Source organism: Teichococcus oryzae (assembly GCF_008386565.1).
Classification (GTDB): Bacteria; Pseudomonadota; Alphaproteobacteria; order Acetobacterales; family Acetobacteraceae; genus Pseudoroseomonas; species Pseudoroseomonas oryzae.
Genome location: NZ_VUKA01000018.1, coordinates 1 through 41,364, shown reverse-complemented (window position 1 = coordinate 41,364; position 41,364 = coordinate 1). Strand labels below are relative to the sequence as shown.

The window sequence follows — 41,364 nt, the reverse complement described above, 5'->3', positions numbered from 1 at the left end:
GGAGGTGAACAGACACGGGTCATTTCTCAGCGAAAACTCTGACCCCTCCCGGGTCAGATCTCAGCAAAAATCAACAGCCTGGCGCAAAGTGGACGGCTCCGCGCTGTCGCAGGCCACTTTCGCCGCCTTCATCGAAGAGCGGATCATGGACATCGTGCCGCCTCCGGAGGATGGCCGGACGGAGGCGGGAGCCCTGACCCTGGACCTCCTGCAGATCCTGAAGGGTGAGATCGCCGGCCCCTCCAGGCTGCTGGAGATCGCGCGCAGCCTGAAGATGACGGAATCGGCCGAGGTCACCAATGCCCAGAACCTCGCCTCCGGTGAGGTGGAGGTGGTGTACCGCACGGAGCACCGCGACAGCACCGGCCAGCCGCTGAAGGTGCCGAACCTGTTCATCATCGGCATCCCGGTGTTCGACGGCGACAGCGCCTACAAGATGCCGGTGCGCCTGCAGTACCGGCGCAGCGAAGGCCGCATCTTCTGGATCATGAAGCGGTACCGGCCCGATGTCGTCTTCTTCGACGCCTTCGATCGCGCGCTGAAGGCCGTTCGCGAGGGCACCGACCTGCCGGTGTTCATCGGTACGCCGGAGGCATGACCATGATGAGCAGCATCTGGCGGATCGCTGCTCAGCTGCGCGACTGCCTGGCGCCTCCGCCGCATGTGAACCTTGCCATCGTCAGCCGGCAGGAGCGCATCGATCAGCTGTGCCTGGAGGCGAAGGCTCTGGCGGAGGCGGCGCAACAGCGTGCCACGAAGGGACTCCTGGCTACTGCTGTGGAAGGCTTCCGCGATGCCGCTGGCATGTATGGCATGGCGGAGGACCTGGCGGAGGGCGCAGGCCTCTTCGCGCAGGCAGATGAGTACGCCTATCGCCGGCGGGCGAACAGCGCCATGAGCGACGTAATGCGGAGGAAGCTGCGGGCGCTGCGGCGAGCCGGTGAAGTGCCGGCATGATTCCTCCCCGCACCGCCCGCCTGGACTCTGCTCCCGCTCTGATTGTCGAGGCTGCGGAGCCCGCTCCCGAAGCGTGGGAGCTGGAGGCCGCTGCCGTGTACCTGGACCACGTAGACGACGATGAAACAGGCAGTGCTCACCGTATCGCGGCTTTTCTGCGCCGCGTGGCCGCACTCCACTCATCCCCCCGAAAGGACGCTCCATGAAGACGGCCCTTAAGACCGCCCTCACCTTCGCGATGATGCTCGTGCTGGCCCCCGTTGTCGTGCTGCTGGCGGTGACCGGCCCGCGCGGCGGGTTCTGGCAGAGGGATGCGGAATGAGCGCCCCGCCCCTCTGCATCTACCACAGCAACTGCGCCGACGGCTTCACGGCCGCCTGGGCTGTCTGGAAGCGCTTCCCGGACGCCGAGTTCGTCCCAGGGATCTACGGCCAGGAGCCGCCCGACACGGCCGGCCGGCGTGTCATCCTGGTGGACTTCTCCTACCCCGAGCCGGTGCTGCGCCGCATGGCGGAGCGGGCCAAGTCGCTGCTGGTGCTGGACCACCACAAGACGGCGGCGGAGGCACTGGCCTGGATGCCCAGGGCTGTCACTCATTTCGATCGGCCGCTCGATCCCTGGACGTACCACATCACCGAGGATGCGTACCTCCTGGAAAACCAGGGCCATCCCGCCTGCGCGGCCTGGTTCGACATGGAGAAGAGCGGCGCCAGGCTGGCCTGGGAGTTCTTCCATCCCGGCACACCGGTGCCGCACCTGGTGCGCCATGTAGAGGATCGCGACCTCTGGCGCTTTGCCCTGACGGGCACCCGCGAGATCCAGGCGGTGATCTTCTCCTACGCCTACGACTTCGCGGCCTGGGACATTCTGGCGACCGCCTGCGCCTGGCCGGAATCGCTTCAAGAGATGATCAGCCAAGGCGCGGCGATCGAGCGCAAGCACCGCAAGGATGTCGCCGAGCTGCTGCAGGTGACGCGCCGGACCATGGTCATCGCTGGGCAGGAGGTGCCAGTCGCCAACCTGCCCTACACCATGGCCAGCGATGCTGCCGGCCTGATGGCGGAGGAGGCACCCTTCGCGGCCTGCTACTACGACAAGCCTGGGGCTCGCGTCTTCAGCCTGCGCTCCCGCAGCGATGGTGGCGCCGATGTCAGCGCGGTCGCGAAGCTCTATGGCGGCGGCGGGCATCGCAATGCCGCGGGCTTCCAGGCAGCACCTGGCTGGGAGGGTGATGATGCCTGACCGACCGAGCGACGCGGAACAGAGACTCCTGCACCAGCGCCACATGCTGCAGCTCATAGAGGCCGCTGACGAGGCGATGCGACAGGTGAGGTTGGCAGCGAAAGAGCTTCGATCGTCGGAGGCGCGCGAGGTCGCGGAGTGGGCAGGCAAGGGACGCGAATGCGCGCGGGAGGCCCAGAAGGTGATGATCGTCGCGGTTTATGACAGCGAGCGCAGCACATGAGCGGCCAACCGAGCTCTCGGCATGAGGCGCCGATAGGGGAAAGCGTGCTGGTGTGGGCTGCCGCCTGCGCCCTGGCAGCCAAGCGGCATCCGAACGCCAGCTACCCGCAACCCTCTGATGTGGCCGACGCGCGCCTGGTGCTGCAGGTAGCCATCCCGCGCTATCTCGGCCCCTGCCCGCCACCATTTGTCGCCACCCCTCCCACCCACGTGCTCGTACCGGTCGAGACAACCATGGCCATGGTCGCTGCCTTTCATGCCAATTCCCCCACCGCCCGACAGGCTGGTCAGCGCAGGAGTGCTGGGACGTGATGCTGCGCGCGGCTCTGACGGGGTCGAGTGAATGACCGACCAGCCGAACCCTGCCGTTAACACAATGCCGGATCGTATTAGCGAAACGAGCCGCTGGCGCGTCGGCCGGCACTACGGCATCCACGTCTACGAAGGGCAGAGGCCGGTTGCGACGTTCCATTGGGAGGATGACGCGGCGCGTGCCGTGGCCGCAGTGAACGCCGCTCCCTCTTCGGCAGCCGAGATCGAGCGGCTCCGGGCGGCGGCAGAGAAGGTCATCGAGATGAACCGCCAGCATGCGCAGGACCAGTATGGCGACGCCAACAAGGCTGAGTGCTGGGCCTGCGTCCGGGTTCTTCGCGAGGCCCTGGGGAGCGCGCCATGACCGACCAACCGAATGTCCATCCCGACGATCTGGCTGTTGACCGCTTTGCGGCAGACATGAAGCGCAAGCTGGCAACGGCTCGCGCAAAGGGACGAAGCGGATGGGACAACCCCGACAGATGCACTGTTGAGTATCTGGCCGAGCTTCTAGTTGACCACATGCAGAAGACGAACATCTGGAACCACGTTGATCTCGCCAACTTCGCGATGATGCTCCATCTGCGCGGGGCTGACCCAGCGATTTGGGCTGATGCGTTAGCGGCTGTCTTTCGCGAGTTCCGGGAGGATGCTCGTGACTGACCAACCGAACGAGCAGCGCTTCCCGATCCTTGGTCCGCGCCATCTCAGGGCCAGCATACCCTGGGCGATTATCGCGCCACATGAGAGGCAAGCGCAGCGCAATCACGGTGGGCAGTCTCTCCGCAGGCTGGCCGAGCGCGGCGGCCTCTCGTGGACAGAGGCGCACGCGGTGCTGACCGATCAGCCGTTCCCCTGGGGGCAGCGCATTGATGAGGAAGCGGCGCGGCGGCGGGTGCTCGCCCTTTGCGGAGAGGGGTCAGATGAAGTCTGAAACGAAGGGGCCGGAGTGCGCCAGTCACATTATCCGCACACCTCACGGCGCGTTCTGCATCATGTGTCAGTCGCCACTTTCTGCTGAGGAGGAAGACTTTTGGGAATGTGACGCCTGCGGCGGCGATGGCATCGGCGGTGAAGACGATGACTGACCAACCGAACCTTGCGGCGACCGCAGATGACCTGCGCGCTGTCATCCAACGGCTGATGAACACCCTAGCCACAGGCGAGGGGAATGAGCCGGCCATCTACAAGGCGGCCGAAAAGCTCCGGAGGCGAATTGCAGCTTTGGAGGCGCCCCGTGTCGTCTGAAACCAAGGTCCAGAGCGACCACGATCCCAACCACCCGCTGACGCGCGCTCTACGCGCGCTGGTTCAGAAGCACGGGCTGCGAGGTGCTGTTCTGCTGACGATTGATGGAGATCGCATAGGCATCAACTCATCCTCCCCCAGCCCTGCTTTCGGCGCAGTCATGACAGCGCTGGGCGATGAAATCCTGGACCGCTTCTTTGCGGGCGATTTTGACAATGCGCTATTGGCCGCACCCAGCGAGGGGCAAGCATGACCGAGCAACCGAACGTTTCGGACGCAGACAACCGCTGGATCCTCTACACGGTTAAGCATTCTCGGCTCCACCTGGTCACACGCGGACCGCGGCTTTGGTGCCGTCTCCGGCGCGTCGTGTTCAGGCTGATGCAACCTCGAGCGCCTCTCGTCCTAATGAAAGTGCGGCCACATACGCGGCCAGACCCGCAGCGGCACAGAGACGGAGCCATGACTGATCGAAACGACAATCCTTCCTCACCGACCCCGACTCCTGAAGCCGAGGAGGCGCGGTGGAAAGCTGCCCTGGAAGTCATTGAGGCGGCCCGCTGCATTCGCCACTGGCACGACACCATGCAGGGGCAGGGCATGATCGTCAGCGCCGAGCATGTGCGCCTGCTTTGGGCGGCGCTGGAGCGGTATGACGCGCTCCTCAAAGAGCAGCAGCAGGGGCAGCCGCCCGAGCAGGATGGGGAGCCGGGGGTGGAGACGCCATGACGGACGACGCGGAGGCGGGTGCGCCGTCACCCCACACCTTGCTTGCCCCTCTCCCCCGCCTGCCCATCGACCGCTGCGAGATCCGCTGCCTGGTCTGCGCGGGCGCACTGTGCCTTGTTTTCTCGCTGTGGGGATGGGCGGGATAGCCGATGCCTGAAAGCCGGTTTCTCAACCAGAAGGAGGCAGCGGCCTATCTTGGGGTCGGCCCGGATCTCTTCGCGTCCGAGGTTGAGGCCGGCATGTGGCCTCGCCCCCTTCGCCGCGGCCGGACCGGCCGACGTTTGACCTGGGACAAGAGGCTTCTGGACGCGCACGCTGACCGCCTGGCGGGAATCGGCGCTGCCCCGCCGCTCCAGTCGGATGGAAGCCCGCTGACAGACCAGCAGGTGCAGGAGGGCACCCTTTCGACGGGGGAGGAGGCGCTATTGAGAAGGATCCAGGAGCGCCATGACGGCATCACCGCCGCTCGCGCCACGCGAGGCTATTCCGGCCGGGCTCAAACCCGTCCGCAAGCGGCTCGCTGACGGCACAGAGCGAATCTATTATTTCGACCGCAAGACGGGGAAAGCTCTCGGCTCAGATCGGGAGAAAGCCATTGAATGGCTGCGTGACATCCGGGGCGATGCCATTGCGCCTCGCACCCTCGATCCCCGCAACTTCGAGGCCCTGGTAGCTGCCTACAAGGCCTCTCCCGAGTTTCGCGACAAGAAGCCCTCTACCAGGACCCAATATGCCTACGAGCTGGAAGAGTTGCTAGGCGACCTGCATGGCGTCCGGCTGGCCGACATCACCCCGGCAGTGATCTATGCAATCCGGGACAAGGTGGCGGAGCGAGGCCATCGGCATAAGGCCAACAGCTTGGTCCGAATGCTGCGCATCCTGTTCAGCTTCGCCAAGGCGCGGCGTCTGGTTAGCAGCAAGCCGACGGAGGACGTGACCCTGGTGCCGGTGAGTCCCCGCACGGAGGTTTGGACCCAACAGCAGGTTGACCTCTTCCTCGCCGATGCGAGGCCCAGCCTGAAGGCAGGGATGGCCCTGCTGCTCTACACGGTGCAGCGGCTTTCCGATGTCCTGGCCCTGACCCGGGACAATCTGCACGAGAACCAGGTGGACGGCCGCCTTTGGATCGGGCTCCGGCAGAACAAGACGGCTGCGTTGGTCTGGACTCCCTGCCATTCAGCGCTGGCCGAGATCCTGCGCGCATTGCCTGCGGACCAGCACCTCTTGGTCCCCTCGCCACGCGGCCTGCCATGGCTGAAGCGGAACTTCGCCCGCGCCTGGGACAAGCACCTCCAGGCGGTAAACCATACCTTGGCGCGTGAGGCGCTGAGGGCCACGCCGTTGTGCGGAAAGCGCGGCAAGGTGCGCGAGAGAACCAAGGCCACCATCCGCCAGCAGCTGCTATCTGACCTGCAGCGCCGCGATCTGCGGCGGACCGGCATGGTGCAGATGGCCCTGGCAGGTGCCACCCCGAGCCAGATCGCGGCTGTGTCCGGGCACAGCATCGATCAGACCATGAAGATCCTGGATACCTACATCCCGCGGCGCGGCGATGTGGCCGCCGGCGCGATCACCGCCTGGGAGGCGAATCGCCCATTGGGAACAGCGTTCTCCGGACCCGGAACACGGACCGGAAACCAGTTTCCGGACCCCGGAAACCAGAAGCGTCTGCGCCTCATAAGTGCTTGATTTGAAATGTCCCCGGCGGGATTCGAACCCACGGCCCCCAGATTAGGAATCTGGTGCTCTATCCTGCTGAGCTACGGAGACGTTTGGCCAATCTAGCGTGGATCGGCGGAACAGGGAACCAGGAGGATGCGGTTCAGGGGCGCCGCCGGAACCGTTCCACCGCGGCCACCAGCGCCAGCCGCACGCCAGGCTCCAGGGCGGAATGCCCCGCATCCGGCACCACCGTCAGCCGCGCCCGTGGCCAGGACGCCGCCAGTTCGAAGGCGCTTTCCGCAGGGCAAACCATGTCATAGCGCCCCTGCACGATCTCCGCCGGAAGATGGGCGATGCGCTGCATCCGGCCAAGCAATCCTTCCGGCGGCAGGAACAGGTCATGGGCAAAGTAATGCGCCTCGATCCGTGCGAGGCCAAGGGCGCTGCGGTCCTGCGCGAAGCTGGCCACCGTTTCGGGGCTGGGCATCAGTGTGCTGCACAGGCCCTCATACTGGCTCCAGGCGCGGGCGGCGGGAAAATGCACCTGGGGGTCCGGGTCGGTCAGCCGCCGCAGATAACCACCCAGGAGGTCATGCCGCTCATCCGGCGGCAAATGCTCGGCGAACTGGGCCCAGGCATCCGGGAACACCCGGCGCATGCCGCACAGGAACCATTCCACCTCCTGCCGGCGGCCCAGGAACACGCCGCGCAGCACGCAGCCCTGGGTCCGCTCCGGATGCGCCTGGGCATAGGCCAGCGCCAAGGTGGAGCCCCAGGAGCCGCCGAACAGCAGCCATTCCTCGATGCCGAGGAAGCGCCGCAGCGTCTCGATATCTTCCACAAGATGGGGGGTGGTGTTGTGCGCCAGCTCGCCCAACGGCCGCGACCGGCCGGAGCCCCGCTGGTCAAAGATCACCACGCGCCAATGCGCCGGGTCGAAGAAGCGGCGATGCACCGCGCCCGCCCCTGCCCCGGGCCCGCCATGCAGGAACAGCACCGGCTGGCCACGCGGGTTGCCGACCTGCTCCCAGTACATCACATGGCCGCCGGACAGGGGCAGCAGGCCCGTCTCATAGGGCGCGATATCAGGAAAGAGGTCGCCGCGGGGCATAGGCCGATGTTTGGCGCGGCCGCCTCGCGGGCGCAACATCGATGCGACATTTCCGCAACCTTTGCACGGCCAGGGGACTTCGCTTGGCGCCGCTTCATGCCTAGTTTGAGGGGGATGGCGACTTCCTCACCCTCCGCGGGCTCCCCTTCCGCCGGTTCACGCCCCGGCGGCCCACCCGGCATGCTTCGTTGCGCCGTGTGCGGCACGGAAAGCCGGCAGGTTCCGTTCCGGCCCCACCCGCCGGAACAGGCGCCGGATCTCGACCTGCGGCCAGGCCAGCCCCTGCGGAGCAGCATGGCACGCTGGCTGCAGCAATGCCCCCATTGCGGCTATGCAGCCCCCGATATCGGCCGCGCCCATCCCGCGGCGGCCGAGGCGGTAGGGGCCGCTCCGTTCCGGGCCCTGATCGTCGACAGCGCGCATCCGCCATTGGCGCGGCGCTTCCTGGCCTGGGCGCATGTGCTGGAGGAAACCGGCGCGCTCCACGCCGCGGCCGAGGCCACGCTGCATGCCGCCTGGGTGGCCGATGACCTGGGCAAGTCCGATCTGGCGGTGATCTGGCGGCAGGATGCCGTGGCACTGTGGCGCAGCGGCCCGGCGCTGGACCCTGAGCAGACGGTGCGGGTGATCGATGCGCTTCGCCGCAGCGGCGCCTGGAGCGACGCGGCCAACACGGTGGAGGCACTGGCGGCGACCAACCCACCGGAAGTGGTGGCGCAGGTTGTGGCACTGGAACGACGGCTGATCGCGGCGCAGGATGGGGATCGCCACACCCTGGCCAGCGCCCTGCCCCCGCCGGCCCGCCGGCCGCATGTGGCGCATCAACGGATCGCCAGGCGCCCGGATGGCATCTGGACAAGGCTGATGCGGATGTTCCGCCGGTCCTGATCGCGAGGGAAGCGCTTGCGCGGAGCATCCCGTCAGGGCATTTGGAACTTTATAACATTACAGGCTTTCCGCTATGCTCGCACGTCGTGGCCTGCTGGGGCTCGCCCTGGCCGCCCCCGCCCTCCGATACGGCCGCGCCCAGGCGCCGCTGCCGGTTGTTGCCTCCTTTTCCATTCTGGGCGACCTGGTCGGCCGGGTCGCGGGCGGGCGGGTGGCGCTGCATGTGATTGCCGGCCCGGATGTGGACGCGCATGCCTTCCAGCCCCGCCCCTCCGACGCGCAGGCCCTGCGCGGCGCCCGCCTCGTGATCCGCAACGGGCTGGGCTTCGATGGGTGGATCGACCGCCTGCTCGGCGCCGCCGGCTATTCCGGAGCGGTGGCCACGGTGACGGAGGGCCTGGCCCCGCGCCGCCTGGAGCCTACCGGCCATGGCCATGATCATGGCCCCGACGCCGCCGATCCGCATGCCTGGCAGGATCTGCGCAACGGCCAGCATTATGCCCGCGCCATCGCCGCCGCCCTGGCCGCCGCCGACCCAACAGGCGCCGCCATCTATCGCAGCAATGGCGATGCCCTGGCGGCGGAACTCGGCGCGCTGGATGGATGGGTCCGCGAGCAGATCGCGACGGTGCCGCCGGAGCGCCGCAAGGTCGTCACCAGCCATGACGCCTTCGGCTATTTCGGCGCCGCCTATGGCGTCCGCTTCCATGCGCCCCAGGGCATGAGCACGCATAGCGAGCCCTCCGCCGCACAGGTCGGCGCATTGATCCGCCTGCTGAAGCGGGAGCGCATCACCGCCGTCTTCCTGGAGAACATGGCCAATCCCGCGACGCTGCGGCGACTCGCCGCCGAAGCGGGCGTCAAGGTGCAGGGGCGCCTTTATGCCGATGCGCTGTCCGCGCCGGAAGGTCCGGCGCCGGGCTATGCGGCGATGTTCCGCCACAATGTCGGCCTGCTGGTGCCGGCCATGCGGGGCGGCTGAGCCCGGGGCGCGCGTGCTCCGGCGCTGTAGGCTCTTGCCTCCACACGGCTCCTGGGCCTACCACCCCGGCCTGTCCGCACAGCAGTACCGAGGGGATCGCGCATGAACTGGATCAGCGAATGGGCGCTGCCGAAGATCCAGACATGGCTCGGGCGCAAGGAGGTGCCGGACAATCTTTGGCACAAATGCCCCGCCTGCGAGCAGATGATCTTTCATCGCGACCTGGAGCGGGCGCTGCATGTCTGCACGCATTGCGGCCACCACATGCGCATCCCGGCCGCCAAGCGCATCGAATACACGCTTGATCCCGGCTTTCAGCGCATCGAGTTGCCCAAGGCGCCGGTTGATCCGCTGCGTTTCCGCGACCAGCGGAAATATGCCGACCGGCTGAAGGAAGCCCAGGCCAAGGCCGCCATGGACGACGCCGTGATGGTGGCGCATGGCACCATCGAGGGTCGCCGCGCCGTGGTGGCCGCCTTCGAGTTCGGCTTCATGGGCGGCTCCATGAGCCCCGGCGTGGGGGAGGCCATCGTCACGGCCGCGCGGCTCGCCGTGCTGCAGGATGCCCCCCTGATCGTGTTCACCGCCTCGGGCGGGGCGCGCATGCAGGAAGGCGCGGTCAGCCTGATGCAGATGCCGCGCACGGTGATCGCGACGCAGATGGTGAAGGAAGCCGGGCTGCCCTTCATCGTGGTGATGGCCGATCCCACCACCGGCGGCGTCACCGCCTCCTTCGCCATGCTGGGCGACATCCACATCGCCGAGCCCAAGGCGTTGATCGGCTTCGCCGGCGCGCGCGTCATCGAGCAGACGGTGCGCGAAACCCTGCCCGAGGGCTTCCAGCGCGCCGAATACCTGCTGGAGCATGGCATCCTCGACATGGTGGTGAAGCGTGGCGAGATGCGCGAGCGGCTGGCGCAGGTGATCAGCCTGCTGCGCGAGCCGGTTCTGCCCGGCACGGTGCCCGAGCCCGCCCCGGCCCTGGCCGATGCCATGGCGCCCGCGCCGGTGGATGCCATGAAGCCTGCGCCCGTCGCCGCGCCGAAGGCAGCGCCGGAAGCGTGAGCGGGGACGCACCCCTCGGCCGGGCCGAGGCGATCATCGAACGGCTGCACAGCCTTTTCCCGCGCGTCATCGACCTTGAGCTGGGCCGCCTGCGGCGGCTGCTGGCGGCACTCGGCCATCCCGAGCGCAACCTGCCGCCGGTGATCCATGTCGCCGGCACCAATGGCAAGGGCTCCACCTGCGCCTTCCTGCGCGCCATCGCGGAAGCGGCGGGGCAGCGCGTGCATGTGTATTCCTCGCCTCACCTCGTCCACTTCAACGAGCGCATCCGGATGGCCGGCACGCTGGTGTCCGACGCCCTCCTGGAAGCCACGCTGGAGGAGGTGGAGCAGGTCAATGCCGGCGCCCCGATCACCGTGTTCGAGGTGATCACCGGCGCCGCCTTCCTGTTGTTCAGCCGCGTCCCCGCAGACCTGCTGGTGCTGGAAACCGGGCTCGGCGGCCGGTTCGATGCCACCAACGTGGTGGACCATCCGGTGGCCTGCGCCATCACCAGCATTTCCATGGACCACATGGACTTCCTGGGTGACACGCTGGCGAAGATCGCCGGAGAGAAGGCCGGCATCCTGAAGCGCGGCACGCCCGCCGCCACCGGCAACCAGCCGCCCGAGGCGCAGATGGTGCTGGAGGACGTGGCGGCCAGCCTCGACATCACCCTGGCCGTGCGCGGCCAGGACTGGACCATCCAGCCGACCGAGAGCGGGCTCCGCTACGCCGATCCCGGCGGGGTGCTGGAACTGCCGCGCCCGGCCCTGCCCGGGCCGCACCAGGCGGACAATGCCGGCATCGCCATCGCCGCCCTGCGCTCCTGGAACCCGTCCTGGCTGACGGAGGCGGCGATCACCGCCGGCCTTGCCACCGCCACCTGGCCGGCGCGGCTGCAAAGGCTGCATGGCGACCTCGCGGCGCTGCTGCCGCCGGACTGGGAGCTGTGGCTGGATGGCGGCCACAATGCCGGCGCCGGAGAGGCGCTGGCGGCGCAGCTGCCGCTCTGGCAGGACCGCCCGCGCCACCTGGTCGTCGGCATGAAGCAGGGCAAGGAATCCGCGCGCTTCCTCCGGCCGCTAGTCCCGCTGGCCGACAGCCTCTGGGCGGTGGCCGAGCCGGGCCAGCACCTGGCCATGCCGGTGGAGGCCATCATCGAGGCCAGCGGCGGCCACGCCCAGGCCGGCCCGCAAGTGGCGGATGCGCTGCGCGCCATCGCGGCGAAGGGCGGCCCGCCCGGCCGCGTGCTGATCTGCGGCAGCCTCTACCTCGCGGGCGAGGTGCTGAAGGCGGACCGCACCGCCATCGTCTGAGCCGGCCTCCGGTCATGAAAAAGGGCGGCACCATCAGGTGCCGCCCTTTTTCGGTTCCGGAGGTCGGGCGCCTCAGGCGTCCGGGGCCACGATCAGGCAGGCGCCGGAGCTGCGCAGCCGGCTGCAAGCCGCCTGGGCGCTGTCCCGCGAAAGGCCGATCACCCGGGCGCGATACAGCGTGGCGCTGCCCGATCCCACAGTTTCGACAACGGTGCGGGCCCCGCTGATGCCAAGGCGGCCGCGCGCCTGATTCGCCGCGTTGCGCGCCAGATTGGCCGAGGCGAAGGCGCCGACCTGGACGCCCCATTCCCCATTGGTTCCAGTTGGCGCTCCGCCCTGGCCCGGCAGCCGCAGCGTGTTCGCCGCCGGCGCCACCACGGGCGCGGCATGGGCGGTGCCGATCAAGCTGAAGCCCGGGCCGCGCGGCGCGCTGGCCAGCCGCGTTTCGCGAACCGGCTGGGTGACGGGCGGCTTGCTCACGGCACGCGGCGCTTCGGCAAAGGCGGACGCAATGCGCGACTGGGTGGGCGAAGCGGGCTTCGCCGCCGCCGCCGCCATCACCGTCGCGGCCGCGGCGGAACGCGGCAAGGCGGCCGCGGCCAGCAGCGATGGCGAAGCCGCCGGCACCGGGGCCGCCACCGGAGCGGGCAGCGGCGCCGGCTCGGCCGGCTTCTCGGCGGCATAGGTCGAGCCGTCCGGGATCGGCTCCATGCGGACCACGTTGCTGCCGACGGCGGGGTCCAGGCTGGCCACCTGCACCGGCTCGTAGGTGGAGCCATCTGGGATCGGCTCCATGCGGACCACGGGGCCGGCCGGCAGGGTGGCGACCCTGATGCCAGGGTCCACGGCGTTGCGCTGCTCGCGCAGCGCCAGCATGGTGGCGGTGTCGCCGCGGCGCGGGCCGGGCGGGATGTTCAGCGGGATCTCGGCGGCGGCATAAACCTCCGGCGCCGCGCGGCTGCCCGGATGCGTGCCGACGATGCGCGGGCCGATGCGGGCGACGTAGTTGCGCGTTTCGGCCGGCAGGCCCCTGCCGCTCCAGAGATATTCCTCCAGGCGGCGCGGGCCGGCATTGTAGGCCGCCAGGAAGGCCGGGCTGCCATACAACTCGTACATCTGCCGGACATAGGCCGTGCCGGCCATGATGCTGTTCCAGGGATGGTAGGGATCGCTGCCCAGGCCATACCGGTCGCGCAGTTCGGCATAGGTGCCGGGCATGACCTGCATCAGGCCCATCGCGCCCACCGGGCTGCGCGCATTGACCTTGCCGGCGCTTTCCTGCCGCATCACCTCGCGGATCCAGCGCTCCGGCACGTCGAAGCGGCGGGAGGCCTCCTTGATGTAGGGCCCCCACGGATCGCTCGCCGAGCCTGGCGGATCATAGGTCGATGGTTGCGGGTAAGCTGCCGCCTGCGCGGCCGCGGTGGCCGTCACAGGTGAGCGCGCCTGCTGGCTGCTGCCGCAGGCCGCGAGTAGAGCCAGTGCCCCCACTGCCATCACCGCGCGCGCATGGGCACGGGTCGGGCGAAGTCGGAACGGAGTCATCCCCTGTTCTCCGTCGGTGTGACGGCTGGCCGGAAGGCGGCTCCAGGGCGGGCGGCCAAGCGCCGCGCCCCTGGCGACCGGTGCCGCGCCCCCACGCGGTGAACCAGCCGAACTTCCCGACGCGCCGCAGTGAGCGAAACGTCAACCGTTTTCCGCCTACAGGAGCACAGCGGCAGGTGCAAGCTGACAATGCGTCCGGCGCAGCTTGCGCGAAATCTTTTAAGGCATTGTTTTGGCAAGACAGGCGGAAAATTGGCCAGGCTGGCGCCAGGGGCGGCATGGCCGCCGGGCCGCCATGGCGAGACGCCGCCGAGTCGTTGCGGCGCCGGATCGCCGTCACCATCGGTGACTGGACAGCGCCCGGCGCCGGCGGCAGCTTCCGCCCCATGGTGGACTCCGCGCCCATGGCCTTGCAACCGGGGCGCGGTGGCTCCGCTTTTCCACGAGGACCCATGCCGGCCAGCGCGGCAGGTATCGATGCCGCTGGCCGCAACAGGCGGGAGAATGCCGAGATGACGCGCAACGCGCATGATCTTCACCAAGCGGCCGGCCGCCGGGGGCTTGCCATGGCCCGCGCCGCCGCGTGCCTGCTGGTTCTGGGCGGCGGGCTGGCCGCCTGCGCGCCGCAGCAGACCGGCACCACCTACAGCAGCGGCGCGGTGGGCCGCGCCGCCTCCGTCAGCTACGGCACCATCGTGGGATTGCGGCCGGTGCATGTGCAGGGCGGCGGCTCGGGCGTCGGCACTGCGGCGGGCGCCATCGCGGGCGGCGTCGGCGGCAGCTTCATCGGCGGCGACTGGCGCTCCAACGCGCTGGCCGGGCTGGGCGGCGCGATCCTGGGCGGCCTGGCCGGCAACGCCATTGGCGGCGGCGTCAGCGGCGGCAACGCGGTGGAATACTTCATCCGCGAGGACAATGGCGGCGACATCTCGGTGGTGCAGACTGGCGAGGAAGGGCTGCAGGCGGGTGACCGCGTGGTGATCGTGCGCGGCGACCGGACCCGTATCAGCCGCGCCGCCGGGGGTCCGCCCCAGGGCGCCTATGTGCCGCCCCCGCCGCCGCACGGCGCGACCCATCATGACCAGCCTTATTCCGGCCGGCCTTATTCCGGCCAGCCCTATTCCGGCCACCCGCAGGGCGTGCCGGTCTACACGGCGCCGGCGCGCTACTGAGAAGGCGGGGCGGGGTTGGTCCTGCCCCACCTCTTGGGCGACGGGCCGGCGCCGCCGCTTCAATCCATCGCCGGCTTGCCGCGCATCTTCTTGGTGGCCCCGCGCTGCGCCTTGCCTTCCAGCCGGCGCTTCTTGGAGCCGAGCGTCGGCCGAGTCGGGCGGCGCTTCGGCGGCGGCGGCGCGGCCGCCGCCCGCAGCAGCTCCAGCAGGCGCTGCAACGCTTCCTCCCGGTTGCGCGCCTGGGAACGGTGCTCCTGCGCCGTGATGATGATCTCCCCGCCCGCCGTGGCCCGGTGCCCGGCCAGTTCCAGCACCCGGTCACGCACCCGCTCCGGCAGGGAAGGCGAGTTGCGGGCGTCGAACCGCAACTGCACCATCGTTTCCACCTTCTGGATGTTCTGCCCGCCCGCCCCCGAGGCGCGGGCGAAGCTTTCCGTCAGCTCGCCCTCGTCGATGGACAGCCGGGCCGTCACCGGGATGCGCGCCATCAGAGCGCCGGGGCCGGTTCCGCGATGGCGGCGGCGATGCGGGTCTCGCCCAGGGCGCTCCAGGCGCGGTCATATTGCGGCGGCGTCGGCAGGGCGGCGGTGCGGCCCAGCGCGGCGGCGGCACGCAGCGGCCAGTACGGGTCGCGCAGCAGCTCGCGCGCCAGCAGGATCAGGTCGGCCTTGCCTTCGTTCAGGATGGCCTGGGCCTGCACTGGCTCGGTGATCAGCCCCACGGCCGCCACCGGCAGCCCGGCGCCTTCCCGCACCGCCGCCGCGCCGGGCACCTGGTAGCCCGGGCCCAGGGGAATGCGCGCCGGCACCAGCCCGCCCGAGGACACGTCCACGAGGTCCACGCCCAGCGCCTTGACCTGCCGCGCCAGCTCGACGCTTTCCTCGGTGTTCCAGCCGCCCTCGGCCCAGTCGGTGTGGGAGATGCGGATGGCCAGCGGCACTTCATCCGGAATGGCGGCGCGCACGGCGGACACCACCTCGCGCGTCAGCCGGGTGCGGCCGTTGAAGTCGCCGCCCCAGCCATCATTGCGGTGATTGGCCAGCGGGGACAGGAACTGGTGCAGAAGATAGCCATGCGCCGCATGGATCTCGATGAAGCGGTAGCCCGCCCCGATGGCGCGCTTCGCGGTGGCGGCGAAGGCGGCGATCACCCCGGCGATGCCTTCCTCGTCCAGCGCGCGGGGCTGGTGCATGTCGGGAAACGCGACGGCGCTCGGGGCCACCGGGGTCCAGCCATGTTCCCTGGCCAGCCCGCCGACCCAGGGCGCGGCCGCGCTGGCCTTGCGCCCGGCATGGGCGAGCTGGATGCCTGGAACGGCACCGGCGGCGGCGACCGCGCGGGCCAGCCTGGCATGACCGGCGGCCTGCCCCTCCTCCCACAGCCCGAGATCCTGCGGCGTGATGCGGCCTTCCGGCACCACCGCTGTCGCCTCCGCGATCACCAAAGCGGAGCCGCCCACGGCGCGCGACTGCAGGTGGCCCAGATGCCATTCGGTGGCCTTGCCATCCGGGGCGCAGGAATACTGGCACATGGGCGCGACGCCGATGCGGTTGCGCAGGGTGACGCCGCGCAGCGTCAGCGGCTCGAACAGATCGGTCATGAAGCGGGGCTCCGGTTCCAGGGCGGCAGGCGTCCGAGGCGGTTCTCGAACACCGCGAACCAGATAGGGCCGCCGGGCGGACGCGCCAACAACCTCCCCGCCGCATCGGCCGGGAAGCGCGACAAGGTCACGGCATCGCCCACATTGCCCCCCACCGCCTCCACGAAGCCGGGCGACACGGACACCACGAGGTCGCAATGCATGGGTCGGAATTCCCCGGCCTCGGCCAGGCGGCCGCGCCAACCGGCCAGTGGCCGGCGCGAACGGTCGGCGCAGACCAGGTCGCCGGGCTCCGGCGCATGGGATGCCCAGTCGCGCGGCAGAAAGGGCGCCTGGTCCGGAAAACCGGCGGCGGTGGCCAGCATGCCATCGACATAGAAGCTGTGCGCGGCGGAAGACGGGAATTCGCGCCGGTCCACCCCGGCGCGCAGCATGAGGTAGCTGATAAAGGCGGCCGACCAGGCGGGCTCGCGCCAAACGCCGCCGCCCGGCAGCGCCGCCGCCTCCGGATGGGCCAGCGCCACCGCGTAGCGCGCGCGGTTGCGGGCAACGGCGCCGGCCGCCTCGCCATTCTCCACGGCCCGCCAATAGGCCAGCACGCGCGGGAAGTTGGCCAGAGCCGATTCAGGGCCGGGGGTGGCGGCATCCTCCAGCGCCTGCATGGCCTGGCCCGGCATGGGGGCAGCGGCCGGCGTGGAAACCAGCCTTCCCCATTCCGCCCATTCCTCCAGGGCCAGGCGGAGCAGGCGGTCCCGCACATCCGGCGGATAGCTGAGCGGCGGTTCGGCCGGCGGCGCCGGGGCGGGCGTGGCGCATCCGGCCAGAACCAGCAGCAGCGCCATCCCGCCCGCCAGCCAGCGGGAACAAGCGGCCATGGAGATGACCCCGGTCAGGCCTCGGCGCCGAGCCGCCCGGCAACCGCGGCATCCGGCGCCAGCAGCCCGAGCAGGGCGGCGGGCTGGGTGGCGGCATTGCCTTCGGCGGCCAATGGGCTGGTCAGCACCTCCAGCGCGCCATTCTGCGGCCGGATGCGGGCGCGCAGCTGGCGCAGCGCCAGGTCGTTCAGTGTTTGCAGGCGCTGCAACTGGCTGCCTTCCAGCACGGTGGCGCCGGCATCATGGGCGAGGCGCAGCGCCGTCAGCGCCCGCAGCAGCAGGCCGAGCTTGAAGGTCCAGAAGCCGCCATCATCCTCCCAGCGGCCATCGGGGCGGCGGCTGCGCACGAAGGGCGTGTCCAGGCTGTGCAACCCGTCCTCCAGCGGAACCTTGACGGAGCCGACGCGGATCGCGCCCAGCGCCTGCTTCAGGGCCGGCAGCAGACGCGCATCTTGCCGCGCCAGGGAGATCCGGGCGAGCGCCAGGATGGCTGCGGCATGGCAGTCGAGATAGGCGGCCTGATGCTGATCGGTGAAGGCGCCGCCGGCCTCGTCCGGCCGTTGCAGCGACAGCAGCAGGTCCAGGCCATGCGACAAAGCCGCCTCGTAGCGCGGCTCGGGCGTGCAGCGCTGCATGGCATCGAGCGACAACAGGGCGAAGCACAGCGCCCGCAGATAGGAACGGCGCGGCGGCAGGGAATCGCCCTCGGCCATGCCGGCGAACAGCCCGTCCAGGTGCCGGTCATACCAGTCGCGCAGCATGGCGACGCGTTCGGCCGCCATGGCGTAATCGCCGCGTGCCACGCAAAGCAACTGCGTCGCCACGGCATTCAAGGCCACGCCGTGATCGGCGATGACGCCGGCATCGCGGCCCGACAGGATGGCGGGGTCGTACAGGATGCCGGCATAGCTCGGCATCGCCGCGGCCAGGGTGCCGGCGGTGAGCAGCCGGGCCTCGTTGATCTGGAACATGCCGCCCGCCGCCAGTTCCGGCGTGGCGTAGCGGGTGATCAGCCAGTGCAGCCGGCCATCCACCGACTGCGCCTTGACGTTCAACAGGTGCTCGCCGGACAGCGGCCGCAGATGCATCCCGTTGGCGGTGCCCGGCGGCGCATCCTCGATCAGGCTGACGATGTCGGGGGCGGCGCCTTCGCGCAGCGTCGCGACGCCGGAGCCGGACAGCGCCACCGCCCCGAACTCGCGGCCCTGGCCGAGATGCACGCGGCTGATCGGGCGCACCGCTTCCCCCGACAACTCGTCCACGGCGGTGGTCAGGCGCACATCCTGCAGCGCGACGCCGGGCTCGGCGCGCAGCGTCACCTGCACCAGAACGCGCGGGTCGCTGGCCTCGATCCAGTATTCGTAGCGGACGCGGCCCACCACCTGCTCGGCCTTGCGCAGCAGGCCGGTGGTGCCCTTCAGCAGGCTTTCATGGAACAGCAGGACGCCATCCGGCCGCTGTTCCAGCCCGCAATCGACAATGGTGTCCTCGATGTCGAGGCAGTGGCGGTGGCGGCCGAGGCGGAATTCGGCCAGGTGGCCGGTGTGGTGGATTTCCCGCTGCGCCACGCCGCCGCGCACCGCCTGCCGGACGACGCCGCGCGAAAGGTCGCCGCGGAACTCATGGCCGGCGGTGACAATGGCGAAATCCCGCGGATTGTCGCGTTCCACCCGCAGCTCCGGCGCGGCGACGCGGCGCAGCAGCAAGTTGCCGGTGCCCATGGCCAGCAGGAAATCGGTCAGCCCGTCCCGCATCGCGCCCCATTGGCCCGCCAGGGCCGGCTGCGCCAGCAATTCCACGGCGCCAGCCGCATCGGCGGTCCAGCACCAATTGGCGGTGGCGAAGGGCGCATGGGTTTCGCGCAGCGCCGGGATCTCCAGGCCGTCCATCGCGACGGCGCATAACAGATGCCGATGCAGGAAGGCGATCAACCGATCGCGGTCAGCCTCAGGCAGCATTTCGACCATGGAGATCCCCGGATTCCTTCCAGCCTCGTCCCGGCATGATAGGCCAGCATCGCCGCCAACGCACGCCAGGACAGCTTCCGGGATCGGGAACCACAACCTTGGCGGGCAATCAAGCGGCGGCGCTGTGCCGGCCGCCCGTGCCGAGATAAGCATCGAAGGCCGCCGCGACATGGCGCAGGAAGGGCCGTCCTTCCTCCGTCAGGCAGAGTTGCCCGGCCCGTTCCGCCAGGATGCCATCGGCCAGCAGGGGCAGGAGGCGCGGCCAGGCGGTCCGCAGCACCGCCTCCGGAATAACCGCCATGTCCAGCGCCAGGTCGCACATGAACCGCTCGATCAGGTGGCCGCGCAGGCGGTCCTCCCCGCTCAGGGCCCGGCCCCGCGCCACGGGCAGCGCCCCTTCGGCCAGGGCCGCCAGCCAGGCGCGCTCCGCCGGCAGGTTCTGCGCGAAGCCGGAGGGCAGCCGGCCAATGGCCGAGGCACCAAGCCCCAGCAGCACCGGGGCCTGATCCGTGGTGTAGCCCTGGAAGTTGCGGCGCAGCGCGCCCTCCCCGGCCGCCCGTGCCATGCTGTCCCCCGGCAGGGCGAAATGGTCGAGGCCGATGCGCTGGTAGCCCGCCACGGCGAGGGCGGAGGCCGCCGCTTCCGCCTGCTGCAGCCGCTCGGCCGGGCCTGGCAGCAGCGCCGTGTCGATGGCCTGCTGCGCCGGCTTCATCCAGGGCACATGGGCATAGCCGAACACCGCCACCCGGTCGGCCCCCAGCTCCGCCGCGAAGGCGGCGCTGGCCGCGGCATGAGCGGCGGTCTGGCCGGGCAGGCCATACATCAGGTCCAGGTTGATGGCGCGGATGCCGACCCCACGCAGCAGCGCCATCGCCAGCGCCACCTGCTCCCGCGGCTGCACCCGGCCGATGCGCGCCTGGACCGCCGGGTCGATCTCCTGCACGCCGAGGCTGGCACGGGTGACGCCGCCCGCCGCCAGCGCATCGGCCAGGGCTGGGGTCAGGGTGCGGGGGTCCAGCTCGATGGCGATCTCGGCGCCACTGCGGAAGGGGAAGCGCTGGCGCAGGGCGGCGAACAGCCGGGCCAGTCCTTCCGGCCCGACCGAGGTCGGGGTGCCGCCGCCCAGATGCAGCGCCGCCACGCCGCCATGCGCCGGCATGGTGGCGGCCAGCAGCGCGGCCTCCGCTTCCAGGCCGGACACGTAACGCGACAGGCGCCCCGGCGCCCGCGTCACCGCCGTGTGGCAGCCGCAATACCAGCACAGATGGTCGCAGAACGGGATGTGCACATAAAGCGACAGCGCATCGCCCGCCCCGATGCCGAGAAGCCATTGGCGGTATTCCGGCTCCGCCAGCGGGGCGAAATGCGGCGCCGTGGGATAGGAGGTGTAGCGGGGCAGGCTGGCGGCGGCGTATTCGGCGAGGCGGTCCGGGGTCATGCGCAGCAGCCTAGGCGGCGGGCGCGGCCTCCGCCCTGCGCTGGATCAAGGTCGCGGCGCGATCCGGCCCGGCGCGCCGGGAAGCCGGGCCTGCATCCCCGGAACGGCCGGGGCGTTGTTGCTCCGCCACCCCCTCATCGGAGCAACGACGCCATGGTCAACACCAGCCAGATCCGCGAGCACATGGAGGTCATCGGAGCCGACGGCGTGCATATCGGCACGGTGGACGGCATCGAAGGCGAGCGCATCAAGCTGACCCGGAAGGACAGCGGCCAGGGCTCGCACAAGGGCCACCACCACTACGTCCCGCTCGGCCTGATCGCAGAGGTGGAGGCGAATGCCGTGCGCCTTTCCGCCAATGCCGATGTGGCGGTGACCATGGAGGAGGAGGAAAACCGGAAGAACACGATCTCCTGAGATCGCGCCGCCCGGCGCCGCCCCTCCGGCGTGCCGCGCGGGGCGGCCAGCCGTGGTTCGCCACTTCACGAACGGCGGCGCACTTGTCTTGTTCCAGGCGATGTCTTGACGCACCCTGGCCTCCTGAAGCTGCACCGGCAGGCGCAAGAGGTCACGATGGAGTTCCGCACCCTGGAAGTCTTCTACTCGGTCGCCACGCTGAAAAGCTTCGCGCGGGCCGCCGACGCGCTTTACATGACTCAACCGGCGGTTTCACAGCGCATCGCCAGCCTGGAGGCGGAAGTCGGCGGGCGGCTCCTGGAGCGCTCGGTGAAGGGCACCTCCCTGACGCCCAAGGGCGAGGTGCTGTTCATGCATGCGGACCGGTTGCTGCGCGGGCGCATGGAGATGATGCAGGCCATCGCCGATCCGCATGCCACCAGCCGGCTCATCCGCCTTGGCGTCGCGGAAACCATTGCGCAGACCTGGCTGCCTTCCTTTATCGGCACCGTCAACACCCAGTACCCTTCCATCACCTTCGAGATCGAGGTGGATGTTTCCACCAATCTCCGGACGCGCCTCATGCGGCAGGAGATCGACCTGGCCTTTCTGCTGGGCAAGGTGGTGGAACCGGGCATCACCAGCCTCGACCTTTGTTCCTATTCCTTGTCCTTTGTCGCCAGCGTCGCCCTGGACCTGGGCAAGGAGCCCGTTTCGCTGAAGACGCTGAGCCAGCACCCGCTCATCTGCTTTCCCAAGACAACCATCCCCTACCGCAAGGTCCTGGAGATGTTTCAGGAGAATTCCCTGAAGACTCCGCAGATCCATTGCAGTTCCTCGGTTTCGACCATCATCAAGATGACCCTCGACAATATCGGCATCTGCGTCATCGCCCCGATCCTGATCATGCAGGAGCTTCAGGAAGGGCGGCTGAGGATCGTGGACACCCGGGTGAGCTTGCCGAAGCTGGATTTCACGGCGAGCTTCGCCACCGCGCCGGGCGGCAAGCTCATCTCCTCGCTTGCCCAGATCGCCGGCAAGGTGGCCCAGCAATGCGCGTGAACCGATAAGCCCCGCTAATGGGCAACGGTTATGCTTAAAAATTGGACAAGGCGCCGCCACTCCGCTGTCGTTGCCGCGGAAGCACATGGCAGGGCGTCTCCTTTCCCCGTCTCAGCCCCCGGTTTTCGAACCGGAAACGCTGCGAGGCCGGGCTGAGCGCCTTCCGCCTGAATGGAGCGCGCGCATGCCGACCCCCAGCCTTGATCCCTTCGATTTCGAGCTGTTCCGGAACGCCTTGCTGTCCGTCGCCGACGAGATGGCGCTGACGATCCACCGCACGACCTACTCCGCCGTGCTCCGGGACAATCTCGATTATTCCACCGGCTTCTTCGACGCCCAGGGGCGCATGATCGCCCAGGGCTTCTCCCTGCCCTCGCATCTCGGCTCCATGCCCACCGCCCTCGCCGCCGTGCGGGCACGCTTCGAGGGGCAGATCAGGCCGGGCGATGTTTACGCGCTGAACGATCCTTTCACGGGCGGGATGCACCTGCCGGACATCTTCATCTTCAAGCCGATCTTTGTTGACGGGATGCTGGTCGCGTTCGCGGCGACCATCTCCCACCACACCGATGTGGGCGGCCGCGTCGCGGGATCGAACGCCCCGGATTCCATCGAGATCTACCAGGAAGGCGTCCGGATCCCGCCCATGCGGATCTTCGACGCCGGGAAACGCAACGAGACTTTCTTTGAACTTCTCGAAGCCAATGTGCGCGTGCCGACGATGGTGGGCGGCGACCTCCGCGCCCAGCTCGCCGCCTGCCACGTCGCGGAGGTCGCCTTCATCGACCTTTGCCGGCAATATGGCGTGCCGAAGGTGCAGCTTCTCATCGACGCCATGCTCGACCACTCGGAGCGCCTGACCCGCGCCGAGATCGCCAAGCTTCCCGACGGCACCTTCGCCTTCGACGACTGGATCGACGATGACGGCATCGATGTGGGCAAGCCGATCCTGCTGCGGGTCGCCATCACCAAGAAGGGCGACAGCATCACCTTCGACTGGACCGGCTCCTCGCCCCAGGTCCGCGGCGCGCTGAACGCCACCCTTTCCTTCACCAAATCGGCCTCCTATTGCGGGCTCCTGTCGGTGATGGAGAACAGCGTCCCGAACAATGAAGGCGTGTTCCGCGCCGTCGAGGTCATCGCGCCCGAGGGCACGATCACGAACTGCGTCCTGCCCGCCTCCGTCGCGGCGCGCGGCCTGACCGGCTTCCGCATGGTGGACACGGTGTTCGGGGCACTGGCGCAGATGGTGCCGGGCAAGGTCTTCGCCGCCTCGGATGGCGGCAACACCAACATCTCCATCGGCGGCTACGATGCCGACCGCAAGCCCTACATCTTCTGCGACTTCACCTGCTGCGCCTGGGGCGGGCGGCCCTGGGCCGATGGCCTGGACGGCAATTCCAACATGTTCGCGAACATGGCCGGCCAGTCTTCCGAGATCATCGAGGCCGAGCAGCCCCTGCGGGTCGAATGCTACGAGCTGATCGGCGACCGCGGCGGCCCCGGCCAGTATCGCGGCGGCGCGCCTTACCGGCGCATCTACCGCTTCACGGGGGAGGAGGCCACCATCTCGATCCGCTCGGACCGCCGGGACATCCGTCCTTATGGCCTGTATGGCGGCTATCCGGGCGCTCCCTCCATGAACTACCTCGCCCGCGCCGGAAGCGAGCGCGTGGTCTTTCCCGCCAAGTTCTACGACCGCATCCGCAAGGGCGACGTGTTCACGCATGAGGTGGCCGGCGGCGGGGGATGGGGCGACCCGCTGGAGCGCGACCCCGAGCATGTGCTGCGGGATGTGCGGAACGAATTCGTCTCCCCCGAGGCGGCGCGCCGGTTCTACGGGATCGTGCTGGCCGATGACCATCGCCGCGTCGATCTGCCCGCCAGCCAGGCCCTGCGCGCCAGGCTGCGCGCCGGGCGGGGCTGGTCCTCCACCCCCTTCGTCCTCCGCGACGAGCCCACCCTCCTGGCCGCCGCCGCCGAATGACGAACAAGATCGTGGAGAACCAAGCCATGAACAGCATCCGGGTCGGCGTGGATATCGGCGGCACCTTCACCGACATCGCCATCATGCGGGGGGATGGCCGTGTCATCACCAAGAAGGTGTCGTCGACCGTCGATGACTATGCCCGCGCCATCAGCGAGGGGCTGGAGGAGGTTTTCGCCGAGAACGGACTGGGCGCCGCGGATGTGGTGGAGCTGCTGCACGGCACCACCGTGGCCTCCAACGCCATCCTGGAGCTGAAGGGCGCGCGCACGGGGCTGATCACCACCAAGGGCTTCCGGGATGTGCTGGAACTGCGGCTGCTGCGCATGCCCAGGCTCTATGACCTGACCTGGGAGAAGCCCCCTGCCCTGGTCGAGCGGTATCTCCGCTGCGAGGTCGATGAGCGGGTGAACGCCCGGGGCGGCATCGAACGCCCCCTCGATCCCGCCGAGGTCGAGGCGGTGCTGGACAGGCTGCTCGCCGAGAAGGTGGAGGCGATCTCCGTCTGCCTGCTGCATTCCTACGTCAACGACGCGCATGAGCGGATGATCCGCGACATCATCCGGCGGAAGGCGCCGGGGATGGTGATCTCCATCAGCTCGGAAGTCCTGCCGGAGATCAAGGAATACGAGCGCACCTCCACCACGGTCATCAATTCCTATGTGAAGCCGGTGGTCGGGCGCTATCTGAACTCGCTGGGCGGCGATCTGCGGCGCATCGGGGTCACGGCGCCGGTGCTGCTGATGCAGTCCAATGGCGGCCTCACCCCCGCCGAGGTCGCGGCGGAGATGCCGGTCAACATCATCGAATCCGGGCCGGCGGCCGGGGTCATCGGCGCGCAATCCCTGGCGCGGCGCGCGGGCTTCGACAAGGTCATCTCCTTCGACATGGGGGGAACCACCGCGAAGGCGGCGCTGGTCGAGAATGGCGAGGTGTCGCGGGCGGAGGAATATTCCGTGGGCGGCGGCATCATGATCGGCTCCCGGCTGATGTCGGGGGCGGGCTATGTGCTGAAGGTGCCCGCCATCGACCTGGCCGAGGTCGGCGCGGGCGGCGGCTCCATCATCGCCATCGATGCCGGGGGCGCGCCGAAGGTCGGGCCGCAGAGCGCCGGCTCCTTCCCCGGCCCCGTCTGCTACGACCTTGGCGGCACGGAGCCGACCGTGACGGATGCCAATGTCGTGCTCGGCTACATCAATCCCCGCCACCTGGCCGGGGGCGCCGTGAAGCTGGATGCCGCGAAGTCACGCGCCGCCTTCACGGAAAAGGTCGCGGCCCCGCTGAACCTTCCGGTGGAGCAGGCGGCCTATGGCGCGCATCTCGTGGCCGCCTCGAACATGATCCGCGCCATCAAGGCGGTGTCCTCCGAGCGCGGGCGCGATCCGCGCGACTTCGCCCTGGTGGCCTTCGGCGGCAATGGCCCGCTTTTCGCGGCCGGCATGGCGCGCTCCCTCGGCATCCGCAGCGTGATCATTCCGCCTTCGGCGGGCGTTTTCTCGTCCGTCGGCCTGCTGCACTCGGATGTGGAGTATCACCTGTCCCGCACCTTCCGTCAGATCACTGGCGCCCTGGACGTGCCGGAGCTGGCGGCCGCCTGGCGGGCGCTGGAGGAACAGGCCATGGCGAAGCTGGCTGCGGATGGCTTCACGCCCGGGCAGATCCATCTGCGCCGCTTCGCCAAGCTGCATTACCGCGGCCAGGCCTATGAGCTTTCCGTTTCCATGCCGGAAGGGGCGATCGACGAAGCGACCGCCGCCCGCCTGGATGCCGCCTTCGCCGACGAGCATGAGCGCACCTATGGCCACCGCGCCGGCCCGGGGGAGCCGGTGGAACTGGTCAGCCTGAATCTTTTCGCCGCCGGACGGCTGGACACCCTGCGCAACGCGAAGCCCGCCATGCCGGCCCCCGCCACTGCCCCGCCCGCGCAGCGCGACGCCTTCTTCGGCCCCGAACATGGCTGGATGCCGACGCCGGTCCTGCAACGCGGCCATCTGGCCGGGCGCGAATGGCAGGGCCCGGCGGTGGTGGAGGAATATGACTGCACCTGTGTCATACCGCCCGGAATGACGGTACGGCTCGACGACCACGGCAACATCGCCATCAATACGGGGGCCGGCCCGTAGCGATTCGGGCCGGCGGCTGCTGGAGGAAGATGGCGAATGGGAAGGTCGGTCTTGGTGCTGGGTGCCGGCATGGTGGGGGTTTCGGTGGCCCTGCATCTGCGCCGGCGCGGCGTCGACGTCATGCTGGTGGACCGGCAGGGTCCTGGCGAGGGCGCGTCCTTCGGCAATGGCGGGCTGATCCAGCGGGAGGCCGTCCATCCCCATCCCTTCCCCCGCAGCACGGCCGAGTTGCTGCGCATCGCGCGGAACAAGGCCGTGGATGTTTCCTACCATCCGCTGGCCTTGCCCGGCTTCATGTCTCCGCTGCTGCGCTACTGGTGGCATTCGGAGCCGGAACGCTATCTGCGCGTCGCCGCGGACTACGCGAAGCTGATCGTCACCTGCCTTGACGAGCACATGGCGGTGGCGCGGGACGCCGGGGCGGCAGGGCTGCTGCGCCCCATCGGCTGGATGCGGCTGTTCAGCACCCAGGGGGAGCTGGAGGCCGCGGCGGTGCAGGCGGACGCCGCGCACCGCGCCCATGGCGTGAACTACGCTGTGCTCGACAGTGATGCGCTGGCTGCCGCCGAGCCCCACCTGCTGGTCCGGCGCGCCGGCGCCCTGCACTGGACCGACGCCTGTTCCGTCAGCGACCCTCAGGCGCTCACGCTGGCTTATGCCGCGCTTTTCACCAAGCTGGGCGGCAGCCTTGCCAGGGGCGACGCCGCCACCCTGCGGCGCCACGGCGCCGGCTGGCAGGTGCAGACCAGCGACGGCCCTGCCAAGGCGCAGGAGGTCGTGATCGCCCTCGGCGCGGCTTCCTCCAAGGCAACGGGGCCGCTGGGCTATGCGCCGCCTCTCTTCGGGAAGCGCGGCTACCACTACCATTTCGGCCTGCGTGGCAATGCGGTGCTCAACCGGCCCGTTCTCGATGTCGCCAGCGGCTTCCTGCTCGCGCCCATGCGCGCGGGCATCCGCCTGACCACCGGCGCCGAATTCGCGCGTCCCGACGCGCCGGCCACGCCCGTCCAGCTGGCGCGCGCCGAGCCCATCGCCCGCACCCTGCTGCCGCTGGCAGAAAAGGTGGAGGACAGGCCCTGGATGGGCGTGCGCCCCTGCACGCCGGACATGCTGCCCATCATCGGGCCCCTGCCCGGACAACAGGGGGCTTGGTGCGCCTTCGGCCACGCCCATCAGGGGCTGACGCTGGGCCCCACCACCGGCCGGCTGCTGGCCGAGATGATGACCGGCGAGGCGCCCTTCATCGACCCCGCGCCCTATCGGGCGGAGCGGTTCTAGCCGCTCCGCGCGCCGCCATCAGGCAACGTAGCCCAGGGCCGCGTCCCGCGCGCGGGCCTCGGCGCTGCGCTCCACCGGATTGCCATAGCCGCCGCCGCCCGAGGTTTCCAGGCGCACGATGTCGCCGCGCTTCAGGCGCAGGTTGTTGACCTTGGAGCCGAGCACCCTGCGCTCCCCGCCGCTGATGATGATGAGGCGCCCTTCCCGGCCCTTGCCGCCGCCTTCGAGGCCGTAGGGCTGGAACTTGAAGCGTTCCAGATTGGCGGTGAAGATCGCCTCCGCGCTGTCGATGCGCCATTCCCGGAACAGGCCGAGCCCGCCGCGATGCCGCCCGGCCCCGCCCGAGCCCGGCACCAGGCCGTAGCCGGTGATGGTCAGCGGCAACTCGCTCTCGATCATCTCCGCCGGGATGTTCGAGTTGTTGTGCATGCCGAAGGTGTAGGCGGAAAGCCCGTCCTTGTCGGCATAGGCGCCGCTGCCGCCCACCTCGATCTCCACCAGCACGCCCCGCTCGCCATTCTCGCCGATGGTCTGGAAGGAGCAGACATAGGAAACGCCGTAATAGGCCGCCGGCACCCGGCCCGGGATGGCCTGGTGCAGGGCGCCCAGGATGGTGGTCGCCAGCCTGTGGCTGACCGCGACGCGGTTGGCCACCGGCGCGGGGTGGCGGGCATTCACGATCAGGCCTTCCGGCGCGATGGTGCGGATCGGGCGGTAGCAGCCGGCATTGGCCGGGATCTCCACATCGGCCACCGCCATCACGGCATAGGAGATCGCCGATTGCGCCGAGGCCAGGGTGGCGTTGACCGGCCCGATCGCCTGCCCGCCGCAGCCGGAAAGATCGATGGTGATCTCCTCCCCCTCCACCACCACGGCGGCGTGGATGCGGATGGCGTCCGGCGAGATGCCGTCATCGTCGAGGAAATCCTCGAACTCGTACCGCCCGTCCGGGATGCGGCCGATCATGGCGCGCATGGCGCGCTCGCTGCCATCCAGCATCTGGGCGCAGGCGGCAATGAAGCTTTCCGCGCCGGTGCGGGCCGCCAGGCGGCGGATATTGGCCTCCCCCACCGCCAGCGAGGCGATCTGCGCTTGCAGGTCGCCCCAGAGCATGTCCGGCCGGCGCACATTCTGCCGCATCATGGCCAGCAGGTCGGTGTTCAGCACACCGCCGCGCACCAGCTTCAGCGGCGGGATGCGCAGCCCTTCCTGGAAGATCTCGGTGGCGGCGGCGGCATAGGAGCCAGCGGCCATGCCGCCCATGTCGAGATGGTGGCAAAGCGTGCCGACGATCGCCACCCGCTGCCCGTCCAGGAAAACCGGCCGGAAGGCGAGGATGTCGGGAATATGCTGGCCGCCGCAATAGGGATCGTTGGTGATGACCACATCGCCTTCCTCCCATTGCTCAACAGGCAGGTGCTCGCGCAGCACGGTCAGCAGGCCGGAGCCCATGGAATTCAGGTGCTGCGGGATGCGCGCCGCCTGGGCGACGTTCTGACCGTCGCGGTCGAACACGGCGGTGGAATAATCCAGCAGCTCCCGCACCACGGTGGAGCGGCTGGTGCGCCACACCGTCACATCCATCTCGGCCGCGGTGGCGGTCAGGGCGTTGCGGAGGATTTCGAGCGCGACGGGATCAAGCATGATGGATGGCCTCCTTGCGGGCGATCAGCGCGCCGGCCGGGCCGGGTGCGCAGCGCCAGCCTCCGGCCAGGAAGATGGTGGTGTATTCTTCCTCGATCAGCGCGGGCCCATCGATCGGGCCGGACAATTGCTCACGCTGATACACGGGCACCGCGCGCCATTCGCCGCGCAGCCAGAGGTCTCGTGCCTCCGGCATGCGGTCGGCGCCGCGGGCGGCGTTGCGCAGGGTCTTCACGGGGGGCAGCAGCCCCGTGCATCCCAGGCGAAGGGCCACCAGCTCGACCGGCGCTTCCGGGTTGGAATAGGAAAAGCGCTGCTCATGCAGAAGATGGAAATCGGCCAGCATGGCGGCCAGCGCCTGAGGGTCGGCCCGCGCCGCGGACCACGGCACCACCAGCTCGAAAGCCTGGCCGTGATAGCGCAGATCGGCCGAGGCCATGAAGCGCCGGTCGGCCGCCGGCACGCCATCGGCGTCGAGGAGCGCCTCGCCCTGCGCGCGGAGCGCGGCCAGCGCCTCCTCGATCCAGGGCAGGGCCGCCTCGTCCAGCGGCATGACGCGGGAGCGCACCAGGTCGTGCACGATGTCGGAATGCAGGATGCCGAAGGCGGAGAAGGTGCTGGCATCGGTGGGGAACACCACCTCCCCGATGCCCAGTTCCTCCGCCACCGAGACGGCATGCAGCCCACCGGCCCCGCCAAAGGACAGCAGGCTGAAATCGCGCGGATCGAGCCCCTTCTCGAACAGGCTGAGGCGGGCGGCGGCGGCGAGGTTGGTGTCGGTGACGGCCAGGATGCCCTCGGCGGCCTGTTCCGTGCCGAAGCCCAGCGGTGCGCCGATCCGGGCGGCGATGGCCCCGGCCGCACCGGCGCTGTCGAGCGCCATGGCGCCACCCAGGAAGAAGCGCGGATCGAGCCGGCCGAGGACGATATTGGCGTCGGTCACCGCCGGTTCCGTGCCGCCGCGCCCATAGCAGACCGGGCCGGGACGGGAGCCGGCGCTGCGCGGGCCGACGCGCAGCCGCCCCGCATCGTCGATCGCCGCGATGGAGCCGCCACCGGAGCCGATGGTGCGGATCTCCACCATGGGCAGCCGGACCGGCAAATTGTCGATCTCGCCCTGGGTCATCTGCGTGACCGCGCCCTCCCGCACCACGCAGATGTCGTAGCTGGTGCCACCCATGTCGACGCCGAGCAGGTTCGGCCGCCCCAGCGTCTCGGCCATCCGCAGCGTCGCCAGCGCGCCGCCGCTCGGGCCGGAGAGCAGCAGCCGCGCGGGCTGCCGCTTGGCCACTTCCGGGCTGCAGACGCCGCCATTGGATTGCACCAGGAGAAGCCGGGCATCGAGCCCGGCCTCGGCCATGCGGGAACCCATCCGGTCGAGATAGCCGCCCACCACCGGCATCAGCAGCGCGTTCAGCACCGTGGTGGAGGAACGCTCATATTCGCGGATCTCCGGGCTGATCTCGCTGGAGATGGACACCGGAAGATGCGGCCGCAGGGCTTGCAGGCGTTCCGCCACCAGCTGCTCATGCGCCGCGTTGACATGGGCGTTCAGCAGGCAGACGGCGACGGTGTCCGCTTCCAGGGCATCCAGGCGGGGCAGCAGGGCCTCCACCGCCTCGGCGGCCAGGCTCCGCTCCGCCCGGCCGTCGCCGCGCATGCGCTCGGGCAGGCCCAGCCGGCGATCGCGCGGGATGAGCGGCGGCTCCTGGTGCGGGCGCAGGCCATAGATGTCCCGGCGGGAATGGCGGCCGATCTCCAGCACGTCCTCGAAGCCCGCCGTGGTCAGCAGCACGCCCCGCCCCAGGCGGCGCTCCAGCACCGCGTTGGTCGCGATGGTGGTGCCATGCAGCAGCAGGCGGATGTCGCGGAGCGAGAAGCCGAAGCGGTCGGCGGCTTCCCGGATGCCCGCCAGCAGCCCGATCGAGGGGTCTTCCGGCGTGGTGGGCGTCTTGAGGCTGCTGAGCGCACCGCTGCGCTCGTCCAGGATCTGCAGGTCAGTGAAGGTGCCACCGATATCGATGGCGATCCGGATAAAGGAATCCATGGCGCGCGGGAAACTCCGGCATTGGGGAAGGCCACGCGCCCCGGGCGGGCGCGGGCCGTCACATGGGGTCAAATCATCGGAAGGCGGCGGCTACCGCATGAAGCTCAGCGGCCAGAGGGCGATCTCCGGCCAGATCAGCAGCATTCCCACGGCGGCCAGATAGGCCAGCAGGAAGGGCATGACGCCCACGAACACATCGGTGATCGGGCCGCCGCGCGGCCGCATGCCCTGCAGCACATACATCACGGTCCCGTCCGGCGGGCTGATGGCGGCGATCTCCACCAGCATCGTCACCACCACGCCGAACCAGATCGGATCGTAGCCCAGCGCGACGACGATGGGGAACACCACGGGCACGGTGGTGATGATCATGGAAAAGCCCTCCATGAAGGTGCCCAGCGCGAAATACATGCCGATGATGGCCAGCATGATCGCCCAGGGCGGCACCGGCAGGTTGGCGATCATGTCCGCCAGCGCCTGCGGGACGTTGATCACCGTCAGGATGTAGTTCAGCAGATACGCCGCGAGGATGATGAGCCCGAGCAGCGCGGTGTTGCGCGCCGTCGCCTCGGCCGAGGCGTTGAGCATCTGGAAGGTCAGCCTCCGCTCCACCAGGGCGAAGAAGGCGGCCCCCGCCACGCCCAGCGCCGCCGCCTCGGTCGGCGTGGCATAGCCGCCATAGATGGAGCCCAGCACCATGACGATCAGCGCCATGGTCGGCAGCAGCCCGACCAGGGAGCGCAGCTTCACCGAAAGCGGCAGGGCGGCCGGCTTGGCGAGCGGGTTGCGCAGCCCGTGCAGGGTGATGACGCCGGCGAAGAGCAGCGTGACCAGGATGCTAGGCAGCAGCGCCGCGATGTAGAGCGCGCCCACCGAGGTTTCGGTGATCAGCCCGTAGACGATGAAGGTGATGCCGGGCGGGATGAGGTTGCCCATGGCGCCGCCCGCCGCCAGCGAGCCCAGCACCATGCGCTGGCTGTATTTCGTGTTGTCGAAGTAAGGCAGCGCGACGGAACCCATGGTGGCCGCCGTCGCCACCGAGGAGCCGGAAATCGCCGAGAACAGGGCGCAGGATGCGATGTTGGTGTGGAGCAACCCGCCCGGCAACCGGTTCAACCAGATGTTCAGTGATTTGTAGAGCCGGTCCGACAGGCCGGCGCGGAGCAGGATCTCCCCCATCAGCAGGAAGAGCGGCACGGCCACCAGCACGAAATTGCTCGACGGCCCCCAGAAGGTCTGCCCGGCGAACAACCAGAAGGGCCGGTCGGAAAAGATCACGCCGATCAGCAGCGCCAGGATGCCCAGCACCGCCGCCACATGCACGCCGGCGCCGAAGAAGACGATGAAAACGGCGATCAGCCCCAGGATCTCGGCGATCGGTAGGGATTGGCCGGTGCCGGCCGCCGCGAAGACGAGCAGCCCGAGCAGGCCGAGAAGAAAGGCGATGGCGATCATGCGGGCTGCTCCTCCCGCGCCATGGCCACGGCTTCCAGCGCTTCCCTGGTTTCGTCATCGACGGAGCGGGAGCCCAGCAGCGCATCCACCTCCTCCAGCTCGCCAAGGAGCAGGGCGAGCGCCGATTCCAGGAGCAGCACCAGGGACATGACCAGGAAGGCCAGGAGGCCGAAGGCCCAGATGCCCTGGGGCAGCATCAGGGGGATGCGCAGCGCGCTGTTGTCATGCGCATCGAAGAGCGCGGATTCCTCGACGATCTGCCAGCCGCCCCAGGCGATGAAGACGGCGAAGCCCGCCAGCAGCGCCACGGCGAGAACATGCAGCCAGACGCGCAGGCGCAGCGGCATCCGGTTCACCAGCACGTCCACCCGGATATGCGCGCGCCGCGCCAGCGTGTGCGCCAGCGCCCAGGCAATCCCGCAGGCGAGCATGTAGCCGCTGATCTCAACCGTCGCCGCGGTGGAAAAGCCGAGAAGGTTGCGCGCCACAACATCGAAGGTGATGAGAACGGCGCAAAGGATGTAGTTCCAGCCCGCCAGATAGGCCATGACGGCGGCAAGACGGCTGACCCACCGCGTCAGGCCCTGCGCCACCCGCAGGGGCGCAGGGACGCCGCCTCTCAAGGGCGATACTCCACGCCGCTGATAGGCGCGATCACCTGGTTGTAGATTTCGCCGCAACGCGCGCCGCAGCGCTTCACCCAGTTCGGCAGAACCACGTCGCGGAAGGTCTTCGTGACCAGGGCCTGATCGGCTTCCACCGGCTTCACCTCGGTCATCGGGCGCGCCGCCAGCGGGTGCAGCTTGCATTCATCCGCGAGGCCGATGCTGCAGGTGATGCCGTCCCGGGTTGCGGTGTGGCCCAGCTCCCACTGCTTGTCGTTGATTTCCTTGAAGGTGGCCTCGATGAAGTTCCTGACTTCCGGGTCCAGCCGGTTCCACCACGCGACATTGACCATGTAGCCGGCCAGTGCCCAGGACAGAGCAAGGCTGGAGACATGGGTGGTGACTTCCGGCCAGCGGGCCGACGCGCCGCTGCCCGTCCCGGTGATGCCGCAATCCGTCACGCCGCGTTCCAGCGCGCTGTAGACTTCGGGAAAGCCGATGCTAACCGGCTGCGCGCCGATGGTGGTGATGAAGTCGTTCAGCGAGTTGCCGAAGGTGCGGACCTTCTTGCCCTTCAGGTCGGACAGGGAGGTGAAGGGCTGCCGGCAGAACACGACCTGGGCCGGAAAGGGATAGATGGCGAGAAGCCGTACCCCGAACCGCTCCAGTTCCTTGTTGGCAGCCGGCAGGATGGCCTCGGCGATCTTCTTCGCCTGGCCGATCTCCGGGCTGAGGCCGGCGAGGTCGATGCCGTCCAGCAGCGGCACGTCGCCCGAAAGGGTGGAAAGCGTGCCGGCGCCGATATCGACCTGCCCGGAGCGCACCAGCCTGACGATCTCGTTCCCCGCCAGGTTCCGTTCCGCATGGGTGGAAAGCTGGACGGAGATGCGGCCGTTGCTGCGCTTGGGAATGGCTTCCCGCAGATAAGGGATATCGACCCGGGTGAATTGCGGCTGCGTCGGCAGCGGCTGCGTCACGGCGGAAAGGCGCAGCGGCGCCCCTGCGGGCAGGCTTTCCGGCATCTGCGCATAAGCGGAGCCAATAAGGCCCGGGGCGAGCGCGAGTCCGAAGGTGAACACGCATGTCGCGACACTACGGATCATTCGTATCGGTCCTCCATCAAAAATGAAGGCCGTGTTCCCTGGCGGGTGGGCCGGGCCGTCCTTCTTTGGGTCGTCCTCCGAAGTACGGATTAGCCTCCGCTGTTTTGAAAAAAGCAAATCATCTATGGTGAGGCGGAGGCATTAGGAAAACTTATGAATCAGGCCCGGAAAACAGGGCCGGCGCAGCAGGCGCTTATGCATCCTGCCTCTTCCATCGCTCAATGGGCCTGGTCATTCGGTGAACTTCCGGCCGATGCCGCAGCCAAGCGCGAACAGAATGAAGAAGGCGGCGGGCCGGGACGTGCCCGGACCTATCCGCCCTTCCTGTTGTGGCGCGTCGCGGTGATCTTGCCGTCGCCCTCGACGTAAGCCGCCTTCACCTCACCAATACCGGACACGCCGTCCTTCCGCAGATAGGTCATCAGTTCTTCCTCGGTAAGGAACTCACGCCGCATGTTGCGCCGCAAAAGCTTGCCGTCCCGCACCACCTGCAGCGGAGGCGCCGAAACCAGCCATTCGAAGAATGGCAGGCGGTAGCTGAGAATATTGATCAGGTAGTTCCAGGCCATGAAAACCACGACAAGCAGGAGGCCGTCAGGGATGGAGGTGTGGCCGCCCATTCCTTCGGCCGCCGCATCGGCGATCAGGACGACGAAGACGAGGTCCATCGCCGCCAGTTCGCCTCCGCTGCGTCTCGGCATGATGCGCATGAGCACAAGGATGCCGAAATACAGGATGGTGCCGCGCGCCAGATGCTCAAGCAGAGCGCCTTCCGGCACAAAGATGCTCGACCAATCGGCTGGAACCAGTTGCATGTTCTTTGCTCACCTTTTCCTTTCCGCAAGAACGTCCAAGATCCTCAAGGCTGCTTCTTGCGGCATTCCACGGAGCACCATCTGACAGTGGCGAATGACGGCCTTCATGCCGGGTTGCGCGGGGCAGGTCTTGTGGGGCGGATGACGGGCCTCCAGCGGCGCCAGGACGCGGGCGCCGCTGGCCGCCATTCCGCCGTCCGTCCGCTTCCCCTCCGCCCCGGAATCGTACCGAGGGGTTGAGGCCCCGGCCCCAACCGGGCCATGCTCCGCCGGATTGAAGGAGCAGCCACCATGGCCCACCCGATCGGCGCCGCCACGGCGTCACCCATGCTCTCCAACGAGCATCCCGATGCCGCCGCCTTGCAGCGCGCCCGCGTGGACCTCGCGGCCTGCTTCCGCATGGCCGCGCGGCACGGGCTGCAGGAAGGCATCTGCAACCATTTCTCGGCGGTGGTGCCGGGCCGGCCCGACCTGTTCCTGGTGAACCCCTACGGGCTGGCCTTTTCCGAGATCACCGCCTCCTCCCTGCTGGTCTGCGACCTGCACGGCAATGTGGTGGAGGGCGACGGCCAGCCCGAGGCCACTGCCTTCTACATCCATGCCCGCCTGCACGCCGCCAAGCCGCGCGCCAGGGTCGCCTTCCACACCCACATGCCCTACGCCACCGCCCTGGCCATGCTGGAAGGCGAGCCGCTCGCCTGGGCCGGGCAAACATCGCTGCGCTTCTATGGCCGCCTCGCCGTCGATGAGGATTACCAGGGCCTGGCGCTGGACGAGCGCGAGGGCGACCGCATCGCCGCCAGCCTGGGCGAGGCCGATGTGGTGTTCATGAAGAATCACGGCGTCATGGTGCTGGGCGAAACCATCGCCGAAGCCTGGGACGATCTTTACTATCTCGAACGCGCGGCGCAGGCCCAGGTGCTGGCGATGAGCACCGGCCGCAAGCTGCTGCGCGTGCCGGATGAGATCGCCCGCCGCGTCGCGGCCCAGGAAGCCACCGGCCGCCGCGACAGCGCCCGGCAGCACCTGGAAAGCGTCAAGCGCATCCTCATGCGCGAGGAGCCCGGCTTCCTGGCCTGAACGGCCGCGAAAGCACGGCTTTCCCGCATCCACGGCGCGCGGGGCGGCTCAGCCGCCCGTTGCCCTTTCCAGCGGCTGGAACCGGCGCATGCCGCGATGGATGAGCCAGTCATCCATTACGTCGGCGATGCTTTCCGTCGTGCCGGTCATGATATGATGGCCGGACGCCGCCGATGGTGCCCGCAGCAGGTCCCGGATGGTCATGGCCCTGCCTTCCAGACAGTTCGCCAGCTTCGCATGGCTGCTCTTGAGAGCGTTGCTGTCGGCCAGCATAGGCGGCAGCGGCCCGTCCAGCGGATAGCCGGGAAGATCGCCAAAGGACGGTGCCAGCGCGGCAAGGCCGAGTTGCTTGGCCATGGCGGACAGCGCGGCCAGCAGCGTCAGCGGCTCGAACACGTCGATGCGGCTGTCATAGCTCAGCTGTTCCTCGTCCTTGGCGGAGGAGCGCATGGCGATGGCGTCGGCCCAGAACATGAAGTGGAACTTCGCCGCCTCGGCCCGGCGCGCCATCTGCTTCCGGAAGCGGATGTCGAGGGCGGCGGCAGCGTGGGCGCCCGCCAGGTTCAGGCCGAGGGCCATCCTGCACGGCTGATCGCTGACTCTCGCTCTCCCTTCGTTGCGCATCGCGGGCGAAGGCGCGCCGCGATGGGGTGGCTGACATCCCGGCGGGGAGCATGAAGCCAGCGAACAATCCCTCCTGCCCGCGCGACCGCCTATCCGAAGGCGCCGCATTCCAGCGACACCACGGCACTGATTTCGCGCACGAGGCCAAACATTTCCCGCAGAGGGCGGAGGATCTCGTCGCGCTCCCGGCCATAGCCGCCATGCCGCGCGGCCGGCGGCTCAGCGAAGTCCAGCGCGGCGCCGGGCGGGTCCTCTGCGGGGAAGACCTGTTCCAGCACATCCACGGCGCCCGGCACGTCGAGGCGCAACAGGCGCTGCACCAGTCCTTCCCGCGTCACCCCGTGGCGCGGCGAGAAATCTGGCACCGACACCGCCAGCAACCAGATGCGGTGGATCAGGCACAGCCGCAGGGCATGCAGGGCGAAAAGCCGGTCGCTCATGCGCGGCGCCGCATCCGGCCAGGCGGCGCGCAGCGCCAGGTCGTCGGCCTTCAGCCGGCGGAACACGGCGCGCGCCGGATCGGCGAGGCCCAGCGTGCCCAATGCCTCGGCCACCGCCATCAGCGCCTTGGGGCGGCCCGGGCGCCGGGTCTGCGCCGCGCGGTCGAGCCAGGTGACGGGATCAAGGCTGGCGATATAGCCGCGCAGCACATCGGCATCGGACAGGGCCAAGCCGGCACGGGCGAAAGCCAGGGCATTGGCGAAGCGGGGGCTGCGGCGCAGCAGCTCCGCAAAGGTGTCCGGGTCCTGCAGCGCGCCATGGCCCAGGCCGTGCATGAGGTTCGCCAGGAAGCCGAGCTGCTGCAACACCGCATTGTTGGGAATGGCGCGCAGCTCGCGCGGGTGGCGGATGGTGGGGGGTCCGCCGCTGTCGCTCTGCCGCGCGGCAGGGCGCGAGCCGGTGCGGTCCAGCAGCGAGGCGCCAAAGGCGCCGAGCAGCGCGGCATAGCCGGCATCCTCCACCAGCCCATGGAAGGCGGCCCGGGCGCCGCTGAACAGGTCGGTCGCGAAGCCGCCTTCGGCATAAACGGGATCGGGGCTGCCGGAGGGCAGCGGCGCGAAAGCGTGCTCGGCGATGCGGGCGACCGCCGCATGGGCCAGGGCGGGCGTCCCGAACAGGAGATAGCCGTCGCCGCCCTGGAAGGAGGTTTCCTGCCGGACCCGGATGCCCTGCGCGGCGAAGGCGGCCCGCACGGCCGGCGGATCGAGGTAGTCGAGCCGCGCCGCCAGCCCGTCCGGATGGCCGCCGCGGCCCAGGCCTTCGCCATGGGTATCGAACAGCACCACTTCCAGGTCGTGCATGTTGTGGCGGGCGAGCAATTCGATGATCCGCAGCTTCAGCCGCTCGATCAGGTGGGTCGCGGCCACCTGGCCGATGTAGCGGCCGGAATCGGAATAGCCGAATTGCAGGCAAAGCCGCCCGATGCGCTTCAGATGGGCGCGCCAGTGCGGCGAACGCAGCGCTTCCTCCACCACCCGCTCGCCGCGCTGTTCCAGCGCTTCGGCGGTTTCGAACAAGGGCGAGATCTCGACGTGATCTTCCGCGCCGCAAAGCCGCGCCAGCAGCAGCGCGGCCAGCAGGGTGTAGCCGCTTTCCGTTTCCGCCACGAGAAAGCGGACAGGCTGACTGGCATCCACATGCTTGGCGATCTGGGCCACCGTCATCATCAGCCGCGCCGCCGAGGCCGGTTCGGCGATCAGCCCGCCGGTGTCCACCGGTTCCGCCCGCGCCTCGTCCAGCGTGGCGTTGATGGCGGCGAACAGAGCGCGGCGGCGGGACGGATCTTCCGGGCCCGTGCCCAGCGCCGGAAAGCGTAGCCGCACGGCGTTGTGCAACTGGGCGCTGTTGAGCCGCACATGGGTGTGCGCGAGCGACAGCCCATGCGCCACCAGCCCCGCGCGGGCCACACAAAGGGCGAGGCGCGCCTGATCATCGGGCGCCGCCGCGATGGCGCCGGGGAACAGCTCCAGCAGGGGGTCCAGCGTGGTCAGGGCAGCCTCGCGCTGGCCCACCAGGGCCTGGGCGAAGGCCTGCGCCGCCTCCGGGCGCGGGGTGCCGGAAGGCGGGCAGGCGGCGATCTGCGCCTGCACCGCCTGCACCGCCGCCTCGGCGCGCCGGCGCAGGGCGGCGGTGCAATCGGGCGGCAGGGCATCGAGCTGCCGGGCCAGCCGCGCCAACTGCAACTGCTTCATCCGCAGCCGCAGCCGCAGCGTGTCGTGCCAGCCAATATCGGTGCGCCCATCGGTGTCGTAGCCCACCCAGGAAGCCAGGATCACCGGCCGCGGCACCAGCTGGGTCCAGCGATCCGCCCAGATGGCGCGGGCAGTGCCGAGAAAGGCGGCGCCCAGCCGGTCGAGGGCGTCCCGGCCATTGGCGATGGCGGCGGCCGCCTGCTCGAACTCTTCCACCAGGGTGGGGCCGGCCGGGCGCAGCAGCAACGGGTCGGGCAATGGACCGCCGGTGGCGGCGCGGGCCAGGGCGTTGGCGGTTTCGCGCGGCAGGCTGAAGGTGGGATGGGCGGTGAACACCGCCGCAGCCCGGGGACGCTCGCAGGAAGCCTGGAAAACGGCGAAGCGGACCGGGCTGTCTTCCGGGTCCGGGCGCGCGGCGCGGTTGGCCAGCAGCGCCAGCGCGGCATCATGCCCGGCATGGCCGTCATGACCCACCCCCCGTGCGAGGCGTTGCGCGCGGTCGCGGAATGCCGCCTGCGCCAGGGCCTGCAGCACCTGGGCGAGGTCGTCATGCGATGCTTCGCCATCATCCAGCTTGCGGCTGATCGCCAGGGCGGTGGACAGCGCCGGATTGGCGAAAGGGTCGCCCTGCGCCGCCCGTCGGGCGCCGGCGGCCATGGCATCCAGATGGCTCTCGCGGAACGCTTCCATGGCACGATGCTGCGCCGGCGAGGGGCGTTTGTCGCCAGGATTTTTGCGCCCCCCCGCACGGGCGGGCAAGGGATGGCGAGGCGTCGCCCCACTAGGGGGGCCGCCATTCCGGGGCGAAATATCCGCCCCCTGTTTAAGCGGAACTTAGTTGATCCCGGGGAAAGTGGCGGCACAGCGCATCCTTCAGGGACACCACATGTCAAAGCTTCTGGACCATGCCAGCATCCGGCTAAAGATCATGGGGGCCTTCGCCATCGTCCTGGCCACCACCCTCAGCCTTGGCCTTTTCTCCGCGAACCGGCTTTCCACCATGAACCGGGCGGCGGCGGAGATCGGTTCGGACTGGCTTCCCGCCACCCAGCTCCTGGGGCGGATGGCGCAGGTGGCGGAGCGCGTGCGCCTGAACCAGTACAGCTTTGCGACCACCACCTTCCCCGAGCGGCGCCAGCACACGCTCAACAACCTCAACACGCAGGTCCAGCTCTTCGACAGCACCCTGGCTGAATACAGGCCCCATATCAAAGGGGCCGAGGAAACAAGGCTGGCCCATGAATTCGCCTCGCGCTGGGAGAGGTACAAGACGATCTCCGAGCCGCTGAAGCAGTTGGTCGCGGCCGGGCAGGCCACGGAAGCGGCGGCCTATCTCGACAGCATGAACCCCGCGATGAACGAATTCCGTGCCGCATTGCAGGCGGGCATCGAATACAACGCCCGGGGCGGCGTCGCGGCGGCGGAAGCCGGCACCGCCATTGGCGAGCGCGCCTATGACATGATCCTCATCGTGCTGGGGGTGATGGTTCTGATCTGCGGCCTGATCGGCCTCATCCTGGTGCGCAACATCTCGGTGCCCATTTCCACGATGACGGAGGCGATGCGTCGGCTGGCGGAGCGGGACCTGACGGCGGCGATCCCGGGCACCAGCCGCGGTGATGAGATCGGCGGCATGGCCTCTGCCGTCCAGGTGTTCAAGGACAACATGATCGCCGCTGACCAGATGGCGGCGGAACAGCAGGAATCCCGCGCCGGGCGTGAAAAGCGGGCGGCGCAGGTGGATGCGCTGGTGCGCGGCTTCGAGGAGCGGGTCGGCAACATGGTCGGCATTCTTTCCTCCGCCTCGACAGAGTTGGAGGCCACCGCCCGCAGCATGTCGGCCACGGCACAGCAGACCAACACCCAGGCGGGCGAGGTGAGCAATGCCGCCGCGCTGGCGGGGGGCGGGGTGCAGACCGTCGCCTCGGCTGCGGAGGAACTCTCCGCCTCCATCAGCGAGATCAACCGTCAGGTGACCCAGGCGTCCGGCGTGGCCTCCATGGCCGTGGAGCGGGCCCGGCAGACGGATGTGACGGTGCGGACCCTGGCGGAAGGAGCGAGCAAGATCGGCGAGGTGGTCGGGCTGATCACCTCCATCGCCGGGCAGACCAATCTGCTGGCCTTGAACGCCACCATCGAGGCGGCGCGGGCCGGCGAGGCCGGGAAAGGCTTCGCCGTGGTTGCCTCCGAGGTGAAGAGCCTGGCGCAGCAAACCAGCAAGGCCACCGAGGAAATCAGCGCGCAGATCGGCCAGATCCAGGCCGCCACCCATGACGCGGTGAATGCCATCCAGGGCATCGCCAGCGCCATCGACGACATGAACGCAATCACCACCACCATCGCAGCGGCGGTCGAGGAGCAGAGCGCGGCGACGGGGGAAATCGCCCGCACCGTTCAGCGCACGGCGGAAGCGACGGATGCGGTTTCACGCAACATCGAAGCAGTCAGCCGGAATGCCAATGACACAGGTGCCGCAGCCTCTCAGGTTCTGGCCGCTTCCGGCGAGTTGTCGCGGCAGTCTGAGCAGCTGACCGGCGAGGTCAAGAGCTTCGTCAGAGAGGTCAAGACGGCCTGATTTGGGTTACGTTTGTTGGTTGGTTTTGGCTGGCTTTGGACATGGGAACGCCGCCTGCGGAGTGT

At 69.1% G+C, this 41,364-nt stretch carries 37 protein-coding genes and 1 tRNA gene; 22 read left to right on the top strand and 16 right to left on the bottom strand.

Annotated features, from left to right (window positions below; all coding sequences use genetic code 11):
* The 10 genes from F0Q34_RS19015 to F0Q34_RS18970 form a co-directional block, all read left to right on the top strand.
* A partial coding sequence (locus F0Q34_RS19015) for a DUF2303 family protein (protein ID WP_149813856.1) occupies positions 1-598 on the top strand: 598 nt, incomplete at its 5' end.
* 2 nt (positions 599-600) lie between these two features.
* Positions 601-957 (top strand): hypothetical protein, encoded by a 357-nt coding sequence (locus tag F0Q34_RS19010; protein WP_149813855.1) that lies wholly within the window; start codon positions 601-603, stop codon positions 955-957.
* Between the two features lie 318 nt (positions 958-1,275).
* The gene (locus F0Q34_RS19005) at positions 1,276-2,199 is read left to right on the top strand and encodes a DHH family phosphoesterase (protein WP_149813853.1); all 924 of its coding nucleotides are present in this window, start codon (positions 1,276-1,278) and stop codon (positions 2,197-2,199) included.
* Positions 2,192-2,422: a hypothetical protein gene (locus F0Q34_RS19000; RefSeq protein WP_149813852.1), complete on the top strand. Its 231-nt coding sequence runs from the start codon at positions 2,192-2,194 to the stop codon at positions 2,420-2,422. The genes F0Q34_RS19005 and F0Q34_RS19000 overlap by 8 nt, the downstream gene beginning before the upstream one ends.
* Positions 2,423-2,764: 342 nt before the next feature.
* Positions 2,765-3,097, top strand: coding sequence for a hypothetical protein (locus tag F0Q34_RS18995; protein ID WP_149813850.1), 333 nt, complete (start codon positions 2,765-2,767; stop codon positions 3,095-3,097).
* Positions 3,094-3,396 (top strand): hypothetical protein, encoded by a 303-nt coding sequence (locus F0Q34_RS18990; RefSeq protein ID WP_149813848.1) that lies wholly within the window; start codon positions 3,094-3,096, stop codon positions 3,394-3,396. The genes F0Q34_RS18995 and F0Q34_RS18990 overlap by 4 nt, the downstream gene beginning before the upstream one ends.
* A 260-nt stretch (positions 3,397-3,656) precedes the next feature.
* A complete protein-coding gene (locus F0Q34_RS21885; protein WP_161600942.1) occupies positions 3,657-3,821 on the top strand; it encodes a hypothetical protein in 165 nt (54 codons plus the stop codon).
* A 149-nt stretch (positions 3,822-3,970) separates the two neighbouring features.
* On the top strand, positions 3,971-4,234 hold the full coding sequence (locus tag F0Q34_RS18985; RefSeq protein WP_149813847.1) for a hypothetical protein: 264 nt from the start codon (positions 3,971-3,973) through the stop codon (positions 4,232-4,234).
* A gap of 209 nt (positions 4,235-4,443) precedes the next feature.
* Complete coding sequence (locus tag F0Q34_RS18980; protein ID WP_149813845.1) at positions 4,444-4,710, top strand: hypothetical protein; 267 nt, start codon at positions 4,444-4,446, stop codon at positions 4,708-4,710.
* Between the two features lie 447 nt (positions 4,711-5,157).
* On the top strand, positions 5,158-6,399 hold the full coding sequence (locus F0Q34_RS18970; protein ID WP_149813843.1) for a tyrosine-type recombinase/integrase: 1,242 nt from the start codon (positions 5,158-5,160) through the stop codon (positions 6,397-6,399).
* Between the two features lie 7 nt (positions 6,400-6,406).
* On the opposite strand, the gene F0Q34_RS18965 is transcribed toward F0Q34_RS18970, so the two are convergent.
* Together F0Q34_RS18965 and pip are read right to left on the bottom strand one after the other, a co-directional pair.
* Positions 6,407-6,480, bottom strand: a tRNA-Arg gene (locus tag F0Q34_RS18965).
* Between the two features lie 52 nt (positions 6,481-6,532).
* Positions 6,533-7,483, bottom strand: coding sequence for a prolyl aminopeptidase (pip, locus tag F0Q34_RS18960; protein ID WP_149813841.1), 951 nt, complete (start codon positions 7,481-7,483; stop codon positions 6,533-6,535).
* A gap of 180 nt (positions 7,484-7,663) precedes the next feature.
* On the opposite strand from pip, the gene F0Q34_RS18955 reads away from it, so the two are divergent.
* The 4 genes from F0Q34_RS18955 (at position 7,664) to F0Q34_RS18940 (ending at position 11,716) form a co-directional block, all read left to right on the top strand.
* On the top strand, positions 7,664-8,371 hold the full coding sequence (locus F0Q34_RS18955) for a hypothetical protein (RefSeq protein WP_241665581.1): 708 nt from the start codon (positions 7,664-7,666) through the stop codon (positions 8,369-8,371).
* Between the two features lie 73 nt (positions 8,372-8,444).
* Positions 8,445-9,353 (top strand): metal ABC transporter solute-binding protein, Zn/Mn family, encoded by a 909-nt coding sequence (locus F0Q34_RS18950; protein ID WP_149813838.1) that lies wholly within the window; start codon positions 8,445-8,447, stop codon positions 9,351-9,353.
* A 102-nt stretch (positions 9,354-9,455) separates the two neighbouring features.
* Entirely contained in the window at positions 9,456-10,418 is a 963-nt protein-coding gene (accD, locus tag F0Q34_RS18945; protein ID WP_149813837.1) for an acetyl-CoA carboxylase, carboxyltransferase subunit beta, read from the top strand.
* Positions 10,415-11,716, top strand: a complete 1,302-nt coding sequence (locus tag F0Q34_RS18940; RefSeq protein ID WP_149813836.1) for a bifunctional folylpolyglutamate synthase/dihydrofolate synthase — start codon at positions 10,415-10,417, stop codon at positions 11,714-11,716. Before accD ends, F0Q34_RS18940 begins: the two co-directional genes overlap by 4 nt.
* 72 nt (positions 11,717-11,788) lie before the next feature.
* Here the strand turns inward: F0Q34_RS18940 and F0Q34_RS18935 are convergent, their stop codons facing one another.
* Positions 11,789-13,261: a lytic transglycosylase domain-containing protein gene (locus F0Q34_RS18935; protein WP_149813834.1), complete on the bottom strand. Its 1,473-nt coding sequence runs from the start codon at positions 13,259-13,261 to the stop codon at positions 11,789-11,791.
* A gap of 512 nt (positions 13,262-13,773) precedes the next feature.
* Here F0Q34_RS18935 and F0Q34_RS22090 point away from each other — a divergent pair.
* A complete protein-coding gene (locus F0Q34_RS22090) occupies positions 13,774-14,433 on the top strand; it encodes an outer membrane lipoprotein (protein WP_194163327.1) in 660 nt (219 codons plus the stop codon).
* A 59-nt stretch (positions 14,434-14,492) separates the two neighbouring features.
* Here the strand turns inward: F0Q34_RS22090 and arfB are convergent, their stop codons facing one another.
* The 5 genes from arfB to hemN all read right to left on the bottom strand — a co-directional run bounded on the left by arfB (position 14,493) and on the right by hemN (position 20,313).
* Positions 14,493-14,921 carry an alternative ribosome rescue aminoacyl-tRNA hydrolase ArfB gene (gene arfB, locus F0Q34_RS18925; protein WP_149813833.1) on the bottom strand — a complete coding sequence of 143 codons (429 nt, stop codon included), beginning with the start codon at positions 14,919-14,921 and terminating at the stop codon, positions 14,493-14,495.
* Complete coding sequence (locus tag F0Q34_RS18920; protein ID WP_149813831.1) at positions 14,921-16,033, bottom strand: NADH:flavin oxidoreductase/NADH oxidase; 1,113 nt, start codon at positions 16,031-16,033, stop codon at positions 14,921-14,923. The genes arfB and F0Q34_RS18920 overlap by 1 nt, the downstream gene beginning before the upstream one ends.
* Positions 16,030-16,908, bottom strand: coding sequence for a DUF2272 domain-containing protein (locus F0Q34_RS18915; protein ID WP_241665580.1), 879 nt, complete (start codon positions 16,906-16,908; stop codon positions 16,030-16,032). The genes F0Q34_RS18920 and F0Q34_RS18915 overlap by 4 nt, the downstream gene beginning before the upstream one ends.
* A gap of 14 nt (positions 16,909-16,922) precedes the next feature.
* Entirely contained in the window at positions 16,923-18,875 is a 1,953-nt protein-coding gene (locus F0Q34_RS18910) for a hypothetical protein (RefSeq protein WP_149813830.1), read from the bottom strand.
* A 109-nt stretch (positions 18,876-18,984) separates the two neighbouring features.
* Positions 18,985-20,313 (bottom strand): oxygen-independent coproporphyrinogen III oxidase, encoded by a 1,329-nt coding sequence (gene hemN, locus F0Q34_RS18905; protein ID WP_149813829.1) that lies wholly within the window; start codon positions 20,311-20,313, stop codon positions 18,985-18,987.
* A 153-nt stretch (positions 20,314-20,466) separates the two neighbouring features.
* On the opposite strand from hemN, the gene F0Q34_RS18900 reads away from it, so the two are divergent.
* The 5 genes from F0Q34_RS18900 to F0Q34_RS18880 all read left to right on the top strand — a co-directional run bounded on the left by F0Q34_RS18900 (position 20,467) and on the right by F0Q34_RS18880 (position 27,159).
* Positions 20,467-20,730 (top strand): DUF2171 domain-containing protein, encoded by a 264-nt coding sequence (locus F0Q34_RS18900; protein ID WP_149813827.1) that lies wholly within the window; start codon positions 20,467-20,469, stop codon positions 20,728-20,730.
* 105 nt (positions 20,731-20,835) lie between these two features.
* The gene (locus F0Q34_RS18895) at positions 20,836-21,771 is read left to right on the top strand and encodes a LysR family transcriptional regulator (protein ID WP_149813826.1); all 936 of its coding nucleotides are present in this window, start codon (positions 20,836-20,838) and stop codon (positions 21,769-21,771) included.
* 184 nt (positions 21,772-21,955) lie between these two features.
* Entirely contained in the window at positions 21,956-23,758 is a 1,803-nt protein-coding gene (locus tag F0Q34_RS18890) for a hydantoinase B/oxoprolinase family protein (protein WP_149813825.1), read from the top strand.
* Complete coding sequence (locus tag F0Q34_RS18885; protein WP_206668091.1) at positions 23,755-25,881, top strand: hydantoinase/oxoprolinase family protein; 2,127 nt, start codon at positions 23,755-23,757, stop codon at positions 25,879-25,881. The genes F0Q34_RS18890 and F0Q34_RS18885 overlap by 4 nt, the downstream gene beginning before the upstream one ends.
* Positions 25,882-25,917: 36 nt before the next feature.
* Complete coding sequence (locus F0Q34_RS18880; RefSeq protein ID WP_149813823.1) at positions 25,918-27,159, top strand: NAD(P)/FAD-dependent oxidoreductase; 1,242 nt, start codon at positions 25,918-25,920, stop codon at positions 27,157-27,159.
* An 18-nt stretch (positions 27,160-27,177) separates the two neighbouring features.
* Here F0Q34_RS18880 and F0Q34_RS18875 read toward each other — a convergent pair whose 3' ends face one another.
* The 6 genes from F0Q34_RS18875 to F0Q34_RS18850 form a co-directional block, all read right to left on the bottom strand.
* Positions 27,178-28,803: a hydantoinase B/oxoprolinase family protein gene (locus tag F0Q34_RS18875; protein ID WP_149813821.1), complete on the bottom strand. Its 1,626-nt coding sequence runs from the start codon at positions 28,801-28,803 to the stop codon at positions 27,178-27,180.
* Positions 28,796-30,850: a hydantoinase/oxoprolinase family protein gene (locus F0Q34_RS18870; RefSeq protein WP_149813820.1), complete on the bottom strand. Its 2,055-nt coding sequence runs from the start codon at positions 30,848-30,850 to the stop codon at positions 28,796-28,798. The genes F0Q34_RS18875 and F0Q34_RS18870 overlap by 8 nt, the downstream gene beginning before the upstream one ends.
* A 90-nt stretch (positions 30,851-30,940) precedes the next feature.
* Entirely contained in the window at positions 30,941-32,305 is a 1,365-nt protein-coding gene (locus F0Q34_RS18865) for a TRAP transporter large permease (RefSeq protein WP_149813819.1), read from the bottom strand.
* On the bottom strand, positions 32,302-32,928 hold the full coding sequence (locus F0Q34_RS18860; RefSeq protein WP_161600941.1) for a TRAP transporter small permease subunit: 627 nt from the start codon (positions 32,926-32,928) through the stop codon (positions 32,302-32,304). The genes F0Q34_RS18865 and F0Q34_RS18860 overlap by 4 nt, the downstream gene beginning before the upstream one ends.
* On the bottom strand, positions 32,925-34,013 hold the full coding sequence (locus F0Q34_RS18855) for a TRAP transporter substrate-binding protein (RefSeq protein WP_149813817.1): 1,089 nt from the start codon (positions 34,011-34,013) through the stop codon (positions 32,925-32,927). The genes F0Q34_RS18860 and F0Q34_RS18855 overlap by 4 nt, the downstream gene beginning before the upstream one ends.
* A gap of 311 nt (positions 34,014-34,324) precedes the next feature.
* Positions 34,325-34,828: a DUF421 domain-containing protein gene (locus F0Q34_RS18850; RefSeq protein WP_149813816.1), complete on the bottom strand. Its 504-nt coding sequence runs from the start codon at positions 34,826-34,828 to the stop codon at positions 34,325-34,327.
* Positions 34,829-35,119: 291 nt separating this feature from the next.
* Here F0Q34_RS18850 and F0Q34_RS18845 point away from each other — a divergent pair, with 291 nt between their 5' ends.
* Entirely contained in the window at positions 35,120-35,908 is a 789-nt protein-coding gene (locus F0Q34_RS18845; RefSeq protein WP_149813815.1) for an aldolase, read from the top strand.
* Positions 35,909-35,956: 48 nt separating this feature from the next.
* Here F0Q34_RS18845 and F0Q34_RS18840 read toward each other — a convergent pair whose 3' ends face one another.
* Positions 35,957-36,487 carry an LLM class flavin-dependent oxidoreductase gene (locus F0Q34_RS18840; protein WP_149813813.1) on the bottom strand — a complete coding sequence of 177 codons (531 nt, stop codon included), beginning with the start codon at positions 36,485-36,487 and terminating at the stop codon, positions 35,957-35,959.
* Positions 36,488-36,621: 134 nt separating this feature from the next.
* Positions 36,622-39,414: a phosphoenolpyruvate carboxylase gene (locus F0Q34_RS18835; protein ID WP_149813811.1), complete on the bottom strand. Its 2,793-nt coding sequence runs from the start codon at positions 39,412-39,414 to the stop codon at positions 36,622-36,624.
* Positions 39,415-39,610: 196 nt separating this feature from the next.
* Between F0Q34_RS18835 and F0Q34_RS18830 the strand changes: the two genes are divergently transcribed.
* On the top strand, positions 39,611-41,299 hold the full coding sequence (locus F0Q34_RS18830) for a methyl-accepting chemotaxis protein (protein WP_149813810.1): 1,689 nt from the start codon (positions 39,611-39,613) through the stop codon (positions 41,297-41,299).
* Positions 41,300-41,364 lie beyond the last annotated feature (65 nt).

Coding starts and splice junctions, on each gene's coding strand:
- F0Q34_RS19010 (WP_149813855.1), top strand. CDS start 601: ATGATGAGCAGCATCTGGCGGATCGCTGCTCAGCTGCGCGACTGCCTG.
- F0Q34_RS19005 (WP_149813853.1), top strand. CDS start 1,276: ATGAGCGCCCCGCCCCTCTGCATCTACCACAGCAACTGCGCCGACGGC.
- F0Q34_RS19000 (WP_149813852.1), top strand. CDS start 2,192: ATGCCTGACCGACCGAGCGACGCGGAACAGAGACTCCTGCACCAGCGC.
- F0Q34_RS18995 (WP_149813850.1), top strand. CDS start 2,765: ATGACCGACCAGCCGAACCCTGCCGTTAACACAATGCCGGATCGTATT.
- F0Q34_RS18990 (WP_149813848.1), top strand. CDS start 3,094: ATGACCGACCAACCGAATGTCCATCCCGACGATCTGGCTGTTGACCGC.
- F0Q34_RS21885 (WP_161600942.1), top strand. CDS start 3,657: ATGAAGTCTGAAACGAAGGGGCCGGAGTGCGCCAGTCACATTATCCGC.
- F0Q34_RS18980 (WP_149813845.1), top strand. CDS start 4,444: ATGACTGATCGAAACGACAATCCTTCCTCACCGACCCCGACTCCTGAA.
- F0Q34_RS18970 (WP_149813843.1), top strand. CDS start 5,158: ATGACGGCATCACCGCCGCTCGCGCCACGCGAGGCTATTCCGGCCGGG.
- pip (WP_149813841.1), bottom strand. CDS start 7,483: ATGCCCCGCGGCGACCTCTTTCCTGATATCGCGCCCTATGAGACGGGC.
- F0Q34_RS18955 (WP_241665581.1), top strand. CDS start 7,664: ATGCTTCGTTGCGCCGTGTGCGGCACGGAAAGCCGGCAGGTTCCGTTC.
- F0Q34_RS18950 (WP_149813838.1), top strand. CDS start 8,445: ATGCTCGCACGTCGTGGCCTGCTGGGGCTCGCCCTGGCCGCCCCCGCC.
- accD (WP_149813837.1), top strand. CDS start 9,456: ATGAACTGGATCAGCGAATGGGCGCTGCCGAAGATCCAGACATGGCTC.
- F0Q34_RS18935 (WP_149813834.1), bottom strand. CDS start 13,261: ATGACTCCGTTCCGACTTCGCCCGACCCGTGCCCATGCGCGCGCGGTG.
- F0Q34_RS22090 (WP_194163327.1), top strand. CDS start 13,774: ATGACGCGCAACGCGCATGATCTTCACCAAGCGGCCGGCCGCCGGGGG.
- arfB (WP_149813833.1), bottom strand. CDS start 14,921: ATGGCGCGCATCCCGGTGACGGCCCGGCTGTCCATCGACGAGGGCGAG.
- F0Q34_RS18920 (WP_149813831.1), bottom strand. CDS start 16,033: ATGACCGATCTGTTCGAGCCGCTGACGCTGCGCGGCGTCACCCTGCGC.
- F0Q34_RS18915 (WP_241665580.1), bottom strand. CDS start 16,908: ATGGCCGCTTGTTCCCGCTGGCTGGCGGGCGGGATGGCGCTGCTGCTG.
- F0Q34_RS18910 (WP_149813830.1), bottom strand. CDS start 18,875: ATGGTCGAAATGCTGCCTGAGGCTGACCGCGATCGGTTGATCGCCTTC.
- hemN (WP_149813829.1), bottom strand. CDS start 20,313: ATGACCCCGGACCGCCTCGCCGAATACGCCGCCGCCAGCCTGCCCCGC.
- F0Q34_RS18900 (WP_149813827.1), top strand. CDS start 20,467: ATGGTCAACACCAGCCAGATCCGCGAGCACATGGAGGTCATCGGAGCC.
- F0Q34_RS18890 (WP_149813825.1), top strand. CDS start 21,956: ATGCCGACCCCCAGCCTTGATCCCTTCGATTTCGAGCTGTTCCGGAAC.
- F0Q34_RS18885 (WP_206668091.1), top strand. CDS start 23,755: ATGACGAACAAGATCGTGGAGAACCAAGCCATGAACAGCATCCGGGTC.
- F0Q34_RS18880 (WP_149813823.1), top strand. CDS start 25,918: ATGGGAAGGTCGGTCTTGGTGCTGGGTGCCGGCATGGTGGGGGTTTCG.
- F0Q34_RS18875 (WP_149813821.1), bottom strand. CDS start 28,803: ATGCTTGATCCCGTCGCGCTCGAAATCCTCCGCAACGCCCTGACCGCC.
- F0Q34_RS18870 (WP_149813820.1), bottom strand. CDS start 30,850: ATGGATTCCTTTATCCGGATCGCCATCGATATCGGTGGCACCTTCACT.
- F0Q34_RS18865 (WP_149813819.1), bottom strand. CDS start 32,305: ATGATCGCCATCGCCTTTCTTCTCGGCCTGCTCGGGCTGCTCGTCTTC.
- F0Q34_RS18855 (WP_149813817.1), bottom strand. CDS start 34,013: ATGATCCGTAGTGTCGCGACATGCGTGTTCACCTTCGGACTCGCGCTC.
- F0Q34_RS18850 (WP_149813816.1), bottom strand. CDS start 34,828: ATGCAACTGGTTCCAGCCGATTGGTCGAGCATCTTTGTGCCGGAAGGC.
- F0Q34_RS18845 (WP_149813815.1), top strand. CDS start 35,120: ATGGCCCACCCGATCGGCGCCGCCACGGCGTCACCCATGCTCTCCAAC.
- F0Q34_RS18840 (WP_149813813.1), bottom strand. CDS start 36,487: ATGGCCCTCGGCCTGAACCTGGCGGGCGCCCACGCTGCCGCCGCCCTC.
- F0Q34_RS18835 (WP_149813811.1), bottom strand. CDS start 39,414: ATGGAAGCGTTCCGCGAGAGCCATCTGGATGCCATGGCCGCCGGCGCC.
- F0Q34_RS18830 (WP_149813810.1), top strand. CDS start 39,611: ATGTCAAAGCTTCTGGACCATGCCAGCATCCGGCTAAAGATCATGGGG.